Annotated in this window: 46 protein-coding genes, 1 pseudogene and 1 riboswitch (2 of these 48 cut by a window edge); of the genes and pseudogenes, 21 read left to right on the top strand and 26 right to left on the bottom strand. The window is 44.5% G+C overall.

What is annotated here, in order from left to right:
• Both IW644_RS10620 and IW644_RS10615 read right to left on the bottom strand, forming a co-directional pair.
• Window positions 1-1368: the 5' portion of a GGDEF domain-containing protein gene (locus tag IW644_RS10620; protein ID WP_269917575.1), read on the bottom strand. The gene continues 216 nt to the left of window position 1, outside the view; 1368 of the gene's 1584 nt are visible here — the first part of the coding sequence; the start codon lies at window positions 1366-1368; its stop codon lies beyond the left edge, outside the window.
• 129 nt (window positions 1369-1497) lie between these two features.
• Window positions 1498-1806 (bottom strand): hypothetical protein, encoded by a 309-nt coding sequence (locus tag IW644_RS10615; protein ID WP_269917574.1) that lies wholly within the window; start codon window positions 1804-1806, stop codon window positions 1498-1500.
• A 221-nt stretch (window positions 1807-2027) separates the two neighbouring features.
• Between IW644_RS10615 and IW644_RS10610 the strand changes: the two genes are divergently transcribed.
• From IW644_RS10610 to IW644_RS10600, 3 genes and pseudogenes are all read left to right on the top strand, one after another.
• The gene (locus IW644_RS10610; RefSeq protein WP_269917573.1) at window positions 2028-2495 is read left to right on the top strand and encodes a hypothetical protein; all 468 of its coding nucleotides are present in this window, start codon (window positions 2028-2030) and stop codon (window positions 2493-2495) included.
• 750 nt (window positions 2496-3245) lie between these two features.
• Complete coding sequence (locus tag IW644_RS10605) at window positions 3246-5075, top strand: hypothetical protein (protein WP_269917572.1); 1830 nt, start codon at window positions 3246-3248, stop codon at window positions 5073-5075.
• Between the two features lie 103 nt (window positions 5076-5178).
• Window positions 5179-5511: pseudogene (locus tag IW644_RS10600) on the top strand (integrase core domain-containing protein); the annotation flags it as partial.
• 41 nt (window positions 5512-5552) lie between these two features.
• On the opposite strand, the gene IW644_RS10595 reads toward IW644_RS10600, so the two are convergent.
• From IW644_RS10595 to IW644_RS10585, 3 genes are all read right to left on the bottom strand, one after another.
• On the bottom strand, window positions 5553-6656 hold the full coding sequence (locus IW644_RS10595) for a hypothetical protein (RefSeq protein ID WP_269917571.1): 1104 nt from the start codon (window positions 6654-6656) through the stop codon (window positions 5553-5555).
• Window positions 6646-7203 (bottom strand): DUF4365 domain-containing protein, encoded by a 558-nt coding sequence (locus tag IW644_RS10590; protein WP_269917570.1) that lies wholly within the window; start codon window positions 7201-7203, stop codon window positions 6646-6648. Before IW644_RS10590 ends, IW644_RS10595 begins: the two co-directional genes overlap by 11 nt.
• Before the next feature lie 240 nt (window positions 7204-7443).
• On the bottom strand, window positions 7444-8625 hold the full coding sequence (locus tag IW644_RS10585) for an NAD(P)/FAD-dependent oxidoreductase (protein ID WP_269917569.1): 1182 nt from the start codon (window positions 8623-8625) through the stop codon (window positions 7444-7446).
• Between the two features lie 289 nt (window positions 8626-8914).
• On the opposite strand from IW644_RS10585, the gene IW644_RS10580 reads away from it, so the two are divergent.
• Window positions 8915-9745 carry a mechanosensitive ion channel family protein gene (locus IW644_RS10580; RefSeq protein WP_269917568.1) on the top strand — a complete coding sequence of 277 codons (831 nt, stop codon included), beginning with the start codon at window positions 8915-8917 and terminating at the stop codon, window positions 9743-9745.
• Window positions 9746-9836: 91 nt separating this feature from the next.
• On the opposite strand, the gene IW644_RS10575 is transcribed toward IW644_RS10580, so the two are convergent.
• The 12 genes from IW644_RS10575 to gmk all read right to left on the bottom strand — a co-directional run bounded on the left by IW644_RS10575 (window position 9837) and on the right by gmk (window position 22592).
• Window positions 9837-10877 (bottom strand): ABC transporter ATP-binding protein, encoded by a 1041-nt coding sequence (locus IW644_RS10575; protein WP_269917567.1) that lies wholly within the window; start codon window positions 10875-10877, stop codon window positions 9837-9839.
• A complete protein-coding gene (locus IW644_RS10570; protein ID WP_269917566.1) occupies window positions 10877-12400 on the bottom strand; it encodes an ABC transporter permease in 1524 nt (507 codons plus the stop codon). The genes IW644_RS10575 and IW644_RS10570 overlap by 1 nt, the downstream gene beginning before the upstream one ends.
• A complete protein-coding gene (locus IW644_RS10565; protein ID WP_269917565.1) occupies window positions 12397-13431 on the bottom strand; it encodes an extracellular solute-binding protein in 1035 nt (344 codons plus the stop codon). The genes IW644_RS10570 and IW644_RS10565 overlap by 4 nt, the downstream gene beginning before the upstream one ends.
• A 9-nt stretch (window positions 13432-13440) precedes the next feature.
• A complete protein-coding gene (locus IW644_RS10560) occupies window positions 13441-14250 on the bottom strand; it encodes a hypothetical protein (RefSeq protein ID WP_179981974.1) in 810 nt (269 codons plus the stop codon).
• Between the two features lie 353 nt (window positions 14251-14603).
• Entirely contained in the window at window positions 14604-15077 is a 474-nt protein-coding gene (locus IW644_RS10555; protein WP_269917564.1) for a peroxiredoxin, read from the bottom strand.
• 1 nt (window position 15078) lies between these two features.
• Window positions 15079-15879: a class I SAM-dependent methyltransferase gene (locus IW644_RS10550; protein ID WP_269917563.1), complete on the bottom strand. Its 801-nt coding sequence runs from the start codon at window positions 15877-15879 to the stop codon at window positions 15079-15081.
• A complete protein-coding gene (gene recG, locus IW644_RS10545; protein ID WP_269917658.1) occupies window positions 15872-17944 on the bottom strand; it encodes an ATP-dependent DNA helicase RecG in 2073 nt (690 codons plus the stop codon). Before recG ends, IW644_RS10550 begins: the two co-directional genes overlap by 8 nt.
• A gap of 188 nt (window positions 17945-18132) precedes the next feature.
• Complete coding sequence (trmH, locus tag IW644_RS10540) at window positions 18133-18840, bottom strand: tRNA (guanosine(18)-2'-O)-methyltransferase TrmH (RefSeq protein WP_269917562.1); 708 nt, start codon at window positions 18838-18840, stop codon at window positions 18133-18135.
• 3 nt (window positions 18841-18843) lie between these two features.
• A complete protein-coding gene (locus tag IW644_RS10535) occupies window positions 18844-19230 on the bottom strand; it encodes a RidA family protein (protein WP_025257011.1) in 387 nt (128 codons plus the stop codon).
• Window positions 19231-19254: 24 nt separating this feature from the next.
• Entirely contained in the window at window positions 19255-21366 is a 2112-nt protein-coding gene (gene spoT / locus IW644_RS10530) for a bifunctional GTP diphosphokinase/guanosine-3',5'-bis pyrophosphate 3'-pyrophosphohydrolase (RefSeq protein ID WP_269917561.1), read from the bottom strand.
• Between the two features lie 142 nt (window positions 21367-21508).
• Window positions 21509-21781 carry a DNA-directed RNA polymerase subunit omega gene (gene rpoZ, locus IW644_RS10525; RefSeq protein ID WP_179981967.1) on the bottom strand — a complete coding sequence of 91 codons (273 nt, stop codon included), beginning with the start codon at window positions 21779-21781 and terminating at the stop codon, window positions 21509-21511.
• A gap of 169 nt (window positions 21782-21950) precedes the next feature.
• The gene (gene gmk, locus IW644_RS10520) at window positions 21951-22592 is read right to left on the bottom strand and encodes a guanylate kinase (protein ID WP_179981966.1); all 642 of its coding nucleotides are present in this window, start codon (window positions 22590-22592) and stop codon (window positions 21951-21953) included.
• 279 nt (window positions 22593-22871) lie between these two features.
• Between gmk and IW644_RS10515 the strand changes: the two genes are divergently transcribed.
• Complete coding sequence (locus tag IW644_RS10515; protein WP_179981965.1) at window positions 22872-23543, top strand: alpha/beta hydrolase; 672 nt, start codon at window positions 22872-22874, stop codon at window positions 23541-23543.
• A gap of 150 nt (window positions 23544-23693) precedes the next feature.
• On the opposite strand, the gene IW644_RS10510 is transcribed toward IW644_RS10515, so the two are convergent.
• Window positions 23694-24755 carry a GGDEF domain-containing protein gene (locus IW644_RS10510; RefSeq protein WP_269917560.1) on the bottom strand — a complete coding sequence of 354 codons (1062 nt, stop codon included), beginning with the start codon at window positions 24753-24755 and terminating at the stop codon, window positions 23694-23696.
• A 197-nt stretch (window positions 24756-24952) separates the two neighbouring features.
• Here IW644_RS10510 and hemC point away from each other — a divergent pair, with 197 nt between their 5' ends.
• The 11 genes from hemC (at window position 24953) to IW644_RS10455 (ending at window position 37402) form a co-directional block, all read left to right on the top strand.
• On the top strand, window positions 24953-25891 hold the full coding sequence (hemC, locus tag IW644_RS10505) for a hydroxymethylbilane synthase (protein ID WP_269917559.1): 939 nt from the start codon (window positions 24953-24955) through the stop codon (window positions 25889-25891).
• A gap of 77 nt (window positions 25892-25968) precedes the next feature.
• Window positions 25969-26700, top strand: a complete 732-nt coding sequence (locus IW644_RS10500; protein WP_269917558.1) for a uroporphyrinogen-III synthase — start codon at window positions 25969-25971, stop codon at window positions 26698-26700.
• Entirely contained in the window at window positions 26701-27873 is a 1173-nt protein-coding gene (locus IW644_RS10495; RefSeq protein WP_269917557.1) for a uroporphyrinogen-III C-methyltransferase, read from the top strand.
• The gene (locus IW644_RS10490; RefSeq protein WP_269917556.1) at window positions 27870-29045 is read left to right on the top strand and encodes a heme biosynthesis HemY N-terminal domain-containing protein; all 1176 of its coding nucleotides are present in this window, start codon (window positions 27870-27872) and stop codon (window positions 29043-29045) included. The genes IW644_RS10495 and IW644_RS10490 overlap by 4 nt, the downstream gene beginning before the upstream one ends.
• A gap of 115 nt (window positions 29046-29160) precedes the next feature.
• Window positions 29161-29272: riboswitch (TPP riboswitch) on the top strand.
• A gap of 316 nt (window positions 29273-29588) precedes the next feature.
• Entirely contained in the window at window positions 29589-31499 is a 1911-nt protein-coding gene (gene thiC, locus IW644_RS10485) for a phosphomethylpyrimidine synthase ThiC (protein WP_269917555.1), read from the top strand.
• Window positions 31496-33118, top strand: a complete 1623-nt coding sequence (gene thiE, locus IW644_RS10480) for a thiamine phosphate synthase (RefSeq protein ID WP_269917554.1) — start codon at window positions 31496-31498, stop codon at window positions 33116-33118. The genes thiC and thiE overlap by 4 nt, the downstream gene beginning before the upstream one ends.
• A complete protein-coding gene (locus IW644_RS10475) occupies window positions 33111-33866 on the top strand; it encodes a HesA/MoeB/ThiF family protein (RefSeq protein WP_269917553.1) in 756 nt (251 codons plus the stop codon). The genes thiE and IW644_RS10475 overlap by 8 nt, the downstream gene beginning before the upstream one ends.
• Window positions 33853-34062 (top strand): sulfur carrier protein ThiS, encoded by a 210-nt coding sequence (thiS, locus tag IW644_RS10470; protein ID WP_179981957.1) that lies wholly within the window; start codon window positions 33853-33855, stop codon window positions 34060-34062. Before IW644_RS10475 ends, thiS begins: the two co-directional genes overlap by 14 nt.
• Before the next feature lies 1 nt (window position 34063).
• A complete protein-coding gene (locus IW644_RS10465; protein WP_269917552.1) occupies window positions 34064-34834 on the top strand; it encodes a thiazole synthase in 771 nt (256 codons plus the stop codon).
• Window positions 34831-35964: a 2-iminoacetate synthase ThiH gene (gene thiH, locus IW644_RS10460; RefSeq protein WP_269917551.1), complete on the top strand. Its 1134-nt coding sequence runs from the start codon at window positions 34831-34833 to the stop codon at window positions 35962-35964. Before IW644_RS10465 ends, thiH begins: the two co-directional genes overlap by 4 nt.
• Before the next feature lie 211 nt (window positions 35965-36175).
• Window positions 36176-37402, top strand: coding sequence for a threonine/serine ThrE exporter family protein (locus IW644_RS10455; RefSeq protein WP_269917550.1), 1227 nt, complete (start codon window positions 36176-36178; stop codon window positions 37400-37402).
• A gap of 156 nt (window positions 37403-37558) precedes the next feature.
• On the opposite strand, the gene IW644_RS10450 is transcribed toward IW644_RS10455, so the two are convergent.
• The 4 genes from IW644_RS10450 to IW644_RS10435 all read right to left on the bottom strand — a co-directional run bounded on the left by IW644_RS10450 (window position 37559) and on the right by IW644_RS10435 (window position 42233).
• Complete coding sequence (locus IW644_RS10450; RefSeq protein WP_269917549.1) at window positions 37559-38758, bottom strand: YcjF family protein; 1200 nt, start codon at window positions 38756-38758, stop codon at window positions 37559-37561.
• Window positions 38755-40146: a YcjX family protein gene (locus tag IW644_RS10445; RefSeq protein WP_269917548.1), complete on the bottom strand. Its 1392-nt coding sequence runs from the start codon at window positions 40144-40146 to the stop codon at window positions 38755-38757. Before IW644_RS10445 ends, IW644_RS10450 begins: the two co-directional genes overlap by 4 nt.
• A gap of 201 nt (window positions 40147-40347) precedes the next feature.
• Window positions 40348-41109, bottom strand: coding sequence for an MBL fold metallo-hydrolase (locus IW644_RS10440; RefSeq protein WP_269917547.1), 762 nt, complete (start codon window positions 41107-41109; stop codon window positions 40348-40350).
• A 200-nt stretch (window positions 41110-41309) separates the two neighbouring features.
• Entirely contained in the window at window positions 41310-42233 is a 924-nt protein-coding gene (locus IW644_RS10435) for a LysR family transcriptional regulator (protein ID WP_269917546.1), read from the bottom strand.
• Window positions 42234-42466: 233 nt separating this feature from the next.
• On the opposite strand from IW644_RS10435, the gene IW644_RS10430 reads away from it, so the two are divergent.
• Window positions 42467-43687 (top strand): acyl-CoA dehydrogenase family protein, encoded by a 1221-nt coding sequence (locus tag IW644_RS10430; RefSeq protein ID WP_269917545.1) that lies wholly within the window; start codon window positions 42467-42469, stop codon window positions 43685-43687.
• A gap of 72 nt (window positions 43688-43759) precedes the next feature.
• Here the strand turns inward: IW644_RS10430 and IW644_RS10425 are convergent, their stop codons facing one another.
• Window positions 43760-46486, bottom strand: coding sequence for a TonB-dependent receptor plug domain-containing protein (locus tag IW644_RS10425; RefSeq protein ID WP_269917544.1), 2727 nt, complete (start codon window positions 46484-46486; stop codon window positions 43760-43762).
• Between the two features lie 378 nt (window positions 46487-46864).
• The gene (locus tag IW644_RS10420) at window positions 46865-48958 is read right to left on the bottom strand and encodes a TonB-dependent siderophore receptor (RefSeq protein WP_269917543.1); all 2094 of its coding nucleotides are present in this window, start codon (window positions 48956-48958) and stop codon (window positions 46865-46867) included.
• Between the two features lie 185 nt (window positions 48959-49143).
• Here IW644_RS10420 and IW644_RS10415 point away from each other — a divergent pair, with 185 nt between their 5' ends.
• From IW644_RS10415 to IW644_RS10400, 4 genes are all read left to right on the top strand, one after another.
• Window positions 49144-49758, top strand: a complete 615-nt coding sequence (locus IW644_RS10415; RefSeq protein ID WP_269917542.1) for a class I SAM-dependent methyltransferase — start codon at window positions 49144-49146, stop codon at window positions 49756-49758.
• Window positions 49758-53051 carry a DUF3427 domain-containing protein gene (locus IW644_RS10410; RefSeq protein ID WP_269917541.1) on the top strand — a complete coding sequence of 1098 codons (3294 nt, stop codon included), beginning with the start codon at window positions 49758-49760 and terminating at the stop codon, window positions 53049-53051. The genes IW644_RS10415 and IW644_RS10410 overlap by 1 nt, the downstream gene beginning before the upstream one ends.
• Before the next feature lie 87 nt (window positions 53052-53138).
• Window positions 53139-54017, top strand: a complete 879-nt coding sequence (locus IW644_RS10405; RefSeq protein WP_269917540.1) for a nuclease-related domain-containing protein — start codon at window positions 53139-53141, stop codon at window positions 54015-54017.
• A gap of 228 nt (window positions 54018-54245) precedes the next feature.
• Window positions 54246-55478: a tyrosine-type recombinase/integrase gene (locus tag IW644_RS10400; protein ID WP_269917539.1), complete on the top strand. Its 1233-nt coding sequence runs from the start codon at window positions 54246-54248 to the stop codon at window positions 55476-55478.
• Here IW644_RS10400 and IW644_RS10395 read toward each other — a convergent pair whose 3' ends face one another.
• Window positions 55479-56339: a TRADD-N-associated membrane domain-containing protein gene (locus IW644_RS10395; protein ID WP_269917538.1), complete on the bottom strand. Its 861-nt coding sequence runs from the start codon at window positions 56337-56339 to the stop codon at window positions 55479-55481.
• Window positions 56340-56831: 492 nt separating this feature from the next.
• Window positions 56832-57671 carry the 3' portion of a DUF3883 domain-containing protein gene (locus tag IW644_RS10390; protein ID WP_269917537.1) on the bottom strand. 303 nt of this gene lie beyond the right edge of the window, so the window shows 840 of its 1143 coding nt (coding positions 304-1143); its start codon lies off the right edge, out of view — the gene reads right to left on this strand; the stop codon is at window positions 56832-56834.

The following is a 57671-nucleotide window of genomic DNA, read 5'->3' as shown; positions in this document are numbered from 1 at the left end:
TTCACTATAGCAGTGACTTAATACCACAAACTCATCGCCCCCTAAGCGCCCTACGGCGTCTTGCTCGCGACAGCGACTCATTAAAATTTTTGCAACCACCTGCAAGACCTTATCTCCTGCGTGATGTCCGTATTGGTCATTAATCTCTTTAAACTTATCAATATCAATGAAAAGCAGTGTTAAGTAGCCACCCTCTTTGTTGAAATTATTCAGCAGCGACTGCGCCACGCCTTCCCAACCGCTGCGGTTTAACACATTACATAACGAGTCTGTCGATGCGCGTTTAAATGCACTAAGCCTGTCGTCATTAAGCTTTTTAACTTTTCTCGACGTAGCGATAGCAAAAATAAAAGCCTCGATAGTTATCCCTAATACAAGAGAATATCGATATAAAAACGGCGATACTTCTGTAAAAACTAAACGGAAAAGCATGGACAAAACCATCACTGCAATCCCAAGCATTACCAAATTTGCACAATGCACTTTGCGATAGGCAGCATAAACACAACTTGATAGCGTGCACGTCATAGTAATAAGTGTAATTAGACTCAACATGCTGTTAATTTTCATGGCATCTGAGACTGGAAGAATCAGCTGAACTACAGCAAACGCGAGTGCTGCACATGCCATTCCAAGCATAAACTGGCGCTGCCAACCTTTCAGTAGCGCTTTAAAATCCAGTAGCTGATCTAAGAATTTCACGCCTGCAAAAAGGGTAATTCCAGCAAAGAGTAAATGCAGTTGGAAATTCGCAAGCAAAGCAACTTGCGGAAATACAATGTTCAACAACCCTTCTTGGAGCAAAAAGAATACGCCAGCACTGAAAACGTAGAAGCTATACGAATACAGGCCATAGTTGCGCATACTTGCCCCCAGCATGCCTACGTATAGAGTAAGTGCCAAACAAAAGCCAATAAATAAGCTCATTGTGAGAGTGTGAATAGAAGCAAATTTATGAAAATCACCAAGCGGCGTGACCTTAACCGATACGCGGCGTTCCACTTGTGCGTTGATATCTAGATAAAAGCGCTTGTTTGAACTGTTGATTATGTATGCTTCAAAGGCACTAGGTAATCTTTCAACTTTGCGCATTTTGCTATCGTATAGCTGGTTGTAATTAATATAATTACGCGGGAAGTACAGAACATACTGCGCATCGACATTACAGGTTAGCGCAAGCCGCTGATCACCCGCTTTAAGAAGAAAGGTTGTTGAAATGGGATTATCAATTTCGTTTTCGAAGTTACATTTAGCAAGCGAGTAGGAACTTGCTGCACATAAAACAAGCCCTATAAATAAGCGAATAAAATTACCTGACACACGCCATGTCATAGATTTGCTTCCTACTGATACCGCAGCCAAATCCATGTAGCAAAAATATCCCTGTACGGCTATTACACTAAGATAAGTTATGCTTGGTTATATTTAGGTATAAAAACCAACACACATTAAGTTTAGTTTATAAATTTCAGTTCGCTCGAAAAAAGTTACTTTTATTTAGCGTCGCTCAATGGCTGGTATTGCAAAGTAAGCATCTAGGTCTGTTTCTTTTAATGCTTCGAGTTTGCGCTTTCTCTGAGCTCTTTCGTTAATAGTTTCTCCAAATACTTCCAAGTGCAAATCGGCTATAAGGGCCTTACCTTCTTCTTTGCTGATTAAGCCCATTACTTCACCGGCGTGCATGAATCCTTGCACGCGATACTTTTCCGCCTCTACCTTTTTCCCATCTTTACTTGCCTTATAAAGGCTCACCAGTTGCGTTTTACAGGCGTCTAAAAATTTTTGTTTTTCACTCTCGTTTTGCATTTTCGCATCCCTTTTTATTTGCCCGTATACCTTAGCGGCATTTGCTGGTTTTAGATAGCGCGTTTAGAACCAGCTTAGTGCCGCGTTGCCCTCGCTCTTTGTACTAACGATAACTGCAACTAAAGTTCATTGGTGAGAACGCCATATACCATCTACGCTTTATCAAGTGCTGGAAGTTAAACTTTTCAGGAAGTCACAGAAAAACGAAAGCGAGCATCACTATGCGAGTAAAAATAGCCTTGGGAATGGTTACAGCCATGGCGTTTGCTCCTGCTGTTGCAGCAAAAGGAAATGCTCATCATTGGGAAACGACGCCCCACCACCTGTCTGCTCTTGTGGGCACAACCTACACGAAAGAATGTGGCAACGCGTTTACGTTGGGCATTGATTACGAGTACAGGCTAAGCGATTTCTTAGGGGTGGGGTTTGTTGCTGAATACGCGTTTGAAGATTTAGATGCCTACACCTACTTGCTTGTGGCCGACCTTCACATTACCAACAATTTTATCGCACAAATTGGCCCTGGCGTTGAGTTTCATGGTAGCCATAAGATGGAAGTAGCCCGATTAGGCTTTTTGTACGAGTTTGAAATGTCGGGCTTTACCGTGTCGCCCCAGCTTCATTATGACTATCACCGAAACCACAAAAGTGCTGTTGTTGCTGGATTAGCGATTGGTATGTCGTTTTAATGACTGGAAGGTGTTCTAGCGAATAGATTGTGGTGGCCTAAAGCTAGATTCCTTCGTTGCTAAAAATCATCGAATTTTGAACTGCAACGCATAGCTAAATTTTTCAATAACTAAGAGATTATTGATGTCTACCCTTTAACTACCAATCTTATGATAATCAAACCCCATCAAGTCCATCAGGGTTTTCATATAACTTAACTGAACAATAACTCATAAATATAGTAGAAAAACTATTTAACACATTGAAAAATAGTAAGTTAGTCATATTGAATACTTCATCTAAAGAAGAAGGTAACTTAGTTCTGTGTCTGAATATAATTTTGCAAACTTAAATGATAAAGAATTCGAAGTACTGGGTGCGGATATTCTATCGGTTCACTACAACAAAAGGATTGAAAGATTCAAGTCCGGAAGGGACGGAGGAGTAGACGGGCGTTTTTTTCTGATGAAGGAAACGAAATAGTTGTCCAATGCAAGCATTGGCCTAAGTCTGGCTTAACCAAATTAATTTACTCATTAAGAACTACTGAAATAAAAAAAGTAGAGAAACTTAATCCCGAAAAATATATTTTTGTTACGTCCCTTGAGTTATCTCGTACTGATAAACAAAAAATAAAACAAACCTTCTATCCATTTATAAAATCAGAAGCCGATGTTTGGGGCAATGAAGATCTCCAAGACGCTCTATCAGATACTGACAATAAAAGACTAATAGACAAACACTATAAACTGTGGATCACTAGTACCAACGTGCTTAATCGCATTATTAATTCAGCAATAAAAGGTAGAAGTCAGTACAAGCTCGATGAGATTGTCGGAAATTCAAGTAGATATGTTTATACGGACGCACATCAAAATGCGATAGAGGTTCTAGAATCTCTAAATACAGTGATCATTAAAGGAGCACCGGGAGTCGGAAAAACCACCTTAGCCGACCAGCTTTGTCAACAACACGTTGCCAATGGTTATGAACTTGTTTTCATCGAGAATTCATTAAATGAAGCTGAGCAAGTTTATGAGTTGCACAAGCCTCAGTTGTTTTATTTTGATGACTTTTTAGGACGAAATTATTTGCAAGCTATCACTAAGCATGAAGATTCACATATTGTAAATTTCATCAGGAGGGTGGCAAAAGATAGCACTAAGAGATTTATTCTAACTACTCGCTCTAACATTCTTAATCAAGGGAGGCAGTTAACAGACCTTTTTCATATCAACAAGTTAAACAAAAATGAATTTGAAGTTAGCGTCTCTAACTTGAGCAATTTGGAAAAGGCGAAGATTCTTTATAACCATATCTGGTTTGGTAACTTGGATAACCTATACATAGATCAAATATACAAAAACAAGCGATATCAAGCCATTATCGAACACCGAAATTTTAATCCAAGACTGATCTCATTTATTACGGACTACGAAAGACTAGAAGGAATAGACGCTTCCGAATACTGGAATCATATTGAGAGATTATTGAATAATCCTGAAGATATCTGGGAGAAAGTACTTCAAAAAGATATTGATGATATATCACGCCACCTGATCATTGGAATGGTTCTTCACGGAGGATCCATTAATGAGCGTCTACTTGAGCAGTTTTTTGAGAATATACAGTCGATTGGATTAGCTGTTAACAACAATAAAACATTTCTACAGGTAATACGGCTTTTAACTGGTGCGTTGATAAACAGAACAATTAGTAAAGATGAGGAAATAAGTTATGATCTATTCAACCCATCAATAGGTGACTATGTAATTAGAAATTACTTTAAAGACGCTAATTATTTAAATGCCATTTTAAGTGCTTTAACAACAACGAAAGCTCTTAGAAATATCCAAAGTTTGCTAAATTCAGAAAGCGTCAGTAATCAGGTTTTAGTAAAATTAGTCAGCCTCCAACTAACTAGTATTAGTGAGCAAAGCTACACCTACCCACTAACTATTTATCAAGTTAACTTGATCCTACTTAGCAAAAGGTTAACTAGTCTAAGTCTAACATCATTGCAAAAATCGTTTCTTCAAAATGTGGCAAACTCCCTAATCTTTGATGAGTTAGAAAAGTTTAACGCCAATATGTTTAATATGGCTGATTACTTTTTTGAATTAGACTTAATTGATTTGCAAAACGAAGAAGTTTTCGACATAGCCCATAACTGGCTCACCTCCGCAGGGGGAGAAGATGAATTTAAACCACTATCAAATATTATCGCTAAACTAGAACCTGAAGGTGGGGATCTCACTGAAGACCTAAAAAGGTATATTGTAGAAGAGCTTTGTGAAAATATTACAAATGATGTAATAGAACAAGGCATCTTAGATGACATGTATGATACAGACTACTTGGTTGGGTCAAAAATTGATAAGTATGTAGACTACACGCTTAACGAGTTTGCGGTTCAATTTGATCCCAGTGATATATCATCTATTGCAGGTAGCTGCGCACTAGAAGATGTCATTCAACACAATATTGAGGTCTCAGTGGGGTATGAAAATGATTGGGAAGGAGAGCGTTTCTTCGAAGATTATTATGACGAATCCATTTCAGAATCTGGTGTTATAGATGATCTCTTCGATAGAGGGTAAACAACCCCAAAAACTTGACTTACATGTGTGATTCATAGGCATCGTTTCAATATACTATGGCTCTATGAACAAAGAAATCAAACAACGTTTAAAGTGGATTGAGCATGGCATTAAATTTCGCCCTAATAAGCCAGGCTCACCTCACTTAAATGGCAAAGTTGAAAGGTCACAAAAAACTGACAAAGAAGAGTTTTATTCGACCGTTAATTTGGATTTGGAAGAACTCAAAAATGAAACGTTACCTGAGTGGCAGCATTACTACAATTGGCAACGCGCTCACGGCTCATTTAAAGGTAAAACTCCGATGGATATCGTATGTGAACGCCTCGAAAAAACACCGCTTTGGGAAGACGTTCAAGCTAACTACGAAACTGAAATTGAGCGCATTCAGCTATCGAATTATCAGCGTGATCTTCAACTACGAAAATTGAAATGATGTCTATGAATCACACAATTAATACGCCATGCACTAAAAGGTTACTCTGCAATATGTTCCTCATTTTCCCCAATTTCTATGAACTCAGATGGGCCTACTCTAATTTGTTTAAGGTACAAGATTTCTAGTTTAGATTTCTTATTTTCTGTCTTTAAAAACTTACCTGTTAAAGAGACTTCTTTTTTAACTTTTTCTTCCTTTAGCCTCAAGTATAAAGACTCAGACGTTTCAAAAGTCATTGTGAAGTCAACTTCATCCAAGCTAGCTTTAAACGAAACCTTACCTTTTGACGCATCGCGGGGCCAACTATACTTTTCAATTACAGCGGGTAGCTCAACTAAGTCTAATGTTTGAGTCTTTTTAAATGCTTTTACATACTTTTGAGCTTTTTCTCTATGACTAGAAGTAAAATGTATTTCGCTAGGTATATTCTCAGTTAGCTGTTCTTTACTAGACCAATCAAACCTGAAATCTAAATTGTCTACGCTGTCTGAAAAGAGGTTTACAAAAGCTTCACAAAAATTTATATCGATGCCTTCCTTAATTAAGATTGCAGGACTATGGTCCCCAGGCGAATCGAATATTTTAGATGCCTTAAATATTAAGCGAGCACACTTTTCATTTAGTACTCGCCCCAATGAACCAAGCTCCTTAAATGAGTTATTGCCGCTATCGTCCTGCGGTTCATAAAGACCTAGTTCGGCCTTGTATATCATTGAACCACTTTGTGGAGCATTCATATGAACGTTTTGCATATATTCGCTTACGTATTTAGTTTTACCTTTAATGTTTATGTTGGCATAAGCGTTATTTTTGATTATGTCGAATAGCCCAGATAATGCGTCAAGCCCTTCTTTATATATGATCTTTCCAAAGCCAACCTTAGCTCCAGAAGCATGAACTGATAACTTATCCGAATCAGAAGTACTCAATAGATTAACTTGATCAAAAATTTCTATTTTCTCAAGTGCGGCAATTAATAGTCCTTCGGATTGGTCATGTTCAACCAACTCATCTTTAGGTAGTACTACCTGCCCGTCATTTTTGTTCCATACGTCAATTGGGGCGTTTGAAGTTTGGATATTCTTCCAGCCATAAGAAGTTAAATGCTCAACAATCTTCTTTTTGAGTGCTTTATTTGACATTGTTAAGCTCCAAATTATTTATGAGCCTGAAATGACTGGTATCTTCAAGCATCTTCAGCAAGCTCTCACTATCGAGCCTTTGCGCTAGAGGAATTCTTATTCTTTTTTTACCATCCACTTTTGGGAAACCTCTAAGAATATACCAATAAGACATATTCATAAGTTCGATACTATAAGTATTCTCTTTCACCCAATCCGATTGTTCGTCTGGAGCATGATGCACAACCAATATTTTCGGAATAGGAGAAGTAGCCCTCAAATCTTCATAATTTTTATTTGTTAGATCTATGATGATTTCATTCGAGTTTTTATCGAAGCAGTTTTTTTTATTTGTACATTTTAACTGTAGTTGTAATTGAGGCTCTTTCCATGCACCATCAAACTTTCTACCGTAAACCGTGACATCAACACTTTGGTCATCAATTTCGGGTTTATTGTGATTTAAACTGAGTTTGGCTAACAATGCGGAAATATAGGCAAAACTAAGTGACTCTTTTGAAGCACTAACTGCTGAACCACCTTTTCCATGTGTATTCTTTGCACTCAAAACTGAATCCTTCCAATGATCTAAATTTGCAGAAGCTATTGTTTATTAATAGCATTTTATTCTAATGTTTTCATCAAGTTATTACTTGAACGCCATAAGTGAGAGGATTGAAGCACTTATGGGATAAACGAATAATACACTCTAGGATAGAGGCTAGTAATATCAATAGGTTAATAATTTAGGCTTCCAAATCAATATTCGTTTACTTCAAAATGTATTCGCTACATTTCTTTCCTGACATTAAACCACCTGCCCTGCTGCCCAGCCGCTGCTCCATGCCCACTGGAAATTAAAGCCTCCAAGCCAGCCGGTAACGTCGACCACTTCGCCTATGAAGTAAAGGCCCTCGACGTTTTTAGCCATCATGGTTTTTGATGAAAGTTCGTTGGTGTCTACGCCACCTATGGTGACTTCCGCTGTTCTATAACCTTCTGTGCCATTGGGCTTTATTTGCCAATTTTCTAGTGTGTCAGCAATAGCGTCGCATTCGCCGTGGGTAAGCTGTTTCACCGGTACATTGCGCCAGTTATGATATTCAATAAAGCTTTGCACCATGCGTCTGGGGAATACTTTATTTAAGCAGGTAGCAAGTAGTGCGTCTGGCGTTTCGGTGCGAGCAGTTTGTATAAGTGCCGTGGCATCATCATTAGGCAGCGTGTTAATGCTTAAGCTGTCACCTGCCTCCCAATAACTTGAAATTTGCAGCATAGCCGGGCCGCTTAAACCTCGATGAGTAAAGAGCATTGCTTCTTTAAACGTAGTGTCGTTACAACTAGCGTATACATCAGTGGCTATACCGCTAAGCTCTGCCAGAGTCTCTTTGTCTTTATCGTGTAAGGTAAAGGGCACAAGAGCGGCCCGTGTGGGTAATACGTTCAGGCCGAATTGCTCGGCAATTTTATAACCGAATGGCGTCGCCCCCAGCTTTGGCATACTTAAACCACCGGTTGCGATTACTAAAGACTCACAGCTATATTCGCCATTCGAAGTAGTTAGTAAGTACCCACCATCAACTTTTTCTACGCTTGAGATGTCACAGCGAGTAGTAATGGTAACCCCTGCTTTATTACACTCGTTAAGCAATAAGTCGACGATATCTTTAGCGCTGTCATCACAAAATAGCTGACCCAAGGTTTTTTCGTGATAGGCAATACCATGCTCGGCAACCAAACCGATAAAGTCCCATTGGGTATAGCGGCTTAATGCCGACTTACAAAAGTGCGGGTTTTGCGAAAGGAAGTTTTCTGGCCCCGCGTACATATTAGTGAAATTGCAGCGCCCACCGCCAGACATAAGGATCTTACGGCCAACTTTTTTGGCATGGTCGAGTACTTCTACACTGCGACCTCGCGCGCCTGCCTGTGCCGCGCAGAAAAGCCCTGCTGCACCTGCTCCTATAACAATAACATCGCGCTTAATCACTCTGTATTCACCTTACATCTAGCCAAAAATACTCACGCCCGTTCAAGCGTAGGTTAAGAGTTCGGGATTATACGTAATAAGCCTTGCTGCACAACGCAAAGCCTAATCTTACTGTAAATTTAATCTAGTTCTTTAGTAGAAAATTATGGGTTTTAATACTTTTTAACAATACTAAAAGATTTTTAATTCACATATAACTACGCACCAGAATTGAGGTGCAACTCAATTTGAACGAACAAACGAACAAAACAAGCAGTAACTACTTCACAAATTACAGAGGATTGTATCCATGGAAGAGTTCTTAGCATCACTCGATATTAACGAGTACCTGCCTGCAGCATTAGCTTGGGCTACCAATATACTTCTAGCCCTAGCCATTCTAATTATTGGTCTTTGGGTTGCTAGTAAGGTTTACAAAGGCATTGTTTCAATTGCCAACCGCCACCCTCAACTCGATGACACACTATTTAAGTTCTTTGGAAGCGTAGCGCGCTATACCATTCTTGCTTTTGTTGGCATAGCGGTACTTAATCGCTTTGGGGTTCAAACAGCATCTATTATCGCGCTTTTAGGTGCTGCAGGGCTTGCGGTTGGCCTAGCGCTTCAGGGTACACTGTCTAACTTGGCTGCAGGTGTCATGCTGCTTATCTTCCGTCCCTATAAAGTTAATGACTTTGTCGATGCGGCGGGCAAGTTCGGTAAAGTAACTGAAATCGACTTATTCACTACTATTTTGCAAACCTTCGATAATAAGCAAATTATCATTCCAAACAGCCAAATTTGGGGCGAGCAAATTGTTAACCACTCCCATCATGAAATTCGCGGTGTAGACATGACCTTTGGTATTGCCTACAACGAAAACATTGATGCTGCTCGTGCCGTTATCGATAAAGTATTGGCAGACCACCCGCACATACTTAAAGACCCAGCACCATTTGTTGAGGTATCTACCCTTAACGATAGCTCAGTCGACTTTATTGTTCGTCCATTCTGTCACGGCGAGCATTACTTCGACATCCTGTTCTCAGTGCCAGAGCAGATTAAGAAAGCGCTAGATGAAGCTAACATTGAAATTCCGTTCCCGCACCGTAAAGTAATTGTGGTAAACGAAAACGCATAGCGCGCAGGTAAAAAATAACGTCCTAGTAAGCAAAAGGGCAGCCGATTGGCTGCCCTTTTTATGTTCTGATTTTAAGTCAGCTAAAAACGAATTACGCTTTATCTTTTTTAGGAAACACGGCCAAGGGGTGCGTAGTAATTAACTGAACAAATGCACGAGTATTTGGCTTAATAGCGTTTTCATGACTTACGCGTACTTTCAGTTCATCACCGCTATCTAGCACAACAGCATAAAGGCGGCTTTCGCCCTCATAACGCACCCACTCCACCGTACAGTTAGTTTCGCTATGGGCTGCATCTAAACTTAAATCATCAGGCCGTACGAGCAAATCTACATTGCCGTTAGCACCTTGAAGCGGCGTGCCTGGCACCTTGCCGATCTCTGTAACGACCGTTTTGTCTGTATTTACTTCACTAGCATCAAATGTGGCACTTAAAAAGCTTGCCTCGCCCATAAACCGTGCAACAAAGCGGCTTGCTGGCGAAGCATAACAGGCTTCAGGTGTGTCTAATTGCTCTAACACACCTTTATTTAATATGCCCACTCTATCACCAACACTTAACGCTTCCTCTTGGTCATGGGTTACCCAAATTGCGGGCACGCCGGCCTTTTTAAGCGCGTCGCGAATTTCCCAACGCAAGCTGTCTTTTAACGCTGCATCTAAGTTTGAAAGGGGTTCGTCTAGCAGTACAAAAGAAGGTTCGTGCGCAAGAGTTCGCGCTAGCGCAACACGCTGCTTCTGCCCGCCTGAAAGACGTGCAGGTTTAGCATCGCGGAAATTATCTAGACCTAATAGTTTAAGCCAATGATCGGCAAGCTTAGTGTCTTTTAAACGAAAACATACGTTTTGCTGAACGGTAAGATGGGGAAATAGCGCAAAATCTTGGAACACCATGCCAACGTTACGCTTTTCAGGTGGCACGTGTTTATTTGCTGTACTTTCCCAATTACCTAGGCTCATTGCGCCTTCTGAAATAGGGATAAGCCCTGCCAATGCCTGCAAAATAGTAGTTTTACCGCAGCCTGTTGGCCCTACCAACATCAGGATTTCGTCTTGCGCAAGCTCAAGATTTAACTTGTCGACAACGCGGGTAGACCCATAATTCACTGACAAATTACTTACACTAAGCATTACGAACGATCATCCTCGGTAACAGTAAACTGGGCTTTTCTTTCGCCCGACAGCATGAGAACCAGTCCCAGGCCAGATAATAAAACCAGTAGAAGCCCAGGTACGGCAGCGCGTCCAAAGTAACCCGCCTCGTAAACACGCCACATGTAAGTGGCTAAGGTTTCAAAGCCTGTAGGCCCCAACATTAATGTAGCGGGCAGTTCACGCATGGCTTCCAAAAACACTAATGCAGCCCCAGCAATCATACCACGAAGGGTTAAGGGCAGCGTAACTCGTATAAAGGCCTCTCTTGGGCTAGCGCCAAGTACGCGGGCAGCTTTCACTAGGCCCGAGTCTATATTCTCGGCGGTACTTCTAACACTTCCCACCGCTAGAGGAATAAAACGCAGCACATAGGCCATAACCAATAAACTTAAGGTTTGATACAACGCAGGCAAGTACTTAAGGCCCACGTACACCAGCGCTGTTCCCATAACGATACCTGGTACACCAAAGCCGAAATAAGTAATACGCTCCATAAAGCGGCCAGCTTTGCCTGCAATAGCCGCGTGAGCAACCGGAATGGCAAGAAGCACGGCCACAATTGCGGCAATAAATGATGCATGGGCTGAATTCCATGCATAGCTTAATTCAAAGCCACCTGTGCCCTCTCGCACTAACCACAGCGTGAAGATAGCTAGGGGAAGTACAATAGCCATAAATACAACAGGCATGGTCGCAAGCAACATTAGGTTGCGCTGCCAGCGTGCAGGAAATAAGGATAAGTGCTTTCCTGGGCGTTCTTGCGCCCCACCTATTCGGCTTTCTATAAACAGAATAAGCCCAACAATCACCATAAGCTGCAGGCTAAGCATGGCTGCCTGGCTTAAACCAAAAGCGTTGTATTCAACAAAAATAACGCGAGTAAAGGTGTCGAAGCCCATTATTGCGGGTGTGCCAAAATCAGATAACGCGTAAAGCGCAGCAAGCAATGCCCCCGCAGCAACGCTGTTTACTACGCGCGGTAGCACCACACGCCATAAGCTAGCACCTAACGACAGACCTAGCGTACGCGCCGCGTTAACTAAACTTGCATCTAAACTCAACAGGCTTGAACGGGTTGTCATCATTACAAAGGGATAAGTGTATAGGCTCATGACCAGAGCCGAGCCCCATAGACCGCTAATCGGCGGCGTGTTAATACCTAAAACGTTCTCTATCTCTCCGCCAATACCAAATGAGAAGTACATGGCGAATGCGCCAATATAGCTAGGCAACGCCAGTGGCGCAGCCAACAAGATAAGCCAGAACCGCTTAAATGGCATTTGCACATAGGCAGTTAAAAAAGCAAGGGGGACACCTATAAGCACCGAACCAATGATAGTAAGCACTACCAATGAAATAGTATTGCCTAGTACTCGAAGGTTATGGGTATCAAAAAGCTGGGCACTATCTTGAGCTAAAGAAAATAAAACGCCGACGGGCAATAGAGCCATCAGCGCAATAAGTAGTGCCAGTGGATACGACTTTGGCCAGTTTGTCACAGTACGCCAACTTCCCTCATAAGGTTAAGTGTTGGGCGTAAATCAGCCAGTTTACGAAGGTCCATTTCGGGTGGCGATAGCGTACTTAGTTCCGCTAAGCCTTGTGGTGGTTCAACTCCTTGAACCAAAGGTATTTCGTATGCTTCGCGAGCAAGATAAGACTGCACCTCGTGCGATAACAGATATCGAATAAAGTTAACCGGCAAATCACCGTCACTCAACGCAACGATACCTGATGCGTTAACTAAGCAGCCTGCATCACCTTTGCTATAAGCAAGGGCCACATTCGCGTTTGGCTTACCTGATTTAAGTCGAAGCGTGTAATAGTGATTAGCAAAACCAATATCTACTTCACCACGTTCAACGCCCATTACTACACCAAGTTCACCCGCATACTTTTTAGAATGCTTGTTAATGCCTTTAAGCCATAATTTTGTTGCTTTTTCGCCTTCCAAAATACGCATAGCGGTAACAAAAGACTGGAACGACGAATAAGCCGGCGCCCAGCCAATTTTTAAATCGCTATCGGCTAACGCTATTACGCTTTCTGGGATTTGTTCGGGCTTAACACGCTCGGTGTTATACGGCAGTGTGCGCACACGACCTGTTACCGGTGACCAGCTCGGGTATTGAAAATCTTCGCGAAGCTGTGAACGTAAATCATCAGGCAGCGACTTTGCAGCGCCTGCGTCAGTCACAACACCAATTGACCCTGTATCGACGGCCCAAAACAAATCAGCGCGTTTCACGCCCGCTTTTGTTTCAGCAACAATGGTGTTTGCCAATGCTGCTGACCCGCCGCGCCGAACCTTCAGGTTCAGCTTGGGATTGCGCTTTTCAATTGCTTTTAGAACATTTTCGTACAGACCGCCTTCACCACGCCCTAAATAAAGGGTGAGATCGCCTTCTAATTTAGGCAAAGACTCTACTGACACGCTGCCAGTTTGGGACATAGCGTGGGCAAAACTAAACGGCAAGCCAGTTAACGCACCAGCTGCGGCTAGCCCTTGCAAAAATGTTCTACGTTGCATACCCCTTCCTTAAAATACGTCTTTACGACTTTTCTCTACTTCAACTAACAGTGTACGAGCGCGATCAAGTTTAGCCTGCATAGATTCTACAACTTTGCGTACCGCATCTACGCCATTATCTTTCGAAATAGCTTGCGGAAGCGTTACGTTAAAATCTTTTTCTAGGTCTTCAACCAAGGCTGCGTCTTTCGCAATCAAGTCACCCTCTACACCTTCAAAACGTTGAAGATAGGTGTCGTGCACTAGTGTTGTTGCAACCTCGTGAAGCTGCTCTGCATATTTAGCAACAACGCGATCAAGACGTGTTTTGATATCGTCGATAACTTCAGGGCCTGTGGTAGGTTCTTTCTCAGTGGTTTGAACTTTTCCAACCAGACCTTTCTTCTGATATTGAGACGCAAGTTTAACTGCGCCTAGCGCCTGCCACAAGGCATGATTTAGCTTCTCTTGCTCTACGCGCACATCAGCAATAGGCTTACCTTCATCAATAGCTACCTTTACACCATAAATACCTTGCCAAATAGAGGCATAAATAGGTACGTATTGGGTTTCAATGGCAGAGTGAAAGTCTACTTCTTCCCAGTACTCGATTAGCGCGTCTGTTTTAAGCGATTTATCTTTTGCTTCATACGCATCAACAACACTGCCAAACTTACTTTCTAACCAATGTACTTCTTCGGTGTACTCACCAATATGTGCATGTAAATTGTTTACGTGATCACCAATTGCACCGTTTGCAAGCGCATGTGAAGAAAACATCGAGAAAGTAACGGCCGAAGCCAGTACTAAGGCGCTTATTTTTTTCAGTGTTATTGTCATAATTTTTTCCTAAAACGTTTGTCTTTTCGCGCAAATGATACTTATTATCATTAAGCAAGTAAAGGTAACTAAACGAGGCTACACGCTAAGTAACGCAGTGCATCGGCCTTACGTTAGCCTTTAGTTTCTCTACGTTTTTGAGCCATAATAGTGCAGGTTAAATGATTAACCCTCGCTGAACATATTGATATTCAACGCAATTAGCAAACTGCTAGATCATAGTTGCGTTACATTTTAATGAAAATGACCGCCAAGTATACGCATATCTAAATTAATGAATATTCACAAAAAACTAAACAAAAAAAGCCCGCAACAATCGTTGCGGGCTTTGAGTATTTAAGGCCTTTTAAAAATTAAAGGCTATCTAACATGGTTTGGGCATCGCTCACGTCGAAACGACCAGGGTCTTCAACGTTTAGCTTTTTAACTTCGCCATCTTCTACAAGCATAGAATAACGAAGCGAACGTAAGCCACCGAAGTTACCTGTACTCATGTCTAAGCCAATTTGCTTGGTAAAGAAACCGTTGCCGTCGGCTAGCATGGTAATTTCTTCTGCATTGTTCGCTTTACCCCACGCATCCATAACGAATGCATCGTTCACACTTAGGCAAATAATACTATCAACACCTTTTGCCTTAAGCTTATCAGCAAGTGCTACATAGCCTGGCAAATGTGCTTGTGAGCAAGTAGGTGTAAAAGCGCCGGGTACAGCGAATAGTACAACGCGCTTTTCTGAAAACAGTTCGTTCGTTCCTGGGTTAGTTATTTCGCCATTTACTAAAAGGCTAAAATCTACTTCAGGCAAAGTGCCCCCAACTTGTATCATGCTACTCTCCTAGATTTTTTTGACACAAATACACATCAAATCTGTGTTTTTTGCTTTCAATAGCCATTGATGCTTTTATTCCTGCCAGCACATCTGCACTATTTGGGCGTTTAACCACTACCCGGTGCGTAGCTAGCTTGAGTGCTGGCGGTAACAGCGCATCTGCGTCTGGGTCATGACCAAGCAGTTGCTGAAACAGCCGCATTTCCTTTTTCACCAAGGCTGACTTCTTTTTATGTGGGAACATGGGATCTAGATAAATAGCGTTCACATTCTCACCAGTGAAGTATTGCATTACCTCAGCGCTATTTCCATGTTGAAGCGACATTTTAGCTGCAAGTTCTGGAAAACTAAGTGCTAACCTGCGAATACCGTCTTCAAGTAAGGCGGCAACCACAGGCGAGCGTTCAATCATAGTGACTTTGCAGCCCACGCTAACCAACACAAAGGCATCACGCCCCAGTCCTGGCGTTGCATCTACCACATGCCACGCTTCATTGCCTTTAAGGCCTATAGCTTTAACAATAGGCTCTTTGCGCCCGCCACCGTGCTGTTTGCGGTACAAACTAGCTGGCGAAGCAAAATCTACCTCTACCGGGTTTACTTTTTTCTCGCCTGCGTCAGCAAGGCCCAGCACACCATTTCGCACCTGTAAGTACAAGCCTTCGACGGGCTTTTCACTGCTACTAACAACAGGAAAGCCCCATTTTTCGCTGATTGCGCTAATTAGCCCAGCATCTTCGCTATTTGCTTTAGCGCTGTCGCCGTTATCGCAATCAATCAAAGGCACACTTTTAAGCATGACCGTATTGCTCCTTATGCCCTATCCATCTATTAATGATGGCTTGGGCGTGAGACGGGTATTTATCCCAAAGGGTGTAGGCAATTTCTTGAACTTTTGGAATAAGTGCAGCATCGCGAACCAAATCTGCTATTTTCAGCTCTGCCATTCCGGTTTGTTTCGTCCCCATAAATTCACCTGGGCCACGAATTTCTAAATCGCGCTGTGCTATGTAGAATCCGTCGTTAGACTCACGTAGTACGCCTAGTCGCTGCGTAGCGGTTTTCGATAGCGGGCTTTGGTACATAAGTACACACTGACTTTCTACCGCACCTCGCCCTACTCGGCCTCTAAGCTGGTGAAGCTGTGCTAACCCCAATCGTTCAGGGTTTTCAATAATCATAATACTGGCGTTAGGTACGTCTACGCCAACTTCAATAACCGTAGTCGCTACTAGTAAATCCAGCTTACCGTCTTTAAAGTCGGCCATAACCTGCGCTTTTTCAGCGGGCTTTAACCGCCCGTGTACCAAACCAACTTGTAAGTCTGGCAATGCGGTACGCAGGGTAACCGCGGCATCTTCAGCGGCCTGACACTCCAATACTTCCGACTCATCAATAAGCGTACACACCCAATAAGCCTGTCTGCCATTATCTTTACAAGCCTGACGTACGCGTTCTATCACATCGGCCCTGCGCGTGTCTGGTAGCACAACGGTTTGTACCGGCGTTCTGCCCGGTGGCAGTTCGTCTATGACCGAGGTATCTAGGTCGGCATAGGCTGTCATGGCCAGCGTTCTTGGAATAGGCGTTGCCGTCATGATCAACTGGTGAGGGTAGCGACCTTGCTGTTCGCCCTTATCTCGAAGGGCCAAGCGCTGATGCACGCCAAAACGGTGTTGTTCATCCACAATAACAAGTGCTAGCTGCTGGTAGTTCACGCTTTCCTGAAAAATAGCGTGCGTACCCACCAACATTTGAATATCGCCAGCTTCTAAACGCGCTAAAACTTCATTGCGCGCTTTGCCTTTTAGCTTTCCGGCAAGCCAGCCTACTTCAATACCTAAAGGTTCTAGCCAGCCACGAAAGTTATTCGCGTGTTGTTCAGCCAATAGCTCTGTTGGCGCCATCAGCGCTACCTGGTGACCAGCCCCAATGGCTGATAGTGCAGCCAATGCTGCAACTAGGGTTTTGCCCGAGCCCACATCGCCTTGTACTAGGCGCATCATAGGCCGCGCATGCTGCATATCTTTTTGAATATCCTCGACTACCCTTGCCTGCGCGCCGGTAGGTGAAAACGGCAGCTGAGCGAGCATTTTATCGATAAGCGGCTGGTTCACACTAATTGGAATACCGGGCTGTGCGTCAGATAGTTTGCGTACTTTCAACACGCTTAAATGGTGTGACAACAACTCTTCAAGAATTAATCGATATTGAGCAGGATGAAGCCCTTCTTCCATCTCGTGTACGTCGACATCAGGCGGCGGACGATGCACTAAGTGAAGCGCTTCATTTAAGCTAATTTGTTCGTCATAAATGCCTTCTGGCAGCAAATCGGCCAGCGCTCCTTTATCTAACAGCTTCAAAGCTTGGTCGGTTAAATTGCGAAGGGTTAGCTGCTTTACACCGTCGGTGGTTGGGTAAACTGGCGTCAATGATTCTTCTGTGGGTGGCGCGTCTTCGTCCACTAGTTTAAATTCGGGGTGCATCATTTCAATGCCCCACTTGCCAGTACGCACTTCACCGAAACAGCGCACCGTGTTTCCCGGGGTCATAATTGACCGCTGTACAGCACCAAAGTGGAAAAACCTTAGGGTTATAGTACCTGTGCCATCACTGAGCTTTACCACCAGCATGCGTTTTTTGCCGTACTGAATGTCGGCGCTCATCACCTCGCCCTGCACGCTTACATGGGTAAACGGACGGCACTCAGCCACGCTGTAAATACGGGTTCTGTCTTCGTAGCGATGAGGAAGGTGAAACAGTATATCTTGAAGGGTAAACAAGCCTATTTTATTAAGTTTTTCTGCCACCTTTGCGCCCACGCCTTTAAGCGCAGTTATGGGTGTAGTGGCCAGTGCTTGCATCAAGCGACATCCTTCTTTTGAAACATAAATGACTTAACCTTTGAAAAGGCACAAGCTGGTGTTATTCAACATGTTATAAGAAAAGAAGTGTAAAGGATTGTTGAGAGGTTGGCGAGTACGCTTTAGGCCAGTTTTTTACGCTGGCCTATACAAAAGTGACAGTAATAGCAAAACTTGTTCATTAGTTCTTAGTCGGCTTCTAGCGCGTTAGCTTCTGCTTTAGTAATTTGCATTTCTCGCCACCAACTATCGTCAGCATCCACTTCACCCATAGCGTTAATAGCAGGCAGTGGCAAACCTTTGCGTTGGCATAGTTTGTACAAGCGAGGATAACCGTTTTGGAATGCCAAAGCCTGACATTCTTCTTCCGGCAACTGCTGTGTATTGTACATCCCCGCAATAGTGCGTTGGCGCTGTGCTTCATAAAGAACCAGAGCTGCAGCTACCGATACATTAAGCGACTGCACCATGCCCATCATGGGAATAACGATGTCTTGATCGGCAATGGCTTTCGCCTCATCAGAAGCACCATACTTTTCCTGACCAAACAAAATTGCGGTAGGTTTGGTGTAATCGACATCACGGAAATCTACCGCGGTGTCAGATAAATGGGTAACCAACACCTGCATGCCTTGGCCTTTTAACTCAGCCATCGCATCGTTGATATTATCGTGATTGGTTTGGCGCACCCATTGTTGGCTGCCCATAGCCGTACCACGGCGAAACTGGTATTTCTTTTCCCACACGGTGTGAACGCGATGAATACCTACTGCGTCACACGTTCTTACGATTGCCGAAACATTATGAGGCTTGTGCACATTTTCAAGGCATACCGTTAAATCGGTTTGTCTTTTTTCCAACACATCTCTAATGCGCTGGTAACGCTCAGGTGACATGGCTTACTCCGGCAGTTCCATTACACCATCAATTTCAATTTGTGCACCTTTTGGCAATGCAGACACCTGAACGGCAGCGCGCGCTGGGTAAGGCTTATTGAAGTAACGGCTCATAATTTCATTAACCGTTGCAAAGTGACCTAAGTCAATAAGAAAGATGTTCACTTTCACTAAGTCGTTTGTGGTGCCGCCAGCAGCGTCACACACCGCTTTGATGTTTTCAAAAACTTGTACCGCCTGGGCTTCAAAGTCGTCAGAAACCATTTCCATTGTTTCAGCAACAAGTGGAATTTGACCCGAAAGATAAACAGTAGTACCAGCTTTTACCGCTTGGCTGTAAGTACCAATAGCAGCAGGTGCCTTATCGGTCTGAATAATAGACTTAGACATAGTAGTTCCTAAATTTTGTAGTAATTAGTGTCGTGATTGACTATGACGAGACACTTTCTGAACTTCCGGCATGGTGCGAATCTTCTTCATTACGCGCGCCAAGTGCACACGGTTGTGCGTGGTAAGTTCTAGGTCGATAAAGTAGATATTACTCTCTTTTTCTTCAGTTTGCAGACCAATGATGTTGGAATCGCACCCTGAAATAGTGTTCGTTAATGTTGCCAGTGTGCCCTGATGGTTGAATAGTTCAATGCGCAGAGACGCTTTAAATTCACCTTGCGGATTGTCGTCCCATTGCATAGGCAACACGCGCTGCGGCTCTTCACGGGTAAGCTTACGAATATTGTTACAGCCGATTTGGTGAATGGTCATACCGCGGCCGGGGCTCAATACCGCTACAATTTCGTCATCAGGAATAGGGTGGCAACAGCGAGAATAGTGAACAAGCAGGCCTTCTGTGCCGCGAATGGCTACATTACCTTTCTTATCTGATAAGTCTGTTGTGCTCTCACCTAATAAACGGCGCGCTACAATTGCACTTAGCTCGTTACCAAGGCCAATATCTACTAACAAATCGTCAAAATTAGCGTGCTTGGTTTCGGCTACCACACGTTCAATATCTTCGTTTGGAATATCGTCTAGTTTCACGCTGCCTAACGCATGGCGCAGTAGACGGTTACCCATGTTCACCGCTTCTTGAGAATGCTGCTTACGCAGATACTGGCGAATACGGGTGCGAGCACGAGCGCTCACCACAAAGTTTAGCCAGTTCGCATTCGGCTTCGCTTTCGGCGAGGTAATAATTTCCACGGTTTGACCATTTTCAAGGGGCTTACTTAAGCTGAAGTTTCTGCGCTCAACCCGCACACCTACACAGGTATTACCTACATCAGAGTGTACCGCGTAGGCAAAGTCCACAGCGGTTGCGCCCATTGGCAGTTCAATGATTCGGCCATCTGGGGTGAATACATAAATTTCGTCAGGAAACAGGTCAGTCTTAACCGACTCGATGAATTCAAACGATGAACTGGCCGATTGTTGTAGCTCAAGCAAGCTTTGCATCCACTTGCGCGCACGTAGCTGTGCAGTAGTGCCGTTATCACCAGGCTCTTTATAAAGCCAGTGGGCCGCTACCCCTTTATCCGCCATCTGATCCATTTCCTGAGTACGAATTTGAATTTCAACAGGAATACCATGAGGACCAATTAATGACGTGTGCAACGACTGATAGCCGTTAGTACGAGGTATAGCGATATAGTCTTTAAAGCGGTTTTCAATTGGCTTGTATAAACCATGCATAGCGCCAAGCGCGCGATAGCAGCTGTCCACCGATTTAACGACTATACGAAAAGCATAGATATCCATTACCTCGTTGAACATGAGTTCTTTGTTTTTCATTTTTCGGTAAATGGAATACAGGTGCTTCTCGCGGCCTAATACATCAGATTCTATCTCGTAGGCATCAAGGCGCGTGTTAAGCTCTTCGCGAATATTCTCGATGATTTCTTTACGATTGCCACGTGCCTGACGTACGGCAGATTTCAATGCGCGATGACGCATGGGGTACATGGCTTGGAAACCTAAATCTTCAAGCTCATTTTTAATATCGTGAATGCCCAAACGATGGGCAATAGGTGCATATATTTCTAGCGTTTCGCGTGCGATTCGACGGCGCTTATCTGGTCGAAGGGAGCCCAGCGTGCGCATATTGTGAGTGCGGTCGGCAAGTTTAATAAGAATAACCCTGATGTCTTGCACCATGGCCATCATCATTTTGCGGAAGTTTTCCGCCTGCGCTTCTTGTTTAGTGCTAAAGGCAAGTTTATCTAGCTTACTAACCCCTTCTACCAATTCGGCAACGGTCTCACCAAACGCTTCAGCTAAATCTTCTTTGCTGTAATGGGTATCTTCAATAACATCGTGAAGAAGCGCCGCCATGATCGTTTCGTGATCAAGGTGCATGTCTGCAAGAATACCCGCAACCGCGACAGGGTGAGTAATGTACGGGTCGCCACTTGAGCGCATTTGTCCATCGTGCGCTTCTTGGGCTAGCACAAAAGATTCCTGGACCAGCTGTACGCGCTCTGCTGGCAAATACTCTAAAACTTTCTGCTTTAAACCTTCAAACAAATACACAGTGGAGCGTGACCCTTATCTAACGTTACAACCCTAAGAATACGTTTAATTGTGCAATAAGCCAATACACCAAAAGCAAAGCGCCAGTGCTTTTTTCAAAGCACTGGCGCCAAAATATCGATAAAACCGTTAAAAAGAGGTCTTATTGATCAGATAGAATATTTGCTACTGATGCAAATTCAGCGTGTTCTTGCTGCTCTTGTGCTTGAAGTTCTGCTTGTTCAAGTGTCGATGCAGTTACAAGACCTTCTTCGATTTCACGAAGTGCTGTAACAGTTGGCTTGTCGTTTTGAACGTCAACCATAGGATCTTTGCCTTCAGTGGCAATTTGACGTGCACGGCGTGCAGCAACAAGCACTAGGTCAAAGCGGTTACCAATTTTATCTACGGCATCTTCTACAGTTACGCGAGCCATGTATTTCTCCGAAAATTAGGTTGAGCAAGTTATTCAAAAAACGGCCGCGTAGTATACACAGATACGTAGCGCGATCCTAGCATTTTGTTTGAATTTGAAGCAGTCAGATCGTACGAAATATGCAGCGATCGCTGTAAATTAAAACAAAACACTTATTGTTTGGTTAAGCTTACGCGCTACCGAGCAGTTCGTCCAATAGCACTTGATGACGCATTTGCTGTTTTACTGTACGCAAACGCTGCGCTGTCACAATGGCTTCTAAGTCACTCAATGCAGTCGCAAAATCATCGTTAATGATCACGCTATCAAATTCACTAAAGTGAGACATCTCTGCTACTGCTTGTGCCATACGCCCTGCAATCACTTCTTCACTATCTTGGCCGCGGTTGTTTAAGCGCTGCTCTAATACATCGAGTGACGGAGGAAGAATGAAAATACCACATGTGTCTGGCATGAGCTTTTTGACTTGGCGAGCACCCTGCCAATCAATATCTAAAAACACATCAATACCGCGATGCAATGTTTGCTCGATAGTCACGCGGGAGGTGCCGTAATAATTGCCAAACACTTCCGCATACTCAAAGAATACGCCTTGTTCGATAAGCGCTTCAAACTGCTCTCGGCTTACAAAATGATAATGCACTCCGTCTACTTCACCCGGACGCGGTTGACGCGTGGTATGAGATACAGACACCTGCATAGGCGTGGCTGCATTTCCTTCATACTTTTCCATTAGTGCCTTGATAAGGCTTGATTTTCCTGCTCCAGAAGGAGCAGCAAGAATAAATAAATTGCCGAGTAGTGAAGCCATAGGATATTAAAATTCTATCAAAATGTGGTTATTTCAAGTGGCAATGATAGCATATGAAGCCATTGCGCCGTAACTGCGATTATCTGGTTTATCCATTGATGGTGCATACTCTTTAGTCGCAGACCGGAGTTAGCAAAATAAATAACAATAATAATTTTCTAAAGATGATGGTGGCAGAAAAAGTACTCTGACCCCACGCCTTTTTGGAAAAGACAGAGATTGCCCGTGAGAAAGGATAACCATTGGTAATAGGGTAACAACAAAATTAGGAAACAATGAATGACTCAGCAACTTCTGCCGTGCGTAGAGATAAACCCATCCACTACGCCTGATGCCTGCGTTATCTGGCTACACGGTCTAGGCGATTCAGGCCACGGTTTTGCGCCTATCGTGCCTGAACTAAAGCTTCCTGAATCAATGGCCGTCAAATTTCTATTCCCCCATGCACCTGAACGCCCCGTAACCATTAACGGTGGAATGCGTATGCGTGCATGGTACGACATCAAATCACTGGACTTTGAAAGCCGTGCCGATTTAGAAGGCGTAAAAGAATCTGCTGCACAAGTAGAAGCACTTATTGAAGCGCAAATTGAAAGTGGTATTCCTAGCGAACGCATAGTACTTGCTGGGTTTTCTCAAGGCGGGGTAATTGCACTTCACCTAGCACCTCGATATGCCCGTAAGTTTGCTGGCGTTATTGCACTATCAACCTATATGAGTGAGCCATCGCTACTTGCAAGTGAGGCAACAGACACAAATCGTGAAACGCCTATTATGATGGCGCACGGCGAACAAGACGAAGTGGTACCCGTATTCATGGGCAATGCGGCATTTAAAACGTTAAACGAAAACGGTTTTAAAGCCACATGGCAAACCTACAACATGCAGCACAATGTATGTATGGATGAGCTAAGCGATATCAGTGATTGGCTTCAGAAAGTTCTAAACTAAGTTTCACGAAGCATTATTCAGTGTGATAGTTAGCTATAAAAAAGCGAATTATCACACTGCGTCAAGCGCCTTTGCGGCTATTCCCTTATATTCACGCGTTGCGTTCATACTTTGCATTAAGATTCTAAACAGGTCGTTTCAAACATCTCGCTATTCTGCAACGCGGTTTCTCCCCCCATTTTTAGCTTTATAGAGATTATCATCAGCGTGCTTTAAGCTAGCGTGCAGTTTGTCGTCAGTAAGCGCAGTAGCCACACCAAAACTGGCGGTAATGTTGTGATTGATATCCCCTTCTATAAATGGATTTTCTTCAACAACCTTTCTCATTTTTTCCGCAAGTTTTACGCCTTGGCTCAAAGGCGCTAGAGGAAAGAGTACTAAGAACTCTTCTCCGCCAGTACGCGCAACAATGTCAGAGGCTCTAACAGCACCTTTGATAATGCTAGTGAAGTGGATTAGCACCTCATCACCAATATCATGACCATAGGTGTCGTTAATCTTCTTGAAATGGTCTATATCGACAACCACTGCGGTAAGAGGGAAATAGGCGCCAGGGTCTTTCATGGCACGTTCAAAAAAGACGGTTTCTAAAAAGCGTCTGTTTGGTAATTTGGTTAGCGGGTCTGTGTTAGCTTGCCTCATGCGCTCTAAATTTTCACGCAGCATTTCTTTTCGGCTTTTGTGCCAGAAATTTTCGCCAATAAAGGCAACGCAAATAAAACAGAATGTGGCAATTAAAAATCGTGAAACATGCTCATCAGGGTATTTTGCAACAATAACGTCTTGGTTATACAGCATATAAATCGCCAGCCCTATGGTAACCGCAACATAAAGCATAGCGGGTTTAAATCGCACCACTATTATTTGAATAAAAAGTAGTGGAAATATGAAGTACAAGCCCGTGTTGTTCAGCCCGCCGGTATAAACCAAGGCATTGATGGTAAAAAGAACAATAAGCCCTGCGAAATAATAAAACACATCACTTTTGGGGAAAATATGTGAAAGCGCAACGTTGAGGTAAATAACGGTGGCAGATGTAGCTAATACACTAACCAACAATGGGTTATTGGTACCAAAATTGAGCCACGCCATAAATGCGATTATGGTGCCACCAACATAGGAAATGAAATACAACGTCAGTTTGCGTCTTTTTACTTCAGCTTCGTCTTGTTGCGCGTTTCTTAGTAATTGTCCAATTGGCGTGTTGTCCATCTAACAACTCTACTCCCCAAATTTATAAGCAGACACTTCGTCCAACTACAGCATAGACGTATATTTGCACAAAAACCAAGTAGAAAACTGCGCCTAATTTCAAACATTAACCCAGAAAATGCGTATACTACGAAGTATCTCGTATAACGTTGTGTTACAGCGTTTAAGTTTCTTTTTTTACAGAGTTTGGAATAGCCATGAGTCACCTCAACACTACCCGCACCGTTCGAATTGCTACTAGAAAAAGCGCGCTAGCGCTTTGGCAAGCAGAGTATGTGAAGGCAAAATTAATGGAGCATTATCCATCAATGACCGTTGAGCTTGTGCCTATGAGTACGCAGGGCGATAAAATTTTAGATACGCCATTGGCGAAAATTGGCGGTAAAGGACTGTTCATTAAAGAACTTGAAATAGCCATGTTGGAAGGCCGTGCTGATATCGCGGTTCACTCAATGAAAGACGTCCCAGTAGAGTTTCCTGAGGGCTTTGGTTTACACGCTATTTGTGAACGCGAAAACCCGTTTGATGCCTTTGTTTCTAATGACCACGATAGCCTAGATGCGTTGCCACAAGGTGCAGTTGTCGGCACATCTAGCCTTCGCAGACAGTGCCAAATTCGCAAATATCGTCCAGATCTCATCATTAAAGATCTACGCGGTAATGTGAACACGCGATTAGCAAAGCTAGATGCGGGTGAATACGACGCCATTATCCTAGCTTCCGCTGGCCTTATTCGCCTTGAAATGGAATCTCGTATTCGTATGCCGTTGCCTGCCGACATTTCGCTGCCGGCTGTAGGCCAAGGTGCAGTAGGTATTGAATGCCGTAACGACGACGAAGAGCTAATTAACTTGCTACAAGCGTTAAATCATACCGATACCAACACCCGTGTTACCGCAGAGCGCGCCATGAATGAAAGATTGGAAGGCGGCTGCCAAGTACCTATTGGTAGTTTTGCTACCCTAGACGACGACGTACTAACCTTAACTGGTATGGTTGGAAAACCAGATGGCTCTGAGTTGCTGTTTGCGTCTGCTACTGCGTCACGGGAAAAAGCCGCAGACATAGGTGTTGAAGTAGCGGAAGCGCTATTAGAGCAAGGTGCCGGAGAAATTCTTAAAGCACTTTATAACTAAGTTATATTTAGTAGAAGCGCGCATTTTTACGCACATAGGAATGCGCAGCAAACTTAAAAGGATGAGAGTTCGATAATATGCTTCTGTTCACGCGCCCACTGCCAAAATTAAAAGCGAGTGCTTCGGCTTTCGAGCAAGCGGGCATTAAAGCGGTAGGGGTAGCCACCTCTGACATAATTGATATCTCGTCTGAACGAAAAGCCGCAGCAGAATATTTAGCTTCAAATACAGTAAACGCAATTATTGTTACCAGCGTATACGCTGTGAATAGTGTTATTTCGGGGCTGCGTGACACAGCCTCCCCACTCCCTTTGATTATTGCTGTTGGCGATGCCACCGCGCGCAAACTGCAGGCAGGCCTTGAAACGTTTTCTTCGGCGAACGTTGTTACTCCAAAGGTCCATACATCCGAAGGTATACTGGCAATGCATCAGCTTAATGAGGCAAACTGTAAGCATGTCGTTATTATTAAGGGTGAAGGTGGACGAGAAGCCATAGCAAAAGGATTAGACGAAAAAGGTATTTTAGTAAATAGCTTTTGCGTTTATAAAAGGGAGCAACTTACACGCCCAGTTTACACAAAACGTTGGAAAATGGGCGAAGTTAGCGGCATTATCGCTACAAGCGAAGCAATGGCACTGCAACTGATAGAACAATTTGGTAACGCTTTGTTAGCCTTTAAATGGTTAACAGTGAGTGACCGAGTAGCCCAAACCCTTAACAGTAAAGGTGTTAAAGAGGTAGCGGTTTGTCAGCGAGCCACCGATCAGGCACTCATCGCCTGGGTAAAGGATAACTGGGAGTATTGAATGGCCAACAATAATGAAAATAGCCCACAAAAAGAGGAACTCGTAAAAGTGGAAGCTGAAAAAGAAGTAATTGAGTCTTCTGCCACGCAGAGTGAATCGACTGAATCTGGCACTAAGAAAAAGAAATCATCAGGCAATGGCCTGCTATGGTTCGTTGTAATCATTTTGTTCTTAGCCGTAATAGGCATGGCTGGCGCGGGCTACTGGTATTACATGCAGCAGCAGTCGGCTAGCGCAGATTCCGCTAACGCACAGCAAAGCAACACGGCAAAGCTAAACAATATAGAACGAGAACGTAGCGAAATCTTAGCGTCGCTAGAAGACGTGTCGCGAACGAATAAAGCCTTACAAGATACGGTAGATGAACTTAAGTCTGAGAACGAGAAACTTAGCTTACAGGCCGAGTCTACCCTTCAACAGCTTAACAATATGGAAGGTCGCCGCCCAGCCGACTGGCTAATTGCAGAAGCTGACTATTTAGTTCGTATGGCTGGTAGAAAGCTTTGGCTGGAAAACGATGTTCGCACAGCAATTTTGCTATTGGTTAATGCAGATAAGCGCTTAAAGTCTTTGGCTGACCCGTCGGTACTACCCGTTCGCGCTAACCTAGCTGAAGATATTCAAACGCTACAGCAGCTAAACCCTGTGTCGCAAAGTTCGGTGGCGCTTGCCCTTACGGGCATGATTGCGCAAATCGATAAGCTGCCACTGGATACCTTCGAAAAGCCTGAAGATGCTAACGCAGAAGACACCACCTTGTCAGAGTCGGCTGACGACTGGCAGGACAACCTTGCGAAAGTGTGGCGCTCGTTGGTAAATGATTTTCTTACCATTAAAACTATTGAAGGCCCGGTTGAGCCAGTGTTATCGCTAGAAGCGCAGTTCCTGGCAAAAGAGCAGCTTCGTCTGCAGCTTATGCACGCACAAACCGCCGCGCTTCAGGGCGATGCAGGGCTTTACAGTCAATCGCTTCAATATGCACAAACGCTGCTTATTGAAAAATACGACACTGAGAAGAGTCAGGTAACCGGCTTTGTTGACGCACTACAAAACCTGATAGCCACCGATATATCACGCCCAATTCCTACAGAGCTAGCGTCACAAAAACCGCTAGAGCGTTTGCTGGATAGCCGTGTTAAGCAGGTGTTTGGACAAGGAGCAAGTGCACTATGAAATGGTTAGCTATTGCCCTTGCGGTATTAGCCGCATTCGTTGTTGCGCTTATTGTTGGTCCAATGATACTTGGCGATAAAGGTTACGTACTTATTTCTCTAGGCAGTACTGCTATTGAAATGACCGTGATCAGCTTTTGTATTTTGGTCATTGGTGCCGTTATTGCCTGGTATGTGTTATCCCGTTTTGTTTTGTGGGCGTTAAGCTTAATTACAGGCTCACATAAATGGTTCGGCACTTTAGGTGAACGCAAGCGCAAGCGCGCATTTTACGATGGCTTGCACGCCATGGCTGCAGGTGATTTTGATTCGGCGCAAAAAGCTTTAGGCAAAACCACCAATGGTGATTTCGAAGGTGTTAACTACTTGGCCTCAGCGCAAATTGCATTTGCCAACGGCGATTTGGCCAAAGCCCGCTACTTCCTTGTTCAGGCAACTGACTTTCCGAAAGCGAAAGTAGCCGCAACGATAATGCATGCACGCATTGATCTGGCTGAAGAAAAGTTCGAGGCAGCACTCGAAAAGCTTAACGAACTAGACGAGCAAGATCGTGACAACAAGCAGGTTGTGCAATTAAAAGCGCAAATTCTTGCCAAGCTAGGTAAGTGGCAGGTGCTTCAAGAGAATTTATCAGGCTGGCGTAAAGCCTTGCCTAAAACTGACTACACCTCGTGGAGCCAGCGTATTGCTAAAGGTAAGTTTGCAGAAATTGCCAGTAAGCAAGGTGCCGTTGAGCTTAAATCATACTGGGACACCCTGCCTCGCAAATTACGTCACGACGACGCTTATCGCGCCGCTTACATTCAACAACTTCTTGACCAAGGTATGCATGCCGACGCTCAAAATTTGTTAGTTGAATGGCAAAAACGCGGGCCGAACAGCGCGCTATTCCCGCTGTTCACGCAGCTTAATATTCCTGATGCATCACCATCATTACGTTTACTTGAAAGCTGGATAAAGCAAGACGAAGAAAACGTTGAGCTTTATTCCACGCTAGGCCAAGTGGCATTCAACTCGGGCGATGATGTGTTAGCTGAAAAAGCCCTGCTTAAAGCCACTAAAATGCAGTCGCGCAAAGAAGACTTATTGCTGCTTTCTGCCATTAGTGAACGCAAGCATGACACAGCCACCGCCCTTCAGCTTTACAAAGAAGGGCAGCAACTAGCTAGCTAAATGAATATTCGTTTAGCTTTCTGGTAGTACTTGTAATCCAACTAAAGTTGAAGATATAGTAAAAGGGAATTCTCAATTCGGGCTGTTTCAACAACAAACAGCGCAAATTGAAACAAACAACTTGTCGGAGTGCTTCACTGGTAACCCAGTAAGCTGAGACCGCGAAAGTGGGATCCGTAGAACCTGATCAGGCTAGTACCTGCGAAGGGAACAAGAAAATACAATGTGCACGATGTTGAGCAGCAGTTTGGCATTGTGAGGCAAGGTTAGATTACTTAGTGGTTTGTTTGTCACTTTCATAACGGGCACCGAGCGTTAACTTTGAGATAAAGCATCAAATTTCAATGATGCCATTTCTGACTCAAAGTAAATTGCTTAAGGCCTTAAGAACAAACAACAGTAAACAGTAACGGGCTCATTCTTAGCTTCTTTACTTTCAACCTCGCTACAGTAGAAGGTTCCGCCCTTCAAACACTTACACACTGTATTCTCCTTCACTCCTGACAAGCATTTTTAGAACCTAAATTTACAAGGTAAAATGCTATGTCGAACAGACGCGAACAACGCCAACAAGCTCAGCAATTCATAAATGAACTAGCGGGCGAAGCTTACCCCAATTCAACGCGCCACTACGAGTGTGGCAGCCGCGACGATATCCGTGTGGCCATGCGCCTTATCCACCAGCACGATAGCCTAGTCGGTGGCACCGAAGAAAACCCTATCTTAGAGCCGAACCCACCAATTCCGGTGTATGACACCTCTGGCCCCTACGGCGATCCGCAAGAAAATATTGATGTTCACAAAGGCTTAAGCCCACTTCGCCAAAAGTGGATTGAAGAGCGCAGCGATACCGTTGAGCTTGAAGGCGTATCATCAAGCTTCGCGAAAGAGCGTGAAAACGACATATTTACTGAAGATTTTCGCTTTATCCGCAGCCGCAAACCGTTAAAAGCGAAAGCCGGCAAGAACGTCACCCAGCTTCACTATGCAAGACAAGGCATTGTTACCCCTGAAATGGAATACATTGCCATTCGCGAAAACATGGGCCGTCAAGCCATTAAAGATGCGGAGCTAACGCAGCAGCACAAAGGAGAGCACTTTGGCGCGAACTTGCCCGATACCATCACGCCTGAATTTGTTCGCCAAGAAGTAGCCGCAGGTCGCGCCATCATTCCATGTAATATTAATCACCCCGAACTAGAGCCAATGATTATCGGCCGCAACTTCTTGGTGAAAATTAACGCGAATATTGGTAATTCGGCAGTTACCTCGTCAATCGAAGAAGAGGTAGAAAAGCTGGTGTGGTCAACGCGCTGGGGCGCCGATACTATCATGGACTTATCTACCGGTAGAAATATTCACGAAACCCGCGAGTGGCTGCTGCGAAATAGCCCGGTACCTCTTGGCACCGTACCTATTTACCAAGCGCTGGAAAAAGTGAATGGCGTAGCCGAAGATTTAACCTGGGAGATGTTCAAAGACACGCTTATCGAGCAAGCTGAGCAAGGTGTGGATTACTTCACCATTCACGCAGGCGTGTTGCTTGAATACGTGCACCTTACCGCAAAGCGAGTTACTGGCATTGTATCGCGCGGTGGTTCAATCATGGCGAAGTGGTGTTTAAGTCACCACCAGCAAAGCTTTTTGTACGAACACTTCCACGATATTTGCGAAATTTGCGCGAAATACGATGTAGCGCTGTCGCTAGGTGATGGCTTGCGCCCAGGTAGCGTGGCCGATGCCAACGACGACGCGCAATTCTCAGAGTTACGCACCCTTGGTGAGCTGACCAAAATAGCTTGGGAATACGATGTTCAGGTAATGATTGAAGGTCCAGGGCATGTGCCAATGCACATGATTAAAGCGAACATGGAAGAGCAGCTTAAACACTGTCACGAAGCGCCGTTTTATACCCTTGGCCCGCTTACCACAGACATTGCACCTGGCTACGATCACTTCACCTCAGGTATTGGTGCCGCCATGATTGGTTGGTATGGCTGCGCAATGCTGTGCTACGTAACGCCTAAAGAGCATTTGGGTTTACCTAACAAAGAAGACGTTAAACAGGGGCTTATCACGTACAAAATAGCGGCGCACGCTGCCGACTTGGCGAAGGGCCACCCCGGCGCGCAAATACGCGACAATGCTATGTCGAAAGCGCGCTTCGAGTTTAGATGGGAAGATCAGTTTAACCTTGCATTAGACCCCCACACTGCGCGCGCTTATCATGATGAAACCTTGCCGCAGGCCTCTGGCAAAGTTGCGCACTTTTGTTCTATGTGCGGCCCAAAATTCTGCAGCATGAAAATTTCTCAAGAAGTACGCGATGTCGCTAAACAAGCTGAAACCCAAGAGATCGAGAAAGAGAAAGGCATGAAAGACATGGCTGATGCGTTTAATCAGTCGGGTGCTCAGCTTTATCACACTGCCGATAGCAAGGTTGAGTTGCCATGATAAACAGCCACCTAGCCAAACCCGTACTAGAGCCGCCTAGCGTTAGGTTGCCTGTGGTATGGTGCATAGGCGGCGTTGACTCAAGTGGTGGCGCGGGTATAACCCGCGACGCTATCACACTTGCCGATTTAAGCGCTCATGCCTGCGTGCTCACCACACAAATTACTGTGCAATCAAACCAGCAACTGCTTAGTAAAGACAGTATGAGTGCATCTGCGTTAAACCAGCAGTGGCAAGTGCTTTACGAAGATACGCCGCCACGCGCTATTAAAATTGGCGCTATCGCAAACGATGAGCAAGCACTTTTACTTTGCGCACGTATTCAGTCTTTAATAAAGCCTCGCCCGTTTGTGATATGGGACCCTGTGCAGGTGTCTTCATCTGGCGGTATGTTAAGCGACTTAAGCGAAAGCGTTGTTGACGAGTTGCTGAACACGGTTGATTTGGTTACCCCAAATATCGACGAGCTCGCTTGGCTGTCTAATTTGCCGGTAAACGACGATACCAGCCTAGCGTCAGCAATAAACCGGCTTATTGGAAAAGGGGCAAAGAGTGTTTACGTTAAAGGCGGCCACGCCGAATGGCAAACTCAGGTATATGACACCTTTGTTTCTGCCTTGCACACCCTTCGCTTTAGTCAGCCGATAATCAATAACGGTAAACTTCGGGGTACTGGCTGCATGTTAGCAAGTGCAATTGCAGCATTTATCGTTCACGACTATTGCATTGAAGATGCCCTCACCCTAGCAAATGCCTATGTATGTGAAGTAAGGCGACGTACCTTTTGCGAGCCTGATACGGACAGCACTAAGGCACATAATCATAGGGCTAATTTGCCCAACTACTTCCCGCGAACTAACGGTTTCCCCGCCCACGCCGCAAGTTTTCCAAAGGTAAATTTTCACCAAGGTAGCGCTGTTTTTTACAATAAAGATTTGTGCCTAGAGAATTTGCCGAACAGCGACCTCCCCTCAGAACGTGCGCAAGGTAATGTAGCCCGTTTCCCTACACTCACTCAGTCGAACCTAGGCATATACCCCGTAGTAGACAGTGTTCAGTGGATAGCACGGCTTTGGCCAACGGGCGTAAAAATCATTCAGCTACGGGTGAAGGAAGGGTCACAACAAGACATTCGCCAACAGATAAAAGAGGCCATTGAGTTAGTGGAACACACCAACTGTCAGTTATTTATTAACGACTATTGGGAGTTAGCCATAGAGCTTGGGGCTTATGGCGTACATCTAGGTCAAGAAGATCTCGACACTGCAGATTTAAACGCCATTCGCAATGCCGGACTAAGACTGGGCATTTCAACTCATGGATTCGCTGAGATTCAGCGGGTTCGCGCACTAAACCCTTCTTACATTGCCCTTGGCCATATCTTTCCAACCAATACCAAAGACATGCCGTCTAAGCCCCAGGGTATAGAGCGATTGACAAAATATGTAAAGCTGTGTGAAGGCATACCCACCGTCGCCATTGGCGGTATTAACTTATCGCGTATAAGTGACGTGGCTAAAACCGGCGTAGACGGGATTGCCGTGGTTAGTGCCATTACTCATGCGGAGCATCCGCTGCAAGCATACCAAGCGCTGGCACAGGAGGCGGGTTTTGCTTGAGCATCAGGACATACAGCGTTACAGCAGGCAGCTCTTGCTCGACTGTATCGACCACGACGGCCAGCTTAATTTAGCAAACGCACACGCTGTGGTTGTGGGGTTGGGCGGCCTAGGAAGCTTAACGGCCCGCTATTTAGCTGGCGCAGGTGTTGGCAATATTACATTGATAGATGGCGATACTGTCGATATCAGTAACTTACAGCGCCAAGTTAGCTACAACGAAATGCACTTAGGTGAGCTTAAAGCTAAGTCGCTGTATAACGAACTTCGCAAAGTTAACTCTGATCTAAACATTCAATATAGAAGCAAGTTTGCTGATAGTAATAACTTACCAACCTTAATTTCGTCAGCCACCTGTGTACTGGATTGTACCGACAACATTACGGTAAGGCGGCAGGTTAATGCGGCGACCTATCGCGCCTCTATTCCGCTTTTTATTGCAGCCGCCAGCGGCCTTACATGGCAAGCACTTAATTTGCCGCAAAATTCGAACTCCTGCGGTTGTTACGAGTGCCTAGTAAATAAGGTTTCCGTGCGTGAAGACTGTTTGAGCAAAGGCGTACTTGGCCCTGTTGTCGGTATGGCCGCTTGCCATCAGGCAACACAAGCTTTGTTGTTTTTAGCAAAAGGTTTTCAAGCCGACATTAAGTGGGGGCACTACCTAACTGGGAATGCAGGCCTAGGTTCGCTACAAAGCTTTGCATTACCCCCCTCTTCTACTTGCGAGGTTTGCAATGACGCAAATTAAAGTAAACGTAAACAATCAACCTATGAACGTGATTTCGCCCATCTCACTTAGCGAGTTAATTGCCCTTAAACAACTGAATGACGACGGTACCGCCATTGCTAGAAATGCCGCCATAGTGAGTAAAAAAGAATGGTCGACCACTTACCTTAAAGACAACGACACCGTTGATATCTTCACCCTAGTTGCAGGAGGCTAATATGCTAACGCTTGCAAACCACACTTTTTCATCACGTCTTTTAACCGGTACAGGAAAATTCAGCAACGCCACCACTATGAAAGACGCAGTGGCCGCTGCACAAAGTAACATTGTTACCCTAGCAATGAAGCGCGTGGCGAGTAATAGCGCGCAAGACGAAACGCTAAAGGCGCTTCGAGAGTTAGGTGTTACCCTGCTGCCTAACACATCGGGGGCTAAAAATGCCCAAGAAGCGATATTTGCCGCAGAACTTTCTTATGAAGCGCTAGGTAGCCCATGGATAAAGTTGGAAATTCACCCCGACCAGCGCTACCTGCTGCCCGACCCAATCGAAACTCTTCAGGCCGCCGAAACTTTGGTAAAAAAAGGGTTTAACGTACTGCCTTACTGTGGCGCAGACCCCGTTTTGTGTAAACGCCTAGAAGAAGTTGGCTGCGCCGCTGTTATGCCGTTAGGGGCACCCATTGGTAGCAATCAGGGCTTACAAACTAAGCCTTTCTTGCAAATTATTGTTGAACAAGCCTCTATTCCGGTCATTGTAGATGCAGGTATTGGCAAGCCCAGTGAAGCAATGGCGGCAATGGAAATGGGCGTAGATGCGGTGTTGGTGAATACGGCTATTGCCACTGCCCAAAACCCTGTTGCCATGGCAGAGGCTTTTGCAAGCGCTGTAGAAACAGGCCGAAAAGCGTTTGAAGCAGGGCTTGGTGCAACATTTGATTTGGCGCAGGCCTCTAGCCCGCTTACTGCCTTTTTGGAGCCTGCGGTATGAAGGTAGCACAAGCGCTAATGCAGCAAGACTTAGCTCATCTAGCTATGTCAATTAACAGTAAAACCGCGAGCGATGTAGAGCGAGCGTTAAACGCAAATACACTTTCGTTAGACGACTTTATGGCGCTTATCTCGCCTGCCGGCTCACATTACTTGGAAGCCATGGCAAGTCGCGCGCAGGCACTTACCCGTCACCGCTTTGGCAATACCATGCAGCTATTTGTGCCTTTGTACCTGTCGAACTTGTGTGCCAACGAATGTACCTATTGCGGCTTTACCATGAGTAACAAAATAAAGCGCAAGACTCTATCTATAAGTGAAGTGCTTACCGAAATCGAAGCTATTAAAGATATGGGCTTTTCTCAGGTGTTGCTTGTGACTGGCGAACACGAAACCAAAGTGGGCATGGACTATTTCGAGCAAACCCTCAGCGCCATTCGCGACAAGGTAAGCTACCTTATGATGGAGGTACAGCCATTAAAGAAAGAGCAATACGAAGCCCTAAAACACCAAGGCTTAGATGCTGTTTTAGTGTATCAAGAAACTTATTCGCCCCAGCAATACGCCAACTACCATACCCGAGGTAAGAAACAGGATTTTTTATGGCGACTGGAAGCCAGCGACCGTATTGGGAAAGCGGGTATAGATAAAATAGGCATAGGTGCGCTACTTGGTTTAGGTGATTGGCGGGTTGATAGCGCTATGACCGCTCTTCACGGCAAATTAATCCAGCAGCATTATTGGCAAAGCCGTGTATCTATTGCCTTCCCGCGCCTAAGAAGCTGTGAAGGTAACAACACTGGCGGTAATGCGCTCACCAACAGTAAGCTGCCAAATGAGCGAGACTTGCTGCAGCTAATTTGCGCCCACCGCTTGTTCAACCCGCAAGCGGAATTATCCCTATCTACTCGCGAGTCGGCTGCGTTTAGAGACGGCGTAATGCCGCTTGGGATAACGTCTATGAGTGCTGCATCTCAAACTCAACCGGGTGGCTATAGCGAACCCTCGCAGGCATTAAATCAGTTTGATATTGATGATAGTCGCTCGGTGCCAGAAGTGGTAAACGCGATTGCAAGGAAAGGACTAGAGCCTGTTTGGAAGGATTGGATGCCCTTTGAAGCACGAGCATAAATGTTTCCGTTGAAGTAGCAGGTAAACGCTGCTTTATCACGCGCTATAACATTAGTTTTTTTAGGGCAAAACAAATAAAAAATTTGTTTTGCTTTCGTGTAAAACCCTCCGTAGAATCCGCCCAAATTTTAGCCAGACGCTATTTTTAAGCGTCTGGCTTTTTCGTCTTATTTATCCCATATTACATTTATCAGAAGTTAAGGAATTGGCGTTGGATACTTTTGAATTTATTCAAATTCGAAAATTTATTGTGAAGCTTGGAAAAATGCTTCACAAATACGGTACGCCTGCATTTCGGCTAGAGGCCTACCTTGGCGACGTGGCTGAGTATTTAGGCGTACATGCCTCTTTTATCTCTACTCCAACCTCGCTTACTTTTGTTATCTGGAGCGACCGTCACGAAGACGAATACAACCACTCGGCGCGATTACAGCCAGGCGATTTAGATATGAATGCGCTGTCGCTAACCGATGAATTAGCCAGCGAGCTACTATCGGGAAACCTTTCGCTAGCTGAAGCCGATAAGCGCCTAAATGAAATAGATGCCATGGGCAGCCCCTACGGTAAATTATCTACCGGTACGGCATTTGCCATGGCCACCGGTGCATTCGCTATGCTAATGGGTGCAAGCTGGAGCGAAATAGGTTGGTCTGCTGCGCTGGGAATTGTGGCCTACCTGTGGACGTTATGGGCAGAACGTTCGAAGCGCGTAAACCTAATGCTAGAGCCTGTTACCGCATTTGTAGGCGGCATTTTAACCTGTGCCATAAGCCAGTACGTGGACCCAGGAATTAACATTCCCTTAGTTGTGCTTTCATCGGTGATTGTATTTGTGCCTGGGCTTGCGCTGACGATGGGCTTAGCCGAGCTTTCATCGCGAAATATGGTGTCGGGCACAGCCCGTACAATGGACGCCATTATGCAGCTATTTAAACTGTATTTCGGTGCGTTCTTAGGTGTTTCGGTAGGTTTTAGCGTGTTTGGTGAAAATGTGTATACACCAGCTGAATCCCTGCCCTATTGGGCAACCTGGCTTGCTGTGTTTTTACTGTGCATTGCGCTAGTTGCCATATTTAGAACCCGAATTAAGCACATACCTTGGGCACTGGCAGCTGCGTTTATTGCTTACAGTGCAACTGCATGGAGTTCAGATTACATGAGCCCCGGGCTTGGTGCATTCGTAGGCGCATTTGCCCTAGGCATTTTTGCTAATGCGTTCACCCGCATTGCCGATCAGCCCGCCACCATTGTTGCAATGCACGGGCTTATTGTTCTGGTGCCTGGGTCTAAAACCTATATTGGCTTGAACTCGTTTATGACCGGCCAAGACTTTGTAAAGGCCGATCATTTGGGCCAAGAAGTGTTTCTTATCTTCATGTCGCTAGTGGCTGGGCTTATCTTTGCTAACGTGGTGGTGCCCACTAAAAAAGCTCTGTAACACTACGCGAGGAGCTGCCTGAAAGAACCAAGCTTATGTTGCGCTACAACGCTGCCTTTTGAATGCAAGATTCCTTCAAACCAGAGTAGACAAAAACAGTGCAACCAAAGACAGCCTAAAAAAAGTCAGTGCAATGAGGCAGCGTGGCTAAAAGCGCTATTTAAGTAGCTTGATTAACGCTCGTCCTAAACGGGCGTTAAGCGCACCGGCGGCAATGGCTTCAGCCGAGTTTTCCATAAACTTGGCTGACAAACTGCCGCCAATCTGGTTGGCTACTTCGTCGGTGGCTAGGTCGAATACGCCCTGCGCAGCAATATTTTGTGCCAGCACTTTTAGCAGCTTCCAATTCCCCACAGTGCTTGGCCTTAGCCCATATACACGGGCCATACGGCGAATGGTACGAAAGCTAATCCACACGACAGCAAAAGTTTGAATGAGGTTATTTGGGCTTATAAATGCCAAGCTTCCTGCCGTTACCGACTCTTTATTTAGTACCTTATGCGCTTTTTCCTGCACCGGCTTCAAAACCGTATCTTCGTACAGGCCAAGGCGTTCTGGACCCGTCATGTCTTCTTGAAGCTGCTGCTGATAGCGTTCGAAACAATGGGCTGCGTAAGACCCTCTAGAAAAGCGTTTGCCGTGTTGGGTCAATACACGGTCTATTTCTTGTGGCGAGGATGGTGTATCCACTGAAGGCTGTTGGCCCGCTGAAGGCTGTTGATCCGCTAAAGGCTTTTTACCCGCTGAAGCTTGTTGATCCGCTGAAGCTTGTTGATCCGCTGAGGGCTCACCTTTATAAGCCAGTAAATCACGGATAACACTGGCGTCTTCCATCGCTGTATTTACTTGCTTATAGCCGCGCCACTCTTTAAAGCTTAAAAAGCTAAAGCAGCTAACAAAACCCACCAGCAGCGCACCCACAACGCCTGTTCCAATGGGGTGCTCAGAAATGTTCGCGGCAAGAGTTGTATAGGCTTCAAAAACAAAAAAGCCAATCAACGACACTACACCAAACCCTAGGGTTGCGGCACCTAACGAAAAGCCGTCTTTCTTAGCTTCAACTTCCCATACATCTTCACCAACCTGCTGCGGAAGCTTGGTTTCAGGCTGTGCGATATCTAACGTTTGTGTTTTTACTTTGGTTTTGTACTGCGGCTTTTTCACTGCACTACTATTTTGCTCGCCCTGAGACGCAGTTTGAGATCGCGTGCCTGCTTCATCTTGCAGGTCGCTATTTTCGCCATAAAGCGCTTCGCTTCTTTCGCTTCTAGAAATGGACGAACTGGGCGAATTGCTAAGATCGGACGAGCTAGGCGGCTCAGGGATTTCGTCAAATTTATAAGGTCTATCACTCATTGTTGCTCTCCTTTGCCCAGTAAAAATTGAAGCAATCTGTCTACACCCTTACCCGCTAAAATACGTGCTTTAAAATCGCTGGGCACACTTACATTGGGTACTGGGAAGTGGCTGCCCTCTTCCATATCTTTTAGTGTGCTGGGTATGGCTTCAAATGTAGATTCTACATAGTGACCATCAGTGTCTTTATAGCGAATAGCGTCTTCATTGCTGCCGTCGTCGGTGACTTGCATGCTAGATACTAAAAAGTGCTCGAACTGGATAGGTTTTCCATCGAACCGAGCTCTGGCCCCTTCGGTAATTTGGGTAAGCAAATTAAGTAAATTACCGCGCTGACTTACCGGCACTAAGTCAGACTTAGTGGCCACAAATGCCACTTTACCTATTTGCTCTTTTTTTAAAATATTGCGTGAAAACCACGTACTTTGCCCGTACACAAAGGTATCGGCTAAATGGCTTAAGGTTTCCTTTAACTGATACAAATGCTGCCTGCTATGATTTAGCCCTTCAAACAAGTCCACCAGAATTATTTGTTTATCGGTTTCTTTAAAAATGGACTGTTTTAACGGCGTTAGCCAAGCACTTTTAAACTTCGAAAAATGCTTATCAAATATTTTAAACCACGGGTGCGACACATCGCTGGTAATGCTAGAGGGCAGCGGCGTAAAGCCAAAAGCCTGCCAATCAAAGTCGCTCGACTCCAATAAAAAGCTGCCCGGCTGTAGCAAAGATATACCGTTAGCTTTAGCTTCAACCAAATAATCGCGGTAGGCATTAACAAGCAGTTGAATGCGCTGTTCTGTGGGCTCTTGTTCAAAGTCGAACTGATTAACAAAGGCTTTCCACTGGCTGGCAAAGTATTGTTGCGGCCCGCTGCTAAGCTGCGCCCACGCAGAGTCTGACCAATGGGCATAGGTTTTACTTAACATGGGAATGTCAGTAACCCACTCTCCCGGGTAGTCAATGAATTCAAACACCACTTCGGTATGGGGCAAAACATGGCGCTTAAGTGAAGCGGTTTCTTTTAAACGTACCACTAACTTAAAGCCAAATGCTTCTTCAGTAGCTTTAGGCCACTGGCCGTTTTCAAGATCAGCAATATTCTCTAAATGCGGGAAGGGTTTATAGCCTTCAATGGGCTCAATGCGCATATCAAGCACATGGGAAGGCGGCAAATATCGCAGCAAAGGTAAGCAAGCATAACCCTCTTCGCTACGGCTTTTCAGCATGGTGATAAGGCTGGTAAACAGCATGGACTTACCGCTTCGACTAAGCCCAGTAATAGTAAATCGGTGCGTTTCTTTGTTAAACGCACTACTTAGTTTGTCGCCGGTTAGCGACGCTATTTCCCGAGTTTTGTCAAAAAGCGTAGCGATATTTTTCTGCATTATTGTTTTATATTCTGCCTTTGCAGCTCCTATACCTTTGAGCCTATCTCAACAAACATAACGTGCCGAGAGGGGTTGCACTTACTTTGCTATAAAGTTCGCGATATAAGAGTAATGAGGTTTTGTACATGTAAAAGCAAGGGCAGTGCCATTTAAACACGCCGCTTAACAGGAAAAGCCAGGTTACCCTTAGCCTGCAAGTTAATGTTCGCGCGTTTGATTGAAGAGCTTTTTCTTTATACGGTTTTTGCTGGAGTGCCAGTGGTTCTTAGGTTTGCGAGGTGCATTCTCGATAACATGCTCAAAATCAATATCCGACTTTTTAGTTGGCGGTACATGTGCACAAAAGAATGTTTCAATTTGTGACTGCGCCAACCTTTTTAGGCTTTCACGATATTGATTGGGATGACATAGCGGATACGGTGGTACTAGCTCACCTTTCACCTGCACTAACACATCGGCAATATAAGCCTGCTGCGTAGGCATGTGCTGAAGCGTTAAGTCGTGATCGGTATGACCCGGCGTGTACATTACCTGCCAATCGGGAAAACCCGGCAACCGTTGATTGTCGGCAAGCGTGATATCTGGCGCTAATATTGGATTATACCAAATAGGCATTCTAGGCTTGCCAATACGGTTTGCCACCCACCAGGTTAGCAGCAAATCAATACCGTGAGCGGTACGCCCGGCGAAGCCCGCATACCACTTAATCGCTTTGGGGTGTGAAGCTACCTGCGCGCCTGTGCGCTTTCGCAATTTAATGGCGCCACCGGCGTGATCGGGGTGCATGTGAGTAACAACAATAAGCTTTAGGTCTGCTAAGGGGCGACCTAATGTTTGCGTGATGTACTGACACACCTTGTCTACATCGGCTCGGCTACAGCCATCTAGCAATAGTATACCCTTGCTGTCTTCAACCAGATAAATATGCTGAATATAGCCTGCTAATGTGTGAATTTTCATTACCGCTTCCTTTTCACCCGAACCTGCAACGCTTGCTAAAAGTACTTCCTAATAAGCCTAAGCACTTACTTCTACTTACCCATGTATTACCTATATATCTTGGCGCTTTTTACTGTGAAAGTTACCAGCCATTACTACGCAAAACCTTATGCTAATACCCGCATTTCATTAGCGTTGCTTGGAATGAATCCTATCAAAACCTATCTGGTATGACCAGATTCAGCAAACAAGTGTAGCATCAAATCCCGTAGCCACATCAACCCTGGCTCGCCTTCTTGTTGGCTATGCCAGTAAAGGTGTGTTTCCAATGCGGGTATTTGATGAGGGAGTTTAGTGCTAATCAGGTTATCGTCGCTCACCGCATCGGCCACCGAACCAGGAAGAGTTAATAGGGCATTAGTGTTAGCCACTACATCGGCAGCCGCACGATAGTTTTGGCAGCGCCACAGCGAGGGCCGACTTACGCCCAATTGTTGCAGGGCAATCTCTTCCACAGACGCCCCTTTAGCACGATTAGATACGGTAATGTGACGGGCCGCCACATACTTTTTCTTATCTAAACTTTGTGCCAATGGGTTTTGCTTATTCATCAGCACTTTGTAGGTATCGCGACGCAATAACGAGTGTGAAATAGGCGCGGCAACCGCACGGCCAATATCAATAACTAAGTGAAGATTTCGATTTGATAGGTCTGCCAACATGGTATCGCGATGTAAGCGAGTGCTTACTATTTCAATGTTGGGTGCTTGTTTTTCTAAGGTTGAAAGCAGTACAGGCAACACGCCTAACTCTAACGACTCCTGCATGGCAACGACAAAACGTTGATGGCTGTGTAGCGGGTCGAAATCGGCGAACTCCCCTAACGCCTTTCGAATATCGCCCAAAGCTTTTAAGATAGCTGGCGCTAGTCTTTCGCAGGCAGCGGTAGGCAACATACTTTGCTTTTCTTTTACAAAAAGCGGGTCGCCTAAAATATCCCGAAACCGGCGCATGGCATGACTGACTGCCGAGGGCGTAATGTGCAGTGCCTCGGCGACGCGGGTCATGTTTCTATGCTGCCACAGTGCTTCGAAAACCTTTAGTAAGTTCAAATCTAGCTTTTCAAATTGCCTGTTTTCTAACACCTGCCCACCATGAATAAAATTCACACCATTTAAGGATTATATTTCATTTCATTCACCTAGCAAGTTTAACTACTATAGATGCATCGAATAGTTTTTGCACCACGACGATACGAGCCTAAGTACTGAGGCTTGCTGCTTCTAAGCGACGTTAAATGCGCGGTGCAAATCACAATACGCAATACTCAATACTCAATACGCAAATAGTAAGTGCATAAAATATAAAGAGGTGCCCTATGGATTTTTCACATAATGACAAAACAAAAGCCTTGCTAGAAAAGCTAGATGACTTTATTGCTGAGCATATAGCCCCAATCGAAAATGAAGTTTACGACTTTCACCATAAAGAGAATAACCACGGCGATTGGAAAAGCTGGAAGCTACACCCGGGAACTGAAGCACTTAAAGCCAAAGCACGCGAAGCGGGCTTAGCAAATTTGTTTCTGCCCGATGCAGAGCTAGGCCAAGGCCTTACCACACTTGAATATGCGCCAATGGCTGAGCGCATGGGTAAATACTTGTTTGCCCCTGAAATATTCAACTGTAATGCGCCAGACACCGGCAACATGGAAGTGCTTTATCACTTCGGCAACGATGCACAAAAAGAAAAGTGGCTAAAACCCTTACTGGCTGGCGAGATTCGTTCAGTGTTTGGCATGACTGAACCTGATGTTGCGTCATCTGACGCTACCAACATGGCTGCAACCATCATTGAAGACGGTGACGACGTAGTTATTAACGGCAAGAAGTGGTGGTCGACAGGCTTAGGGCATCCTAACGCAGCCTTCACAATATTCATGGGTTTATCGAACCCCGACAACGACAAGCACAGCCGCCACAGTATGGTAATAGTGCCGCTAGACACGCCAGGAATTACCATAAAGCGTATGCTAGATGCCTACGGCGATTACGATGCGCCATACGGCCACGGCGAAATGCACTTTGATAATGTGCGCGTAAGTAAAAACAACATTATTATGGGTTTAGGCAAAGGGTTCGCGATAGCACAAGGTCGCTTAGGCCCTGGCCGTATTCACCACTGCATGCGCGCTATCGGCATGGCGGAAAAAGCACTAGAGCTTGCGCTTAAACGCGGTCACGAGCGGGTTGCTTTTGGTAAACCCATCATTCGCCTAGGAGGTAACCTAGAGCGTGTTGCTGATGCTCGCATGGCAATAGAGCAAGCGCGTTTGCTTACCCTTCACGCGGCGTGGAAGATAGATAACCTTGGCGTGAAACACGCTATGACAGAGATCTCAGCCATTAAAGTGGTAGTGCCAAACATGCTACAGAGCGTAGTGGATATGGCATTACAAATTCACGGTGGCGCAGGTATGTGTAGCGATTTCCCACTCGCCCGTTTTGCAGCTGGTGCAAGAGCCCTTCGCCTAGCTGACGGCCCTGACGAAGTGCATAAAGGCATGGTGTCTCGCCTAGAGCTTAAAAAGTATCAGTAATAAAAAGCCATAAAAAAATGCCGCTTCTTGTTATAAGAAGCGGCATTTTGTTTAGCTTAGCTTAATTTTGGCTTAGTAAGTATAACGTGCCTGTACGTACCACATACCACCGTTGAAACCAAACGGGCTAGACTCAGAGTAAAGCTGGCCTAGGCTTCCTGCGCTTGGGTTTTCTTCTGGGTATTCGTCGAACAAGTTGTTCACACCAATAACAAGGTCTAGGTTTTCGCTATAAGAGTACTTGGCTTCTACGTCTATCAAGATAGCTGCATCAATACCATCTACACCGTTACCCGTGTCGTCCCAACCACCGTAGTAGTTAGCGCGAACTAGAGTGCGAAGTGCGCCTTGGGTGTGTGTCCATGAAATATTACCGCGAAGGTTTGGCAGTAAGTCTTCAATTGCAGCAACACGGCCTTCGCCAATTGGGTTAAGCGTACCTACATCGTCCACTTCGGTTTCGTTGTAGTTCGCCGCTAGCGTAATACGTGAATTACCTTCCCATAAATCGAAGCTGTAGTTACCTACAATGTCGATACCGCGTGTAGTGGTGTCGAAGCTGTTCGAGAAGAAGCGGAACTGTGATAGGTCGTCTAGACCGATAAAGTCTGAACGGTCGATAATGCCCGACGCATCAAGCTCGGTAAGCGCTTCAGATACGGTTGCGTAGTCTGTACCACCACCAGCAAAGTTAAGCGCATCTAGGAAGTTAACGTTAGCACCTAGTGCAACTCGGTTTTCCATTTCGATGTTGTAGAAATCGATGGTCCAGCTCATGTCTGCCACATCAATTGACGCACCAAATGAGAAGTTAACCGCTTCCTCTGGCCCTAAGTCTGGGCGACCATTACCTTGGCTTTCAATAAAGTCAGCCGCTAGCTGGCCTGCCGCTGATGACAATGGCAGTGTACCTTGGTCAATTAGCACGCCATTTACGTTTTGCGTGGTAACGTTAGTAATGCTTGCTTGCCCCGCTGTTGGCGCGTGGAAGCCAGTTGAGTATGCACCGCGTAAACGAAAGTCATCAGTTACGTGGAAAATACCCGCTAGTTTAAAGTCGGTAGTATCACCAAACTCACTGAAGTCTTCACGACGTACCGCTGCTTGCAGGGTTAGTTGATCGGTAACGTCAGCTTCTAAATCCACGTAAACCGCGGTACTGTCTTGCGATGCGCTGGTATCGCGCGGGAAACCACCAAAACCGTTAGAGCTAGACGAGAAACCTTGGCTAGCTAGTGGGCCTAAGGCGTAAGACGCTTCATCACCGGCAAACAAATCAAATTCTTCTTTACGGTATTCTGCACCAAACGCAACGTTTAAGTCAGACGCCAAGCCTACATCTACACCGTACACAAAGTTAAGGTTAACTAGGGTTTCGGTTTGCTCTTGGCCGCCAGGCACAAAGTCACGTGGTGTATCAGGGCCTAATGAAGCGTTGATGGTGTTTTTAATGAAGAAGTCAGTACGGTTAGATCCGCGCTGGGCACTGAAGTCATAGCCTAAACCGTTACCAATTTCTAAGTCACCACGCACACCTACAGTAAACGCCATGTCTTCGTTGTCGCCACCAAAGCGAGGTACAAAACCTGTTGGGATAGTTTCAATGAACGAGAAACAGTTATCGTCAGCCTGCACTTGTGATAGGAATGTAGGATCTGGGAATACATTACCTTCACCGCCAATTGGAATACCGTCGATACAGCTTCCACCTACGCCAACACCATCAAGGTCACCCACAAGCACTGAGTGTGCGCCGTCTGGGTCGGCTAAACCTGTTAGTGGGTCAACCAAAGGGCCTGCGTATACACCGCCGCGCTGGCTACCTTCCGTTACCGGGTTACGGTAGAAGAAACCACCGGTAACTGTACGCTTGCCGTAGTTACCAAATAAGTAAAGCTCAGCTTTGTCGTTTAGCTCGTACGCTGAGTTAATAAAAACTTTATAGTCGTCTTCTACGTCTGGCTGGCCCCAATACTGCGGTACTTCATTGGTATAGGTATTGATAGTAGAAAAATCTGACTGGGTTAAGTAACCCGCATCAACCATACCTTGTACGTCGTTGCGCACTACTGAGCGTACGGTACCTTCAACATCACGAATTTCACCTGTGATATTTACAAAGCCGTCTGCACCTAGCGAGAAGCCAGCGTTAGCTGAAATAGTGTAGTTGTCGCCATCGCCTTCATAGGTAGAGCCGTAGTTTGCACGGAACTCAAAACCTTCATCGTCGTCGCGAAGCAAGAAGTTAAGTACCCCTGCGATAGCGTCTGAACCGTATTGCGACGATGCACCGTCACGTAGTACTTCTACTTGTTTTAGCGCTAGCGATGGGATTGCTGAAATATCCACACCCTGTGCGCCGTCAGAAATACCACCGCCCAAGAAAGAGATAATAGAGCCGCGGTGACGGCGTTTACCGTTTACCAACACCAATACGTTATCTGGCGAGAGGCCGCGCATGTTAGCCGGGCGCACAATGGTAGCCGCATCACTGATTGGCTGTGTGTTTACATCAAACGACGGTACGTTAGTACGCAGCATGTCTTGCACGTCACTTGATGAATTTTGACGGAATTCATCACCGGTAATTACGTCTACTGGAACAGGTGAATCGGCCGCAGAGCGGTTACTCATACGCGTACCAGTTACAATGATATTTTCAACATCTTCTGCTTTTTCTTCTGCTTCTTGCGCAAACGTAGGCGCTGACATCGCCGCAAAAAACGGTAATGAACTAGCAATAATGGCTGAGGTTATTCGATTAAGTTTTTTCCCCTTAGGGAAGTTACCTTGATCCACTGTGTTTCTCCTTCAAGACTTGTTGTTTTTTATATGGTTTTAATATTTTTATTATTGGCGTGAGCAATATTTATAAGTGGCTGCAGTAAAATTGTGTGACAGCCAAACTAATAAACACCGCATAATTAGAACAGAACAACTAAAAACCCTTACTGAAAGAGATAATTATCACTCATAAGGCGTGATTTATATTAGCCTTTAGGATAATGCTGCTATTGAGCATTTTAGAAGAATGGGGTTAACACCGGATTTAACGGTAGAACACGCTAAACGTAGAAGGATTAATGATTCTTAAGGTTTTGTAATTAGGGGAGTTATTAGACAAGCGGTAGCTAACCCTAAACGATTAGCTACCTTTGCCAATTAATAGCGCTTTAATTAAAAGCTATACGAAGCACTTAGCTGCGCGTTAATACCTGCGCCGTAGTAACCCACGGTATGTAGGCTGTTAATGTATTTCTTATCAAAGATATTGTTGATGTTCATGCGAACGGTTAGGTTTTCAGTAAACGCTTGTGATGCATACACATTACCCAAGAAGTACGCACCTTGTTCAACGTTGTAATCAACATTGCTTATCTCAGACTGCCAACGACCACCAAAGCCTACTTCTACCTCTGGTGCTTGCGGTACTGTGTACGCAAGCTGGAAGGTTACTACATCACGCGGTGCCCATAGGTTAGCATCGTTACCTTGCTCGTCTTCTACGTCGATAGCGGTATAAGACGCATTAACACGCAGTGCATCGGTTACCTGCCCCGCCACTTCAATTTCAAAGCCGTCAGACTCTACCGACACGCCTTCATAGTAATACTGTAGCGTTTCTGGGTTGGTGCCGGCGTAGGCAGCTAGGTTGTCTTGCTCTGCGGTAAAGTAAGCGAACGTTGTTAATAAACGGTCGTCGAACCACTGCGCTTTAACGCCCGTCTCAAAGTTTTGACCTTTTGTTGGGTCTAGGTACTGGCCGTTAATGTCGTACTGCTCTTGCGGCTGGTACACATCTGAATAACTTACATACGCGTTCACATCTTCTGTTACCGCGTAAGTAGCACCAACGTAAGGGCTGGCTTCGCTTTCTGAGTTATCGATAACCGCGCCTGCGTTTTGCCCCGTACGCTCAAAATCAATAGCATTGAAACCAGCAATAACATGCATTTCATCGGTAACGCTGAAACGTGCAGAACCGAAGTAACGGGTTAGGTTTTGCTCAATGTTTGAGTACTCGGCAGCAGCTAGCCAATCAGGCTCGGCAATAGCATCTAACGCATAAGGGAACGCAGGCGTTGGGCCATAGGCAGGAGTTGCAGCGTAATCAAATGCGTGAGCATAAGACACATCGTCGCTGGTAGCGTGACTTACACCAAAGTTAACTTCATGATTGCGACCAAACAGCTCGAAATCACCAAATACACGGCCTTCTACAAGATGAGAATCGCGCTCAGAGTCGTAACGACCCGGCCAACCAATAAGGCCTAAGCCCGTGTCTTTATCAATTGCGCCGTAGGCGTAAAACAGTTTGCTTTGATCTTCAAAGTCGCGGTAGTTATAGCTAAGCAGAAGCTGCCAATCGTTATCGAACACGTAATCTAGCTCTACAAACGCATTGGTAGTTTCGGTATCCCATTTCGTCCACTCTTGGGCCGTGGTATCGCTAATGTCCCACTCGGCTTGGGTGCCATCGGTATAGTTAAATACTAGCCCGCCCCAGGTGTTGCCGTCGGTATTAGCATCTTGATAAGACAAACCAAAGGTTACGGTAGCGTTGTCGGTTAACTGACCATCGATAACACCGTAAACAAAGCTGCGATCGTTCTCTAGGCCATCAAGGTGTGACTCTTTATCTTCAAGGCTTGCTACCACGCGGGCTGCCCAGCTGCCGTCTTCGGTCAGCAGCATTGAATAGTCGCCCTGTACGCGCTTAAAGTTGTACGAGCCAATGCTTGCACCAATTTCACCGCCCTCTTCATTGGTTGGGCGCTTGCGCACATAGTTAATGGTACCCGACGCGTTACCCACACCGGTTAGCAGGCCATTGGCACCACGAATAACTTCAATTTCTTCATAACCGTAAGCTTCAACAGAACCGGTAACAATGCCCCAGTCGTTCGGCAGGCCTACACCGTCAATTTGAGTGTTTTTAATTTCAAAACCACGAGCCGTGTAATTGGTACGGTTAGTTTCCCACTCTTCTACGTTAATACCCGGCGCTAGCTTAAGCGCATCATTGATATTAAACGCACCGAACGACTGCATTAGGTCTTCAGAAAGAATGCTAATAGACTGCGGCGTTTCGCTAATTTCCATGGTTAAGCCCGTTGCACCGCGGCTAACGCGGTTTTGACGAACGCCAACAATACGAATTTTTTCAACGTCTGCTTCTTTAACTTCTACCGTATCGCTTTGCGTAGTTTGCGCATTTACCGACAATGCAAACGCGATAGGCGTTAGTGCAAATAAACTGCTTAATTTCATGGTTTTCTCTGTTGTTGGTTTTGAAGGGTTGGTTTTTTTTCGAGCGGGAGTATAAAACAGCTTAAACTTAATTTAAATGATAATTGTTATTATTTACTAACCAAAGATTAGAGAAACTTTGTAACACTGGCTGTGCTAAGGGTAATGCGATAACCTGTACTTCAGATCAGGGAGGCATCGACGTTTTGACCAGCAGTACAAAAAACACCATTACGCATTACAGCGAAAAAGCGCAGCACTATTTCGATTTGTACAATTCAGTAGAAGCTGAGAATGTACATAGCGATTGGAAAGCATTCTTACAAAACGCCAACAAAGGCACGGCGCTAGACGTAGGCGCTGGCAGTGGCCGCGACGCCAACTGGTTAGCCGAGCAAGGATGGAAAGTAACAGCATCAGAACCTGCTGATGAGCTAAGAAACCTAGCCCAGGCCAATTCACATAACAGTGTTACATGGTGTAACGCCAGCCTACCCGCGCTTACCGCCCTACCCCAACAACCAAAAACATACGACCTAATACTGCTCTCAGCGGTATGGATGCACTTGCCTAAAGATGAAAGGCCACCCGCGTTAAAAAGGTTAGAAGAATTGCTTTCAGAAAATGGAAACATGTACATAAGCCTTCGTTTCGGCCCCAATGATGAAACAAGGCCCATGCACCCTGTTAGCTATGAGGAGTTGGCTACCTTGGCGAAAGATAATGGACTAACTGCACGTAATTTAAACCCTGTTCCGAGTCAGGATGGTTTAAAGCGAGATGATGTTAAATGGGTTACGGTTGAAGTGGTGAAGGGATAATGACTGCTACAAATTATTTGGTTACCGGAAGAAACCAGCAATACCTTCTACATGAAATTCGCAATGCCCTAAAAAACGCGACGAGTATAGAAATAGCAGTTTCGTTTATTCGTATGTCGGGCCTAAACCTTATCATTCAAGACATTGAAGATGCGATGAATTCGGAAGAGCGCGACGTAAAGTTGTCACTGCTGACTTCAGACTATATGAATATAACTGAACCACAAGCCTTAAAGCGTTTGATGTTGCTTAAGGAACGGGGCGCTGATATCCAAATCTTTGAAAGTAAGCAAGCCACCAGCTTTCATTTGAAGTCATATATTTTTGTCAAAAATAGTGGCGAAGCACTAACCTCAGCTAGAGCGTTCGTTGGCTCTAGCAACATCAGTAAAACGGCACTTACCGACGGTATAGAGTGGAACTATCGAATTGATTACCCAAATCATAACGACAAAGAAGCCATAGCCCGAATTGAAGAAATTCGAGAGCAGTACCACTACCTTTTCACATTACCCCAAGTTAAGCCACTAACTTATGACCTAATAGCTGATTACGAAATTAGGTACAACACAGCAAGAGTGGTTACACCAATTCAATCTGCTGCATCATTGCCAGATGAAAAAGAGCATGAAATTCCGGAGCCAAGAGAACACCAAGTAACAGCACTAGCAGCACTCAAGCAGGCCCGAGAAGAAGGGGTTATGAAAGGTTTAGTGGTACTAGCAACAGGTATGGGTAAAACCTACCTAGCGGCTTTTGATTCTGCGCAGGTAAATGCTAAAAAAGTACTTTTTGTAGCACATCGCGAAGAGATCTTACTTCAAGCAGAAGATAGCTTTCTTAAGATACACCCAAATAAAAAGGTTGGTCGATACAGCGGAAGGCAGAAGGATGAAGAATATGACTTTCTGTTTGCCTCCATCCAAACAATCGGACAGTCGTCTCATCTAGCTAAATTTCCTCCTGTTGCTTTCGATTATATTGTTGTAGACGAGTTTCATCATGCCGCAGCGGGTGGTTACCAACGTTTACTGCAGCATTTCACGCCGTCATTTTTGCTAGGTTTAACCGCAACACCGAACAGGACTGACGGTAGCGATATTCTCAAACTATGCGACAACAATCTTATTTACCAGCAAGACCTGTTTGATGGTGTTAAAGCAAATGCGTTGTGCCCTTTTTCTTATTTCGGTATTTTCGACAAGGAAGTAGACTACGAGCACCTGCCCTGGCGCAATGGTAAATTCGACCCTGAAAAGCTATCTAATAAATTAGCGACCAAAGGCCGTGCAAAACATGTTCTCACTGAGTGGAAAACTAAGTCGCAAGATGTATCACTGGCTTTTTGCGTCTCGCGCAAACACGCCGATTACATGGCAGATTACTTCAATCAACAAGGTGTCGCAGCAGCTAGTGTTCATTCGGACTCTTCACTTACGCGCAGCGAAGCCTTAGAAAAACTTAACGACGGTGAAATTAAAATATTATTTTCGGTAGACCTATTCAATGAAGGCGTCGATTTACCGAAGATAGATACCGTATTAATGCTTAGGCCTACTGAATCGAAAATACTTTTTCTACAGCAAATGGGCCGAGGCCTTCGTAAAAGCGAAGGAAAGGACAGGCTAATTATTTTAGATTTTGTGGGTAATCATCATAGCTTCTTAAATCGGCCCGAGATGTTATTAGCTAGCATTATAGATGGACCGCAAGGCCGTAAAAAAATGGTCGACCTAGCAAAAAATGCCAACAAGCTACTTCCAGCCGGTTGTTACGTTAACTTCGACTTAGAGTTTATCGATTTCCTTACGAGCCTCTCCGAAGACGAACTTGATATCCAATACGATAAGTTAAAAGAAACCTTAGGTAGAAGGCCTACTTATACAGAGTTCTATCAGTCGGGCGCGAGCTTAGAAAAGCTTAGACGAAACAGAGGATCATGGTGGGAGTTTGTAGATAGCAAAGGCGACCTTGAAGCTGGTGAACTAGAAGTGCTTGAAGAACATCTACAGTGGTTTAAAGACCTAGCTGTTACTCGTACTTCGAAGTGCTACAAGTTGGTATTACTTGCCACGTTGATTGAGCATAAAGCTTTTCAATCGCAGGTAAGTGTTGATGATTTAGCAGAGTGGGCACGACAGTGGTTTTTAGACAACCCAGAATGGATTTCAGACTTACCGGAAAGTAAACAGCAATTAGCGTCGTTAAGTAAATCAGAATGGCGTGCACATTGGCGCAGCAACCCAATCAAATTTTGGTGTACTGAAGAGCCTGAATCGAAGGTTTCGTGGTTTAGCATTAGTAATCAGCAATTTCATTTCAAGCAGAGTATCACAGCAATTCAACATGATTTGTTTTTAGCAATGACCGTTGAGGTTAATAACCAGCGCCTTGCCAAATACAGACATAAAAAGTTAGCTATAGCGGCCCCTTCTTCCAACAACATTGTTCAATTTCCCGAGAAAGTGCAGCTTCCCTTTTTCCCCGACATCAGAATAGCTTGCGGGCATTTCAAAACGGGCAATGCGGAGGCGTCCGAACTTGTAAATGCACCATATGGCTATGGAAATATAGACAACTCGCGACATTTCATCGCTCGTGCATCTGGTAACTCTATGAACGGCGGTAAGAACCCTATTTATGATGGTGACTACCTACTTTTAGAGCAAATCACTCCAAATAATGCTGGTAGTATTAGCAATACAACAGTAGCTATCGAAAGGCAGGATGAAACTGGCGACAATCAATACTTGCTAAGGAAAGTACTTAAAAATCCAGATGGCTCTTATACTCTGAGAGCAGCTAATTCAGATTATGATGATCTCATAGCAAGTGAAGAAATGGTGACCTTCGCGCGCCTAAAAGGAAAAGTCGACCCGCTTGAGCTTTTTGTAGGGCAAGAACTAATGCGCGAAGAGATCCCGCCGCTGTTCAACGAAGAGTTCAATCCTGGTAATTGGCAATCGGGGCATGTCGTACTCAAAGAAAAGAATGTTCAAATTTTGCTAGTTACCCTAAACAAACAAGGAAAAGGCAGCGAACATCAGTACCATGATTATTTTATTGACGATAAACATTTTCATTGGCAGTCGCAAAATAGCACTTCACCAAGTAACAAGCGAGGAAGAGAAATAGTTGAACACCAGAAATTAGGTAGCCGCGTTTACCTTTTCGTTCGAGAGAGCAAATTAAGAGGGAAAACAGCTTCACCTTTTATGTTCTATGGCGAGGTGAAATATATTAGTCATGAGAGTGAAAAGCCGATGAATGTAACTTGGGAGTTACTAGGTTGAGTTTTGAATAATTTAGATAAATGCATAGGTTCGCGGACTCATCATTTCAACTTTAAATTTTAAAGTGCTTTAAAACAAGGACTGTACATGGAAATACTTTTCGTAATGGCGATATCTCTTTGCCCCTTCGCGTTAGTGATACTTTTCGCCGTTTGCTACAACAAGATTACAGATAAAAAATCACGTATACCTTTTGACTATGCACGTACCGCACGAATCCCAGCCTTTACATTGTTGCAGCAGCATAGAGATGCAACGTTAGACATGCTGGTATATTCACTACTATCAACTTTATATTTCCAACTTCCTTTTTCACTGCCAACCATTGCAGACTTGCTAGGTTTCGTGGACGTGTCGAAAAATTGGTTAATTTATGTCACTATTTTTTTTGCAGCTGCTATTTATTCACTATTTAAAGCAATAAAGGCCTTCAATAAAATTAGAATCACTAGATTAGGAATAGAGGCCGAGTGGGCAGTATCATTTGCTTTGTCGAAAATAACAGATAGTAGAGTACGTATATTTCACGATGTGCAGGCACCTAATTTTAATATTGACCATGTACTAACGTTTCCTGGAGGTGTACTAGCTATCGAGACTAAAGGAAGGCGGAAACCAAACGTAAAAAATTCTAAGAGTTCACACAAATTAACTGTAGAAGGCGACAAAATTCAGTTCCCTCATTACACAGACACGTCGACGGTTGAGCAAGCGAAGCGACAAGCAGATTGGCTTAGTAAGCAGTTAACTCAAAGTACCGGTATGAGTGTGGAGGCCAGCCCCGTGGTTGTTATTCCTGGCTGGTTCATAGAATATAAACAAAAGCCTATCATTCCGATTATGAACCATAATTCATTAACTAAACACTATGCTTTGTCTAAAAAAACTATACTAGACAACTCATCGCTAGATCGTATTAACCATCAGCTAGAAGCTCTCACTCTACGAGGAACAGATCTATTTTGATGTGTGCCTGGCTCTTAAAGATGTAAAGAGCATGAACCTACGACCTTTGCCTCCGGAGCCTGATTTTGGGGTATTTCTCGGTAAACAACCATGAACAAGGGTGCATCAAAAAGAACACTATAACATTGATTTATATAGATTAAACACATTCATAGTTTGTTCATACTTGTTCATGTAAACTCACCCAAAATCACTCACTTTGCTACATATTTGCTACATATTTTTCCTATGGCAATCAAGAAAAAGATAACGAACAGCAGCATTAATGCACTTAAACCCGAAGATAAAAGGCTAAATGACTCAGAGGTTTCAGGCTTTCATGCGCGTATCTCTCCAAAAGGTAGGGTGACCTACTATTTGTATTATCGCCACAATGGAAGACAGCAGAATGTTAAGCTGGGTACACACCCAGAAATCACACCCGCACAAGCGCGAGATGCCGCAAAGATGGCTAGCGCTTCAATTGTGCAAGGTGTTGACCCACACGAAAATAAAAAAGAGCTAAAAGCACAAGAAAAGCTAGCAAGGCTCACCACACTTCAAGCTTTCATCGATTTGGAGTTTGAAAAGTGGTACACCGCGCAATATCCACGAACGGGGGAGCGTGAGCTAAAAAACTTAAGAGTCAACTTCCCTACTCTGCTGCCAATGCAATTGCGTGATATTAATGCTTCTTTGCTAGAAAAGTTACGAACTGAAATGCTTAACCAAAAGAAAAGCAACGCGACCATTAATAGGCGATTTACCACTTTAAAATCTGTATTGAGCAGGGCTGTTGAATGGGAAGTTATACCTAGCCATGATTTAAAAAAGTTAAAGCCATTAATTGAAGACAATAGCCGTATTCGTTATTTGAGTTTTGACGAAGAAGAACGCCTAAGAAAAGCATTAACAGCAAGAGACTTTAGAATAAAGCGTGAACGAGAAAGCGGCAACAAACATAGAGCCGAACGGGGCTACGCGCTTCTACCTAACTTAAGTGCACGAACATTTGCGGACTACCTGGAGCCGTTGGTGATACTGGCAATGAATACCGGAATGAGAAGGGGTGAACTATTTTCGCTTAGATGGCAAAACGTGAACTTAGAGCGAGGTTTTCTAACGATTGAAGCGGCAAATGCTAAAAGCGGAAAAGCTCGGCACATCCCCCTTAATGAAAAAGCTAAGTCAGCACTAACAAACTGGAGAAATGACTGTGAAAGCCTACTGTGGGTTTTTGAGGGTAAGCCAGACCAACCCCTTAAAGATATAACGAAAGCTTGGTCTACAGTCTTAGAGGAAGCGAAAATAAAAGATTTTCGTTTCCATGATCTACGCCATCATTTTGCAAGCAAGCTTGTAATGGCTGGTGTAGATTTAAATACAACTCGTGAGTTGCTTGGTCATGGTTCTTTAGATATGACGCTCAGGTACTCTCACTTAGCACCTGAGCATAAGGCAAAAGCAGTAAGCTTAATATGATTAAGCGCTTATATATTTGTTAGCGTCTTGAATCAGCGCTTTAACTATTTCAGTATTCAATTCATTTTTGATTTTTTGATCTTCAACATTTTTTGTCATCTGTATTCCCATTGCCATATTTTGAGAGATTAATAGCTTTTTGTGATATTCGGACGCTTTATTGATACTCTCTTTGAAAACCTTAAATATGGTCAAAGCGATAAACTCAGCTAAGACACCCGATACAGCGGTAATGTAGGCCGACTCGGTCTTTCCAAAAAACATTAATACAATCCCAATGGCGAGTAAACTGAAGCCAAGAAAGCACATTGTAGATGCAGATATAAATGACTTTGAAGACTGAGCCAATGACTCCTGATAGTAAGCACTCAACTGTTTGAAATTTCTTTCCAGAATTCTCAAGTTAAAATCTTTTTCGACAAGGTTATCTACTTTTTGATCCGCTTCACTTAATAGTGACTCCGCTTTTTGTTCCTTAGCTTTGTAGGCCCTGACCGCAGTCACCATTGTTGCCAAGAAAAATCCAAAAACAGCACCATAAAAAAGAAACATAATGCTCAACGCAAGATAAGTAGCCATTTCCCCAACTATGGCATCCAAGATATTTTCAGGCCAGACTAAGGCAAAAAGATAGATATTGAGACCTATGAAAAATAACGATGCACCGCTCCCCATATAACGTGCGTAAGATGGTCCAGCCTTTTCGCTATTAAGTTTGCTACTTGTTTTCTCCGCATTGCTATTTGCTTTTTCAACTTCTTCAGTTTTTTCAGCAGCGGTCAATAGCTTATTATCTTGTGCGCTCGCATCTGAGTTCGGTTGGCCATCTGCACCTTCCTTTGGTGTACTCACATTGCTCATTCAAAATTCCTAAAAAGCGTTTTAACTAGCTATAAAATTACTACTTTTCATGAACTTATGTCAAATTACGGTGCTATTTTTTTCTTGCAAGCGCATATTTATTCAAAGCTTTCTTAAATGGAATTGAACCTCTTACATCATCATCAGGGTCACCGTAGAACGCTCCTGCAGTCCCAAATGGAGCCTCCTTACTTAGGCGAATTGTTTGAGTTGCGCCTCGCTCGAATTCGTCGTACTCCTTAGATCCTTCACAATAAGGATTACTGGAATACTTACCCGACCTTTGTCCCTCTCTGTATGCTTTACTAACAAACTCCATTTGAACCTCTGCGTACTGTATTGTTTATAAATAAGTTTCCGTGAACTAGATTGAAAACCTGATTTAAAACAATAGTAACGAGCCAAATATAAACAGAACATGAACAAGGTAATTTTTGCGCCAGTAAATATTCAGCCAATAAAATACAGTGAGGCGGCGCTTCAATAGAAAAGCTACGACTCTTTATCTATTGAAAACATGACTTTAAATGCAGCGGGGGATAACTCAGCAATTTCATAAAGTTCGTCAGCTTTTTTTACATGAATATCGACTGGCTTCATATCCTTACCGAATTGAACCATATAAAAATAGTAGCTTTCACTATTGTCGAGCGATACCTTCTTTTCATTTTCAGAAAGAAAAAATCTATAACCGCCTTTACCCAAGCCCTTTGAAATTCCTAGCGACTTAACCTCGATTTGACGGTTACTTCCATCAGCCTCGAACGACAAGAAATCGTAGCCATTTGCAGGTTTCTTTGTTTTATCTTTTATTTTGTTTGCCAAGTCTTCACGGCCTAAACCGCGTAACCTATTTTTTTCCCAGTCGAGAGCGAAATCCTCACTTATTTTTCCTAGCTCATTTCTAACTTGCTGAAGCTCATCAAAGTCAACTTCTTTGTCAGTGTCCTTACGCGGCTTAGAGAGAAGAGAGCTAGCATCTGTATACAAATTTTCACGAATGTACTTCATGTAGAGGAACGACATGAATTTTGGATTACTCCAATCCGCTGTAAGGGGATTAGCACTTTTATGCTTCAAAAATAAATGCTGATATTCGCTAATTGGAAGCCCCTTTTTTAGTCCCATTTCTACGGCAAGTTGTTCGATGTGCTCCTCGCTACATATGTTTATGTATTGCTCTGGAAAATAAAGACTTATCACCTTTGCTTTGAACATTTGGGATAGAGCATTTTTATCAACTTCCTTGTATCTTTCGGCTTTGGCATCCTTGATTAGCTTTATTAGGGCACTTTTGACACTTAGAAAGGCTTCTTTGTGGTTTGAACCAAA

Origin of the sequence: Alteromonas sp. PRIM-21, assembly GCF_027563165.1 — a bacterium.
In the GTDB taxonomy this organism is placed as follows: domain Bacteria; phylum Pseudomonadota; class Gammaproteobacteria; order Enterobacterales; family Alteromonadaceae; genus Alteromonas; species Alteromonas macleodii_A.
Note: the sequence above shows the minus strand (reverse complement) of the source record. Positions and strands in the feature narration are given on the sequence as shown.

What these genes read in the sequence shown, in the direction of transcription:
- IW644_RS10615 (WP_269917574.1), bottom strand. Translation starts at nt 1,806, where the DNA reads ATGCAAAACGAGAGTGAAAAACAAAAATTTTTAGACGCCTGTAAAACG.
- IW644_RS10610 (WP_269917573.1), top strand. Translation starts at nt 2,028, where the DNA reads ATGCGAGTAAAAATAGCCTTGGGAATGGTTACAGCCATGGCGTTTGCT.
- IW644_RS10595 (WP_269917571.1), bottom strand. Translation starts at nt 6,656, where the DNA reads ATGTCAAATAAAGCACTCAAAAAGAAGATTGTTGAGCATTTAACTTCT.
- IW644_RS10580 (WP_269917568.1), top strand. Translation starts at nt 8,915, where the DNA reads ATGGAAGAGTTCTTAGCATCACTCGATATTAACGAGTACCTGCCTGCA.
- IW644_RS10575 (WP_269917567.1), bottom strand. Translation starts at nt 10,877, where the DNA reads ATGCTTAGTGTAAGTAATTTGTCAGTGAATTATGGGTCTACCCGCGTT.
- IW644_RS10565 (WP_269917565.1), bottom strand. Translation starts at nt 13,431, where the DNA reads ATGCAACGTAGAACATTTTTGCAAGGGCTAGCCGCAGCTGGTGCGTTA.
- IW644_RS10560 (WP_179981974.1), bottom strand. Translation starts at nt 14,250, where the DNA reads ATGACAATAACACTGAAAAAAATAAGCGCCTTAGTACTGGCTTCGGCC.
- IW644_RS10555 (WP_269917564.1), bottom strand. Translation starts at nt 15,077, where the DNA reads ATGATACAAGTTGGGGGCACTTTGCCTGAAGTAGATTTTAGCCTTTTA.
- IW644_RS10550 (WP_269917563.1), bottom strand. Translation starts at nt 15,879, where the DNA reads ATGCTTAAAAGTGTGCCTTTGATTGATTGCGATAACGGCGACAGCGCT.
- recG (WP_269917658.1), bottom strand. Translation starts at nt 17,944, where the DNA reads ATGCAAGCACTGGCCACTACACCCATAACTGCGCTTAAAGGCGTGGGC.
- trmH (WP_269917562.1), bottom strand. Translation starts at nt 18,840, where the DNA reads ATGTCACCTGAGCGTTACCAGCGCATTAGAGATGTGTTGGAAAAAAGA.
- IW644_RS10535 (WP_025257011.1), bottom strand. Translation starts at nt 19,230, where the DNA reads ATGTCTAAGTCTATTATTCAGACCGATAAGGCACCTGCTGCTATTGGT.
- rpoZ (WP_179981967.1), bottom strand. Translation starts at nt 21,781, where the DNA reads ATGGCTCGCGTAACTGTAGAAGATGCCGTAGATAAAATTGGTAACCGC.
- gmk (WP_179981966.1), bottom strand. Translation starts at nt 22,592, where the DNA reads ATGGCTTCACTACTCGGCAATTTATTTATTCTTGCTGCTCCTTCTGGA.
- IW644_RS10515 (WP_179981965.1), top strand. Translation starts at nt 22,872, where the DNA reads ATGACTCAGCAACTTCTGCCGTGCGTAGAGATAAACCCATCCACTACG.
- IW644_RS10510 (WP_269917560.1), bottom strand. Translation starts at nt 24,755, where the DNA reads ATGGACAACACGCCAATTGGACAATTACTAAGAAACGCGCAACAAGAC.
- hemC (WP_269917559.1), top strand. Translation starts at nt 24,953, where the DNA reads ATGAGTCACCTCAACACTACCCGCACCGTTCGAATTGCTACTAGAAAA.
- IW644_RS10500 (WP_269917558.1), top strand. Translation starts at nt 25,969, where the DNA reads ATGCTTCTGTTCACGCGCCCACTGCCAAAATTAAAAGCGAGTGCTTCG.
- IW644_RS10495 (WP_269917557.1), top strand. Translation starts at nt 26,701, where the DNA reads ATGGCCAACAATAATGAAAATAGCCCACAAAAAGAGGAACTCGTAAAA.
- IW644_RS10490 (WP_269917556.1), top strand. Translation starts at nt 27,870, where the DNA reads ATGAAATGGTTAGCTATTGCCCTTGCGGTATTAGCCGCATTCGTTGTT.
- thiC (WP_269917555.1), top strand. Translation starts at nt 29,589, where the DNA reads ATGTCGAACAGACGCGAACAACGCCAACAAGCTCAGCAATTCATAAAT.
- thiE (WP_269917554.1), top strand. Translation starts at nt 31,496, where the DNA reads ATGATAAACAGCCACCTAGCCAAACCCGTACTAGAGCCGCCTAGCGTT.
- thiS (WP_179981957.1), top strand. Translation starts at nt 33,853, where the DNA reads ATGACGCAAATTAAAGTAAACGTAAACAATCAACCTATGAACGTGATT.
- IW644_RS10465 (WP_269917552.1), top strand. Translation starts at nt 34,064, where the DNA reads ATGCTAACGCTTGCAAACCACACTTTTTCATCACGTCTTTTAACCGGT.
- thiH (WP_269917551.1), top strand. Translation starts at nt 34,831, where the DNA reads ATGAAGGTAGCACAAGCGCTAATGCAGCAAGACTTAGCTCATCTAGCT.
- IW644_RS10450 (WP_269917549.1), bottom strand. Translation starts at nt 38,758, where the DNA reads ATGAGTGATAGACCTTATAAATTTGACGAAATCCCTGAGCCGCCTAGC.
- IW644_RS10445 (WP_269917548.1), bottom strand. Translation starts at nt 40,146, where the DNA reads ATGCAGAAAAATATCGCTACGCTTTTTGACAAAACTCGGGAAATAGCG.
- IW644_RS10440 (WP_269917547.1), bottom strand. Translation starts at nt 41,109, where the DNA reads ATGAAAATTCACACATTAGCAGGCTATATTCAGCATATTTATCTGGTT.
- IW644_RS10430 (WP_269917545.1), top strand. Translation starts at nt 42,467, where the DNA reads ATGGATTTTTCACATAATGACAAAACAAAAGCCTTGCTAGAAAAGCTA.
- IW644_RS10420 (WP_269917543.1), bottom strand. Translation starts at nt 48,958, where the DNA reads ATGAAATTAAGCAGTTTATTTGCACTAACGCCTATCGCGTTTGCATTG.
- IW644_RS10410 (WP_269917541.1), top strand. Translation starts at nt 49,758, where the DNA reads ATGACTGCTACAAATTATTTGGTTACCGGAAGAAACCAGCAATACCTT.
- IW644_RS10405 (WP_269917540.1), top strand. Translation starts at nt 53,139, where the DNA reads ATGGAAATACTTTTCGTAATGGCGATATCTCTTTGCCCCTTCGCGTTA.
- IW644_RS10400 (WP_269917539.1), top strand. Translation starts at nt 54,246, where the DNA reads ATGGCAATCAAGAAAAAGATAACGAACAGCAGCATTAATGCACTTAAA.
- IW644_RS10395 (WP_269917538.1), bottom strand. Translation starts at nt 56,339, where the DNA reads ATGAGCAATGTGAGTACACCAAAGGAAGGTGCAGATGGCCAACCGAAC.